We start from the raw sequence: 57,197 nt of genomic DNA on the forward strand, positions 1-57,197 counted from the left end.
CGTGATCGCAGCCGTCAACGTCGTCTTGCCGTGGTCAACGTGACCAATCGTGCCGATGTTGCAGTGCGGCTTCGTCCGTTCGAACTTTTCCTTGGCCATGGCCAAACTCCTGATGGCCCGGGTCCGTCAGCGGAGGGGCGCGATGCTGATCTTTTAAAAACCTGGAGCGGGTAGACGGGATCGAACCGACATCCTCAGCTTGGAAGGCTGCTGCACTACCATTGTGCTATACCCGCGCGGAGACTGCGGAAGTTCTTTGGGAACGCCGCAGCCGGTTCCTCTCCGTCGTCCTGATCCGTCGTATCCGTCAAGGCGCGTGGTGGGGGAAGAAGGACTCGAACCTTCGAAGCTTACGCAGGGGATTTACAGTCCCCCCCCTTTGCCACTCGGGACATTCCCCCAGCGCGCCTTGTCGAACCGTCGGACCCCTCGTTTCCGCCCATAAAGAAGCGGGACGAAACAAAAGCCTTCGGCTTGTCGCCTCCTCTAGGATAGAGGGGGCGCCCAGACCCGAAAGCCCTTGGGGCTCCAAATCGGAGGGCGTCTTATAGTGTCGTCGAAATCAGAACGCAACGACCGTAAAAGCGGTAAAAAACCGGTCTTCGGAAACCGTCCCGACGGCCTCCGCGACAAGGGCCAAAAGCCCGCTGCGCAAGGGTTTGGCCGGCGCGAGGAAACCCCTCGCCAGCCCCGTTCGCCCGATCGGGGCAAGTCGGACGCCGATAATTTTCTGTGGGGCCGACATCCAGTTCTGGCCGCTCTGGCGAATCCCGCCCGTCGCGGGATGGGTCGTCTGCTGGCCACGGCCGAGCGCGCCGCCGAGATCGAGAACAATGCTCTCGCAAACGGCCATAAGATCGAGGTGGTCGAAATCCAGGCCCTGACCCGGATGCTGCCCCCCGGCGCCGTGCATCAGGGACTGGCCTTCAAGGTCCAACCGCTGGAAGGCGTGTCGCTGGAAGAGCTGGCCGAGCCAGCTGGGGGCGTCATCGTCATGCTGGATCAGCTGACCGACCCCCAGAACGTCGGCGCCATCTTCCGCTCGGCCCTGGCGTTCGGCGCGCGGGGAATCATCGTTCAGGACCGGCATGCGCCGGCCCTCGCCGGCGCCCTGGCCAAGGCGGCCGTCGGCGCCACCGAACGCTTGCCCCATGCGCGCGTCACGAATCTGTCCCGTGCGCTGGAGCGGCTGGCCGACCTGGGCTGGCGCGCCGTCGGCCTGGACGGGACGGGCGAACAGACGCTGGAAGAGGCGCTGGATCATCAGCCGACCGTTCTGGTCATGGGATCCGAAGGCGACGGCATCCGTCGTCTGGTCGCCGAACATTGCGACGTTCTGGCCAAGATCCCCATGCCGGGTGGATTCGAGAGCCTGAACGTGTCCAATGCGGCGGCGGTCGCGCTTTATGAAGCGGCGCGCGCGCAACGCGGCTGACAGAAGGCCGCACCGAGGCTAAGGAGCGGAAATGGAATTCCTCTCGTCTCCCGAACTCGCCAGCCAGGCCACGGCCCTGGGCCAGGTCCTGCTCATGGATCTGGTCCTGGCCGGCGACAACGCCGTCGCCGTGGGCCTGGCCGCCGCCGCCCTGCCCCAGGACCAGCGCAAGAAGGCCATTCTGATCGGCCTGGCCGCCGCCGTCGTCATGCGAATCGGCTTTGCGCTGATCACCGTGCAACTGCTGGCTCTGGTCGGCCTGTTGCTGGCCGGCGGCCTTCTGCTGCTGTGGGTGTGCTGGAAGATGTGGCGCGAACTGCGCGAGCAGGCGACGCACGACCAAGCCGAGGCCGAAAAGGAACTCGAACTGGCCATGAGCATCGAGCACGGCTCTGGTCCGTCGCCCGAGGAACTGGGCCTGAAGCGCAAGAGCTTCGGCGCCGCCCTGCTTCAGATCATGGTCGCCGACATCACCATGTCGCTGGATAATGTGCTGGCCGTCGCCGGCGCCGCGCACGAACACCCCTGGATCATGGTCTTCGGCCTGGTCCTGTCGATCGCCCTGATGGGCGTCGCCGCCACCTATATCGCCAAGCTGCTGCACCGCTTCAGCTGGATCGGCTACATCGGTCTGGTCGTCGTCCTTTACGTCGCCCTGCACATGATCTGGGACGGCGCCCGTCAAGTGGTGGTGCGCACCGGCCATATGGACGAGTTCAACGCCTCGGCCCCCGCCTTCCTTGAGATCGGTCCCGAGGAAGCAGCCAAACATCTGGGCCAGAAGCGCACCGAGGACAGCCCGACGCCGGCGCCCGCCGAACCGACGGTGGCGCCATGACCGTCGCCACGGTCACCGTCGAAGAGGCCGCCGCCTGGCTGCAGGCCGGCGAAGCGGTGCTGATCGATGTGCGCGAGCCTCACGAGTTCGCCGCCGCCCGCATCGACGGCGCGATCCTGGCGCCGCTCAGCCAGATGCCCGCCGCTTGGGAGGCGTTGGACCTTCCGGCCGACAAGAATATCATCGTCCAATGCTTGAAGGGCGGCCGCAGCCACCAGGTCTGCGCCTTTGTCGGCCCGACCGGCCCCGACGGCCAGCCGCTGTTCAACCTGACCGGCGGCATCCAGGCCTGGAATGCGGCGGGGCTTCCCATCGTGTTCGCCGAACAGGACTGATCAAAGGACGCACAGACAAAAGCCGCGCTCGATCCCGAGCGCGGCTCTTTCTTTGCAACACACGTGGGGTGGATCAGCCGTCCGCGCCGCCGAAGCGTTCGGACCATTCCGCGACCTGGGCGTCCTCGATCTTGGCGAACAACACACCCTGGGCCTCGACCTTGCCGCCGACGGGCAGGACGTTCAGCAGATCCTCGTCGGCGCCAGGCCAGCTCAGGTCCTCCATCCCAACCGACGCCGCGATCTTGGGCGCAGTGAACGGCAGGATCGGCGCGGCCAGACGCGCGAACAGGGCCACCAGGTTCAGACCCGTGCGCACCCCGACCGCCGCGCGGTCTCGATCGGTCTTCAGCGCCGTCCAGGGCGCGGCGACCTGCAGATACTCGTTGCCCAACACCCAGGCGGCGCGGATGGCGACAGCGGCCTTTCTGAACTCCATCGCTTCCAACTGTTCGGTCGCCTCGGCGACGGCGGCCTTGATATCGGCCTCCAGCTGGATCTCGACCCGTCCGGCCTCGCCGCCCTCGGGCACCACGCCGTCGAATTTGGATTCCGCGAATTTGACGATGCGGTTGACGAAGTTGCCCAGCACGTCGGCCAGGTCCTTGTTGGTCGAGGCCTGGAAGTCCTCCCAGGTGAAGGCCGAATCCGCGTGCTCCGGCCCATAGGCCGTCAGACGCCAGCGCCAGTAGTCGGCCGGCAGCAGCTCCAGCGCCTGATCCATAAAGACGCCGCGCTTCTGGCTGGTCGAAAACTTGCCGCCATACCAGTTCAGCCAGTTGAAGGCTTTCAGCTGGTCCACGGTCTTCCACGGCTCGCCCGAGCCGATGATGGTCGCCGGGAAGCTGACGGTGTGGAAGGCGACGTTGTCCTTGCCCATGAACTGGACATAGCGAACGTCGTCCGCCCCCTCGTCCAAACGCCACCAGTCACGCCACGTATTGCCGGTCGCCTGCGCCCACTCCTCGGTCGCGCCGATATATTCGATGGGGGCGTCGAACCAGACGTAGAAGACCTTGTCCTCCATGCCTGGACGCGGGAACCCTTCCTTGGTCACCGGGATGCCCCAGGCCAGGTCGCGGGTGATGCCCCGGTCGATCAGCCCCTCGTCCAGATGTTTGTAGGCGATGGACTTGGCCAGCTGTTGCCAGCCGGTCTTGCCGTCAACCCAGGCGCGGATCTCGGGCTCGATCTTGGTCTGGAGCAGATAGAGGTGACGCGTGTCGCGCACCTCCAGGTTCTTGGAGCCCGACACCGACGAATAGGGGTCGATCAAATCGGTCGGGTCCAGCAGCCGCCCGCAGTTGTCGCACTGATCGCCGCGCGCGCCGACATGGCCGCAGTGCGGACACGTCCCCTCGACATAGCGGTCGGGCAGGAAGCGGGCGTCGTCGATCGAATAGATCATCCGATCCACCCGCTCTTCGATCAGGCCATTCTTCTCCAGCGCCTCGGCGAAATGCTGGGTCAGCCGATGGTTCTGCGGGTTCGACGACCGGCCAAACCAGTCGTAGCTCAGGCCGAAGGCCTGACCGGCGGCCTTCTGAATCTCGTGTTGCTCGTCGCAATAGGTGCGCACATCCTGACCGGCCGCGGCGGCGGCCAGTTCGGCCGGGGTGCCGTGTTCGTCGGTGGCGCAGATATAGAGCACCTCATGCCCCTGAGCCCGCTTGAACCGGGCCCAGACGTCGGCCGGCAACATCGAGCCCGCCAGATTCCCCAGGTGCTTGATGCCGTTGATGTAGGGCAGCGCCGAGGTGATGAGGATGCGGGCCATGATCGTCCAGGTGTTCGGGGAAGCGCAGGGATATAGAGCGGTGGCGCGGTTTCCTCAAACGCCTTGCGGCAGACGGCGCGCAATACGGATGAAACGCCCGGTCAGCAGGGTCGAGGACGCCAGGCTGGCGATCACCACCGCCCACACCAGGCCGTTGACGCCCATCTGGTGCGCCAGCACCCAGCCCAGCGGCATCATCACCGCCCCATAGGCGGCGAAATGCATGATGGTGGGCCACCAGACGTCGCCTGCCGCGCGGTTGGCCTGGGCCGCCACGACCTGAATGCCGTCCGCCACAAAGAACAGCGTCGCCAGCACCAGGGCCGGCGCCGCGATGGCCAGCAGGGCCGGGTCGCGATTGTAGGCGCCGACAATCAGATGGGCGCTGGGCCAGACCAGCAGGGCGACCACCAAGGTCAGGGCCGTCACGACGCCCAGCCCGACCAGCCCGGCGCGCATCACCCCTCGCCCGTCGCCGGCGCCATAGCTGCGGCCCACCAGCACCGCCGTCGCCGACGACAGCCCCATCGGCAGCATGAAGACGATGGCCGAGACGTTGAGCACAACCGCCCAGGCCGCCGTCTCCGCCGTACCGATCTGACCGGCGAAGAAGGTGAAACCGGAAAAGGCCCCGACCTCGATGAAATAGGATGCGCCGGCGCCCAGGCCGACCTTGACCTGTTCGCGCGCGGCCTTGGGATCGCGCTCGGGCTTGTCGAAGATGCCCAGCGCCCGCGCCTCGGGCAGACGCAGGATGTAGATCACCAGAAAGATCGCCAGCGCCGCCCGCGCCCCGAACGTCGCCCAGGCCGAGGCGAAGGCGCCGTCGAAGCCGAAGCCGAGCAGGTCCGGGACCAGCACGATGTTCAGCACCAGATTGACCCCGTTCGCCACCCACATGGCCACCATGCCGGGCTTGGGCCGGCCCAGAGCCTCCAGGAAGAACTGGCCCGTCACCGAGATCAGATAGAAGGGCATGGACAGGGCGAACACCACCAGGGCAGGCCCCGCGCCCTCCGCCAAACCATCCTCCAACCCCAGCTTGCCCAGTCCCCACGGGCCAATGACGATCAGGGCGATCATCGACACCACGCCTATCTGCAACGAATAGGTCAGGCCGCGACGCAGCACCGAGCCGACAGCGTGCCGACGCCCCTCGCCCAGCATCCGCGCCGTCATCACCTGCACGCCCAGCATCAAGCCAACTGCTGTCGTCACCACGATCGACGTCGGCGCCCAGGCCAGCGAATGGAACGCCAGTTCCTGGCTGGAATAGTTGCCCACCACGATGGCGTCGGTCAGCCCCATGGTCATGATCCCGATGCGCGCCAGGATCACCGGCCATGCCAGGTTCAGCAGGTCGCGGAAGGCGGTACGAGTCTGGGGGCTGAGCGCGATCATCGGACGCGGCACAGGCCACGCCGACCCGCCGGGGTCAACTCCCAAAAACTTTGAGGGCTTGGCCTACCAGGCGCCCAGTTCGCGCAGCTGACGCACCAGTTCTTCCGGAGCCTCGCCAGCGTCGAGGTCGGTCAGATCGACCGGCGCATCCTTGGGCTCGAAATATCGCCAGCCCTGGAAGGGTCGCCGGGCCATGGGCGCGGTGCGAATGACTTTGGGTTCGAGCGTGATCTCACAGCGGCTCTGCTTGCCCTCGCCCAAGGTTGTGATGTCCAGCACCGGTTGGCGACAGACGATCGTCCCCTTCACCACCCAATAAAGCGAGCCGCCGTCCTCGATCTCGGTCGCCCGTTTCGGCGTCATGCGTGTGTGGACGACGAGCGCCCCGCCCCGGGCGGCGCGGGCCTCCAGCCATTCGACGTCCGGCACCCCGACGCCCAGCTTGATCATGTGAAGCGGCATGGCGCCCACGTAGTGCCCCTTAGGCGCATTGGCCAGATTCTTAATCTAAAGGGGCTAGCTATGATCGCGCGCCGCTCAGCTCGCCCAGCGCGTTTAGGACCAGTATGTACGGATTGATTACCCGCCTGACGGCCCATGCCGGCCGCCGCGACGAACTAGGCCTCTGTTTGCTGGACCCCAATGTGAAGCGACCGGGCTGCCACAGCTACGTCGTGGCGCACGATGTGAATGACGCCGACGCCCTGCTCGTCACAGAGGTCTGGATGAGCAAGGCCTCGCACGATGCCTGGTTCAACACGATCCGCGAATCCAGAGTGATGCGTCCGGCGCTCGGCCTGATCGCGCTATGGGGCGATACAATCGTGACGCGCCCGATCGGCGGCGTGGGCCTTTAGTCCGCCTTCACCACCGCCAGCACGGCCGCCTCGACGACCTGATCGCCAAGAGACGCGACGCTTTCCACCACGCCGTCGAACGGCGCGGTCAGGGCATGTTCCATCTTCATGGCTTCCAGCACCACGACCGGTTGACCCTTGGTGACGGCGTCGCCGGCCTTGACCGGCGTCGCGACGATCTTGCCCGGCATGGGCGCGCGCAGCGAACCATCCGACACCGCGCCCGCGCCGGACCCCACGGCGGCGCGATAGGGCGTGACGCGACGCGCCTCGCCATCGACGAACAGGACGAAACCGTCGTCGATCGTCTGATAGCCGAACAGGCGATCCCCGGCCTGGACCTGATCGAACCCGACGTGGGCCAGTTCGCCCTGCGAACCGCGCCAGCCCGTTTCGACCGGCGTCACCGCAGCGGACACGCCCTGACCATCGACATGGGCCCAGACGGTCGTCTGCGCCGGCGCATTCAGGCGCACGCCATAGGACAGCCCCGGCTGGCCGCCCCAAGGGCTGAACAGGTCCGACCGCGTCTCGACCGCATCCGCCGCTGCTTCCGCAATCAGGGTCAGGGCCGCCAGCGTCGCCGCGTCGGATGGCTGCGGCTGCAACGCCGCCTCCTCCGCCGCGATGAAGCCCGTGTCCACATCGCCCGCGACGAAGCGCGGATGCTCGAGACAGCGCTTCAGGAAGCCGGCGTTGGCCTTGACCGGCCAGACCTCGACCTCGCCGGCCGCCTCGGCCAGACGCGCCGCCGCCGCCTCGCGCGTGTCCTCATGCACGATCAGCTTGGCGATCATGGGATCATAGAACTGGCTGACCTCGCCGCCCTGCTCCACGCCGGTATCGACGCGTATGCCTTCAGGCATGACGAAATGCTCCAGCTTGCCGATGGAAGGCAGGAAGCCGTTGGCCGGATCCTCCGCATACAGCCGCGCCTCCATGGCCCAGCCGTTCAGCTGGATCTCGGCCTGCTTCAGGGGGATCCGCTCGCCCGCCGCGACGCGGAATTGCCATTCGACCAGATCGACGCCCGTCACGCTCTCGGTCACGGGATGCTCGACTTGCAGCCGGGTGTTCATCTCCATGAACCAGACGCCGTCCGCCTTCAGCCCGTCCGAGGCGTCTGCGATGAACTCGATGGTCCCGGCCCCGACGTAGTTGACCGCCCGTGCCGCCTTGATCGCAGCCCCGGTCACGGCGGCGCGCACGGCCTCGCTCATGCCCGGCGCGGGCGCCTCTTCGACCACCTTCTGGTGGCGGCGTTGCAGCGAACAGTCACGCTCATAAAGGTGGACGACCTCGCCATGCTTGTCGCCGAACACCTGCACCTCGATGTGGCGTGGGCGGGTGATGTAGCGTTCGATCAGCACCCGGTCGTCGCCGAAGGCCGCCGCCCCCTCGCGCTTGGCGCTGGCCAGACCGGCGGCGAAATCGGCCGGATTATCGACCCGCTTCATCCCCTTGCCGCCGCCGCCCGCGACCGCCTTGATCAGCACCGGATAGCCGATCCGCGCCGCCTCGGCCGTCAGGGTTTCCTCCGACTGATCGGCGCCCTGATAGCCTGGCGTCACCGGCACCCCGGCCTGGATCATCAGCTCCTTGGCCGCGTCCTTCAGACCCATGGCGCGAATCGAGGACGGGTCCGGCCCAATCCAGATCAGGCCCGCTGCCGCGACCGCCTCGGCGAAGTCGGCGTTCTCGCTCAGGAAGCCATATCCGGGGTGGATCGCCTCTGCGCCCGTCGCCTTGGCCGCCGCCAGCACCTTGGCCCCGTCCAGATAGCTTTCGCGCGCCGCCGCCGGTCCGATCAGCACCGCCTCGTCGGCCTCGCGCACATGCAGGGCGTTGGCGTCCGCCTCGGAATAGACGGCGATGGTGCGAATCCCCATCCGCTTGGCGGTGCGGAAGACACGGCAGGCGATTTCGCCGCGATTGGCGACAAGGACGGACTTGAACATGAAGCGGTCTTAGCCGGATCGTGCGCATCAGGCGAGAGGTAGAGCACGACCCTTCTCACGCGACGCGGCAGGCGTTAAGCCCCTTCCATGTCCCTGCGCCCCCTCTTCGTCACCCAGGTCTATGAAGCCTCCCTCGCCGAAGGGCGTGGCTGGCCTGACTTCAACGCACAGCTGATCGACGTCATCCGGATGATGGCCGAGGAGGACGAGGCCGGCCGCCGGTGGTGCAAGGCCAACGCCTATCGCGGCTATACCTCCTACGGCTCGCTGGACGACCTGCCGCAGCGGTTCCCCGAGTTCGCCGAGCTGAAGCGTCACCTGGATCGCCATGCCGTCGCCTATGCCAAGGCCCTGAACTTCGACCTGGCGCGCAAACCCCGCCTCGACAATCTGTGGGTCAACATCCTGAAGCCCGGCGGCGGCCATACAGGTCACATCCACCCGCACGCTTTCCTGTCCGGCACCGTCTATATCGACGTGCCTGACGGCGCGTCGTCGCTGAAGCTGGAAGACCCCCGCCTGCCCTTCATGATGGCCCGCCCGTCGGTGACCGATGACGCGACCGAGGCCGAGCGGCCGTTCGTCTATCTGCAGCCTCAGGCAGGCACGGTGCTGATGTGGGAAAGCTGGCTGCGGCACGAGGTGCCGACCAACTTGGCCAAGGCCGACCGGATTTCGATCAGCTTCAACTACGCCTGAAGTCGGCCGCCGTTTCCGGCGGCCGATCAGCGCATTCAAACCGTCCAGCTGGCCTTGCGCTTTTCCAGGAAGGCGGCGACGCCCTCGCGGCCTTCGTCCGACACACGGGCGCGGGCGATGCGTTTGGCGGTTTCGTCCATCAGACCGTTGTCGATCTTGTGGTGGGCGATGTCGTTGACCAGACGCTTGGCCTCGCCCATCGCGCCCGGCGCATTGTTGGTCAGGCTGTCGCTCAGCATCGAGATGAACTCGTCCACCGATCCTTCAGGCAGCACGAGGTCGATCAGGCCGGCATGGGCGGCGTAGTCGGCGTCGAAGGCGTTGGCGGTCAGGAACAGCTGGCGGGCGCGGCGCGCGCCGACGGCCTCGATCACATAGGGGGCGATGGTCGCCGGGATCAGACCCAGCTTGACTTCGGAAAAGGCGAAGCGCGCCCCCTCGACCGCCACGGCCATGTCGCAGGCGGCGACGATTCCCGCTCCGCCGCCCATGGCGTTGCCCTCGACCACCGCCACCGTCAGGGCGGGAATGTCGTGCAGGGCCTTCAGCATTTTCGCCAGGCCCGTGGCGTCGTCGCGGTTGTCGCTCTCGGACCAGCCGGCGGCGTCGCGCATCCAGTTCAAATCGGCCCCGGCGCTGAAGGTGCCGCCCGCCCCCCGAATGAAGACGGCCCGCACTCGGTCTGCGCCGTGCAGCGTTTCGAACGCCTCATGCAGGGCCGCGATGGTCGCCGCGTCGAAGGCGTTCTTCTTCTGCGGACGGTTGATGGTGACGAAGACGACGCCGTCGGTGGTCGAATCGATCTGCACCAGATCATCGTCGGCGTCCGGCGCGGCATCGGGCACCAGCGGCTGGGCGATGCTGTTGATCTCGGCCGCCTCGGCGTCGGTGACGTCCAGGGCGTTGAGGTCGGCTTCGGTCGGTTGATCGGCCATGGGGGTCTCCAAACTGCGTGTCCGCTCACAACGAGGCGCGGACCAATAGGTTACATCCGGAACAGGCCGAACGTCGTCTCCGGGATGGGGGCGTTCAGGCTGGCGCTGATGGCTAGGCCCAGCACATCGCGGGTCTGGGCCGGGTCGATGACGCCGTCGTCCCACAGGCGGGCGGTGGCGTAATAGGGATTGCCCTCGTCCTCATACTTCTGGCGGATCGGCGCCTTGAAGGCCTCGGCGTCGTCCGCGCTCCAGGTCTCGGCGTCGCGGTGCACGGTAGCCAGCACGCTGGCGGCCTGCTCGCCGCCCATGACCCCGATCCGGCTGTTGGGCCAGGTGAACAGGAAGCGCGGTGAATAGGCCCGGCCGCACATGCCATAGTTCCCCGCGCCGAAACTGCCGCCGATCAGGACAGTGAACTTGGGCACCTCGGCCGAGGCCACGGCCGTCACCAGCTTGGCGCCGTCCTTGGCGATGCCGCCCGCCTCATATTTGCCGCCGACCATGAAGCCCGAAATGTTCTGCAGGAACAGCAGCGGAATCTTGCGCTTGCAGGCCAGTTCGATGAAGTGCGCGCCCTTCTGGGCGCTCTCGGAAAAGATGACGCCGTTGTTGGCCAGGATGGCGACCGGATAGCCCCAGATGCGCGCGAACCCGCACACCAGGGTCGAGCCGTACAGGCTCTTGAACTCGTCGAACTCCGACCCGTCCACCAGCCGGGCGATGACCTCGCGCACATCATAGGGGGCGCGCACGTCGTCCGGGATCAGGCCGTACAGCTCCTCTGCGTCGAAGGCCGGCGCGCGCGGTTCGCGCACATCCATCTCGACGGCCTTGGTCGTGTTCAGATTGGCGACGATGGAGCGCACGATCTCCAGCGCGTGCTCATCGTTCTCGGCGACATGATCGACCACGCCCGAGCGACGACCGTGGGTCTCCGCCCCGCCCAGTTCCTCGGCCGAGATGACCTCGCCTGTCGCCGCCTTCACCAACGGCGGCCCGGCCAGGAAGATGGCGCCCTGGTTCCTGACGATGATCGTCTCGTCCGACATGGCCGGCACATAGGCCCCTCCGGCGGTGGACAGGCCCATGACGCAGGCGATCTGGGCGATGCCCTTGGCGCTCATCCGGGCCTGGTTGAAGAAGATGCGGCCGAAATGGTCGCGGTCGGGAAACACCTCGGCCTGGTGCGGCAGATTGGCTCCGCCGCTATCGACCAGATAGACGCACGGCAGGCGGTTCTGCTCGGCGACTTCCTGGGCGCGGAGGTGCTTCTTGACCGTCATTGGGAAGTAGGCGCCGCCCTTCACCGTCGGGTCGTTGCAGACGATCATGACCTCTCGGCCCGAAACCCGGCCGATGCCGGCGATGACGCCCGCCGCCGGGGCCTCGCCGTCATACATGTCGTGCGCAGCCAGTTGCCCGATCTCCAGGAAGGGCGAGCCGGGATCCAGCAGGCGCTCGACGCGGTCGCGCGGCAACAGCTTGCCGCGAGCGACGTGACGGTCGCGCGACTTGTCGGACCCGCCGCGCGCGGCATTGGCCACATGGTCGCGCAACTCGGCGACCAGGGCGCTGTTGTGCGCGTGCAGGGACTTGTATTTTTGGCTTTGCGGATCGACCGCTGACGTCAGCTTCGGCATGGGGCTGGTTTAGGCGGGGTCGCGGGGCGCCACAAGCGTCTGCCGCCATCCTTGCTTCCTCGCCCCTTTTCGCCTATAGGCCCCGCCTTTCCAGGGCTTCGGTCCTGTCGCGGAGCACCAAAGGGTTGGACGTTCGGTCCGGCCGCCGCGCCAGGAGCCATCGTGGAGACCGACTTACCCGGTCGTTTCCGCGCCGACGCCCACAAGGGAGACTACCGCATGGCTCTTTACGAGCACACGGTCATGACGCGCCAGGATATCTCGGCGCAACAGGCCGAAGCGCTAAATGACACCATCAAGGATCTGATCGTCGCCGGTGGTGGCTCGGTCGCAAAGATCGAATACTGGGGTTTGCGCAACCTGACCTACCGCGTGAAGAAGAACCGCAAGGCTCACTATTCGCTGCTGGCCGTCGACGCCCCTCCGGCCGCCATGGCCGAAGTCGAGCGTCAGCTGTCGATCAACGAAGACGTGCTGCGCTGGCTGACCGTCCGCGTCGAGGAACTCGACCTGGAACTGTCGCCGCTGCTGGCCCGCCGCGAGCGTGAACGCGAGCGTGAGCGCGAGCGCACCCCGCGCGACGACGCCGCCGCCGACGCCGAATAAGGAACCCGGAACATGACCGATACCACCGCCCCGACCCCGGGCGCACCGGCGGGCTCCGGCGCCGCCGGCCGCCGCCCCTTCTATCGTCGCCGCAAGGTCTGCCCGTTCTCGGGCGCCAATGCGCCGAAGATCGACTACAAGGACGTCAAGCTGCTGCAGCGTTACGTCTCCGAACGCGGCAAGATCGTGCCTTCGCGCATCACCGCCGTCTCCCAGAAGAAGCAGCGTGAACTGGCCAAGGCCATCAAGCGCGCTCGCTATCTGGCCCTCCTGCCTTACGTGGTGAAGTGAGATGAAGGTCGTTCTGCTTGAACGCGTCGAGAATCTCGGCGCCATCGGCGACGTCGTGTCCGTCAAGGACGGCTTCGCCCGTAACTTCCTTCTGCCGCGCGACAAGGCCCGCCGGGCCACCGCCGCCAACCTGAAGGCGTTCGAACTCGACCGCGCCGCCATCGAGCAGCGCAACGAGAAGAACAAGGCCGACGCACAGAAGGTCGCCGACAAGATCGACGGCCAGACCTACGTCATGATCCGTCAGGCCGGTGAAACCGGTCACCTGTACGGTTCGGTCGCCGGTCGCGACGTCGCCGAGGCCATCCAGGCCGAAGGCGGCAAGGTCGAGCGCTCGCAGGTCGTCTTGAACACGGCGATCAAGAGCCTGGGCGTCCACGAAGTGCCGGTTCGCCTGCACGCCGAGGTCCGCGCCACGGTCAAGATCAACATCGCCCGCTCGATGGACGAGGCCGAGCGCCAAGCCAAGGGCGAGGACGTGATCCGCAGCCAGTTCGACGATGAGCGCCAGGCCGCCGAGCAATCGGCCCAGGAACTGATCGAAGGTGGCGCCGGTCAACAAGAAGGCTTCGGCGACGAAGCCTGATCCGACCGGATCCCAAACGACATCAAGGGCGCGTCTCGCAAGGGACGCGCCCTTTTTGCTGCGCGGCAGACGGTCGCCAACCGCACGGCCGATCGCCACCTTGATCTATGACAAGATTACAACAAACCCAGATCATTGATCTCCCAGACGGACATCTAGACATTAAGCTTGCTTGACGTCGTCACATTGCGGTCACAGCCTGCAATCGCGGCTCGCGTTTCGATTATACGCGCAAGATTATTGCGCCTCTCGAGAAGCTGGCTCAGGGCGACGGCATGGCGGCCTGCCGAGCGCCGACACAGAGGGCTGTCGTGCATCGTCGGGGACTATCAATGAAAATCGGATACGGTCGTCAGGCCCTATTGGCCTTTGCCTCCACCAGCGCGCTCTTCATCGCCTCATCGGCGTTCGCCCAGACAACCCCTCCGCCAAGTGAAGCCACCGATGTCGATGAGATCGTCGTCACCGGCACGCGCACCGTTGGGCGCAGCCGGCTCGACAGCGTCGCGCCCGTCGATGTCATCACCGGCGAAACTCTGGCGAAACAGGGCACCGGCACAGAATTGGCCGCGGCCCTCGCCGCCACCGCGCCGTCCATCAACTTCCCTCGTCCCGCCATTTCCGACGGCTCGGATCATGTTCGTCCGGCAACCCTGCGCGGTCTGGCTCCTGACCAGACCCTTGTCCTGATCAACGGTCAGCGCGGCCACGTCGGCGCCCTGGTCAACGTCAACGGCGCGCTCGGCCGTGGCTCGACCGCCTTCGACCTGAATACGATTCCGTCGATCAGCCTTGGCTCGGTCGAAGTCCTGCGTGACGGCGCTTCGGCGCAGTACGGCGCCGACGCCATCGCCGGCGTCATCAATCTGCGTCTGCGCCAGGCGTCGACCGGCGGCGGCATCACCGCCAACTACGGTATCTACGACACCGACTTCACGACCGCGCGCGGCGAGCACAGCCGCCGCGACGGCGAACAGACCTCGCTCGCCGGCTGGATCGGCCTGCCCCTGTTTGGCGACGGCTTCCTGACCCTTTCGGGCGAAGTCCAGAAACGCCAGCCCACCAATCGCTCCGACTACGCTGCGACCACCGCCGTCAACGGAGGCAGTGCGACCACCGTCATCGGTCGCTTCGGCGATCCCTATACCGAAGCCTACACCGGCTATTTCAACGCCGGCAAACCGCTTGGCGGCGAATGGGAAGCCTACGCCTTCGGCGGCTATCAGAATCGCAAGTCCGAGGCTGCGGCGACCGCCCGCGCCTTCAACAACTCCAACAACGTCACCGCCATCTATCCCAATGGCTTCCTGCCGATCATCGCCGCCGACATCGACGACTACAATATATATGGCGGCCTGAAAGGCCCCGCAGCCGGCTTCGACTGGGACATCTCGGTCGGCTATGGGCGTAATGAGCTGGACTATCGCGTCTTGAACTCCCTGAACGCCTCCTATGGCGCCGCCTCCCAGACCCAATTCGACGCTGGCGGCCTCAGCTACGGTCAACTGACCATCGGCGTCGATGCGGTCAAACAGATCGAAGCGAACCTGTATGAACCGCTCAACGTCGCCTTCGGCGTTGAATACCGACGTGAGGACTTCAACGTCACCGCAGGCGAGCCGACATCCTACAACAAGGGCCCCGTCACGGCCGGCGGCGCCGGATCGCAGGGCTTCCCTGGCTTTGCGCCATCCAATGCGGTCGATGTCGATCGCAACAACATCAGCGCCTACATCGACCTGGAGGGCAAATTCTCCGAGCAGTTCAGTGTCGGTCTGGCCGGGCGCTACGAGGACTATTCCGATTTCGGCGATCAGTTCACGGGCAAGATTTCGGGACGCTACGACTTCACCGAGGCCTTCGCCCTGCGTGGCGCCATATCGACTGGCTTCAAATCGCCAGCCCTTCAGCAACAGTACTTCAGCTACATCGCCACCAACCTTGTCGCCACAGCGGGCGGCGTGGTGCTTCAACAGAACGGCTCGTATCGGGTCGATGATCCCATCGCGATCGCCCTGGGTTCAAAGCCGCTCGAGCCCGAGACCTCGACCAACTACTCGCTTGGCGCGGTCTTCCGACATGAGGGCTTTGAGCTGACGGTGGACACCTACCGCATCGATGTCGCTGACCGGATCATCTATTCCGAGACGCTCGGCGTGTCGCGGCCCAGCCAGACGGCGCAATCCACGGCTGCCATTCAGGCTCTGCTCGCTCCGTTCGGCGTCACCGGCGCGCGGTTCTTCCTGAACGGTGTGGACACCTCGACCAGCGGCGTTGATGTCGTGGCGCGCTATCGGACGCAGCAGGATTTCGGGCGGTTCGATTTCACACTGGCGGGCAACTTCAACTCCACCGAAGTGACCAAGACGCCAGCGGTTCCCAGCAACCTCGCCATTGCCCCGTCCGACGCCTTCCTCTTCGACCGCTCTTCCAAACTGTCGTTTGAGCAAGGCACGCCGGAACAGAAGATCGTCGCCAGCGTGGACTGGTCGCTGGGCGACTTCGGTGCGACCTTGAAGGGCACCAGCTACGACAGCGTTCTGGTCGCCAACAACAACGCCACCCTGGACTACGAAACGGGCGACGCGCTGCTCGTGGACCTGGAGGGCCGCTACACTCTGCCGTTCGGCGTGTCGCTCGCTGTCGGCGTGAACAACCTGACCGACGAATATCCAACCGCCACGCCGATCAACATCAACGGCGCGACGGGTTCGGTGGGTTACCCGAGCTATTCGCCTTATGGCTTCAACGGCCGCTTCTTCTACGGCCGGCTGAGCTACAGCTTCTAAGCCAACTGATATCCCACTCGAATGGGGCGTTCTTCGGAGCGCCCCATTTTGCGTGGCGATAGATTTCCTACTGACTGCTGCAACAAAACATGGCCGCCTGCGTCGATTGACCCGCCGCACCTTCGCCCTGATATGGCCATGACCGCCGGGACCTCCCCGACCTTGCGGTTGGAGAGGCCATGAAGATCACCCCCCGTTTTACGGCGACGCCGCCCGCCATCGCGCGATGTTGCGGCTGAGACCGCAAGACACCTGAACTTCGGATCGACTTCAAAGCCCGTCGCGGTCAGCGGCGGCGATGCGCGCTCGCGCCAAAAACAGACTTTAGGAAATCTCTCAATGCGCTCTCTTTCTCAACGGGCCGCCGCACCGGCCCTGCTCGCCACCGTCTCGACCTTCGCCCTGCTGACCGCCGCCCCGGCCTTTGCTCAAAGCGCCGAACCCGTCGCCGATGAGGCCGCGCAGGTGGACGACATTGTCGTGACCGGCACGCGGGTCCAGAACCGCTCGCGCCTCGACACCCTGGCGCCCGTCGATGTCGTGACGTCCGAGGCGTTGCAGACGCGTGGCACGACCGAGTTCGCCACGGCCCTGGCCCAGGCCGTGCCGTCGCTGAGCTTCCAGCGGCCGTCCGCCAACGATGGCTCGGACTCGATCCGCCCGATCACTCTGCGCGGCCTGTCGCCGGACCAGACGCTGGTTCTGGTCAACGGCACGCGTCGCCATGCGTCGGCCCTGGTCAACGTCAACGGCGTGGTGGGGCGCGGGTCGGCCGCTGTCGACTTGAACACCATTCCGACCGGCGCTCTGGACCGGGTGGAGGTGCTGCGCGACGGCGCCTCGGCCCAGTATGGCTCGGACGCTATCGCCGGTGTGGTGAACCTGCGCCTGAAGGAGGCCTCCAGCGGCGGCGGCGCCAGCGTGACCTACGGCCAGTATTTCACCACGGTGAAGACCGCGCGCGGCGAACGCGACGAGACCGACGGCGGCACAGTTACGGCCTCGGCCTGGCAAGGGTTCTCACTGGGCGACGACGGCTTTCTGACCCTGTCGGCGGAGTATCTGAACCGCGAGTCGACCAATCGCTCGGACTATGACCCCCGTGCGGCGGCGAACGGCGCGATCACCGCCCGGTTCGGCGATCCGGATGTGGAGCAGTGGACCGTGTTCGCCAACGCCGGCAAGGGCCTGGGCAACGGCTGGGAGGCCTATGGCTGGGCCGGCTATCAGGACCGCGACAGCGAAGGCGCCGCCTTCCCTCGCCTTTCCGACAACGTCAACAATGTCGCCTCGATCTACCCGAACGGCTTCCTGCCGAAGGTCGCCATCAATTCGAAAGACGCCTCGCTGGCCGGCGGCCTGCGCGGCGAACTGGCGGGCTGGAACACGGACATCAGCCTGACCTATGGCCGCAATGCTCTGGACTTCCGCACCGAGGATTCGCTGAACTCCACCTACGGCGCGACTTCGCCGACCAGCTTCGAGTCCGGCAGCCTGATCTATGACCAGTTGGTGCTGGGCGCCGACTTCAGCCGTGAGTTCGAGGTCGGTCTGTCCGGCGGCCCACTGAACTTCGCCTGGGGGCTGGAGCAGCGCTGGGAAAACTACAAGATCGAGGCCGGCCAGCCTGAAAGCTACAACCGCGGGCCGTTGGGCGCCAACACCGCCCTGACCGGCGGCGCCCAGGGCTTCGTCGGCTTCCAGCCCTCGAACGCCGTGGATGTCGACCGCGACAACTTCGCCGCATACGCCGACGTCGAAATTCCCCTGACCGACAAGCTGCGCGTCGAGGGCGCCGTGCGGTTCGAGGACTATTCCGATTTCGGCGACACCCAGACGGGAAAGGTGTCGGCCCGCTATGACTTCACCCCCAGCTTCGCCCTGCGCGGTTCGGTCTCGACCGCCTTCCGCGCGCCGTCGTTGCAGCAGTCGTATTTCACCTCCACCGCCTCGGTGATCCAGAACGGCGCCGTCGTCGAAACCGGCACATTCCCGGCCACCAGCGCGGTCGCGACGGCTCTTGGCGCGCGTCCGCTGAAGGCTGAGACCTCGACCAACTACTCGGTGGGCGCCGTGGTGCGTCTGGGCCGGTTCGACCTGACGGTCGACGCCTACAAGATCGACATCGACGATCAGATCGTTCTGTCGGAACTGATCAACCGGACGTTCTCGGGCCAGGTCGCCGGCCTGCTGGATCCGCAAGGCGTTCAGGCCGCGCGCTTCTTCCTGAACGGGGTCTCGACCTCGACCGAAGGCGTGGACATCGTCGGGCGTTATCGTCTGCCGACCGATACGCTCGGCGATTTCGACTTCACCGTCGCGGCGAACTTCAACGATGTGTCTGTCAACCGCGTGCCGACGTCCTCCTCGGTTCTGAACCCGGTGCCGACCCTGTTCGCCCGCCAACGCATCCTGACCATCGAAGACGGCACGCCCGACACCAAGGTTTCGGCGTCGGCGGACTGGAGCCGGGACAAGTGGGGCGCCACGATTCGCGCCACCTACTATGGCGACGTGCTGCAACCCGGATCGACGGCGGCGAACGACTATAGCACCGGGGCCAAGACGGTCGTGGATCTGGAAGGCCGGTTCCAGTTGACCGAGCGCGTGGGCGTGGCGATCGGCGTGGACAATGTGTTCGACGAATATCCGGACTTCGTGCCGGCGTCGCTGAACTCCAACGGCGTTCTGGGCTTCCCCTACTATTCGCCGTTCGGTTTCAACGGTCGTTACGGCTATGCGCGCCTCAGCCTGAAATGGTGAGGTCGGCCTGATCGCCGGCCAGGCAGGGGCGCTCTTCGGAGCGCCCTTTTGCTTGTTTGCATTACGAAACCTTCAGCTTGGCCGTTCTGCTTCGCCCCAGTTGCGACACATATCGCCGTTCAATCTAGGCGCAGCCAGAGGGGGCTTTGGAGGGGACCAGATGAAGACCAGATCGATCGCAACCGGCGTCCTGGCGCTGTCGCTTTTCGCCGGCGCCGCCAGCGCCATGACGGTGCAAGAGTTTCTGACCACCGCCAACGCCATCCCGCAGAATCCGACCGCCCTGCTGCGTTCGGACACCCGCCGCCTGATGGCCGAGTTCCGGGGCGCCGTTCGCACCGTCCGCGCCGAACAAACCCAGGCCAAGGCGGCCGGCCGCCAGCCCGCGACGTGCATGCCGGACAAGGTCAGCGTCTCGCCCCACGCAATTTTGGGCCGTTTCAACGCCGTCCCGCAAAACCGCCGCAACATCAGCGTGACCCAGGCCTTCCGCGAATGGATGGCGCACGACTATCCCTGCGCCTGACGCGCGCCGATTGAGGAATTCCGGTTCGTCCCCAAGGCGGGACGATCTGTCCACGGTCCAGGCGGCGTCCGCGTCTGACGCAGGGGCGTGAGAGGGCTAAAGCGTTAATCGATGAACGCCTTCGCCCCCATGCCCTTCTCGTCGTCTCCGCTGGACTCCGGCGGTGTCAGTTCGATGCCGCACAATCTGGAGGCCGAGCAGGCGCTGCTGGGCTCGTTGATGTTCGACAACGCCGTGTTCGAGCGGTTGAACGACCGGCTGCGCGGCTCTCACTTCTACGAACCCTTCCACCAGCGGCTGTTCGACGCGATCGAGGATCATATCCGCCAGGGGCTGCTGGCCGAGCCCACCATTCTGATGGAGCGGTTCAAGCAGGATCCGGCGTTCCAGGAGTTCGGCGGCCTGCGCTACCTCGCCGACCTGGTGGACCGCGCCCCCCCGGCCGCCAACGCCCCCGACTACGCCCGCGTAGTCTATGACCTGGCCCTGCGCCGCGACCTGATCCGCATCGGCGGCGACATGATCAAGGAGGCACCCAATCCGGAGACGCCCGCTGACGAGCAGATCGAACAGGCCGAACAGACCCTGTATTCGCTGGCCGAGACCGGCAAGCCCTCATCCGGTTTCGTCAGCTTCTCCAACGCCTTGTCCGGCGCCGTTCAGATGGCGGCCGAAGCGTATCAGCGCGAAGGCAAGTTGGCTGGTCTGGCCACAGGGCTGAACGATCTGGACCGCAAACTGGGCGGCCTGCACCCGTCCGACCTGCTGATCCTCGCCGGCCGTCCGTCGATGGGCAAGACGGCGCTCGCGACCAACATGGCCTTCAACGTGGCGCGCGCCTATCAGTGGGAGCCGACGCCGGAGGGCCGCAAGACGGTCAACGGCGGCGTCGTCGCCTTCTATTCGCTGGAAATGAGCGCCGAACAGCTGGCGATGCGTATTCTGGCCGACGCGTCCGGCGTGTCCTCGGACAAGCTGCGCAAGGGCGAGATCGACGCCACCGACTTCGGCAAGTTGCGCGACGCCGCGGTCGAGATTGGCGAAAGCCCCCTCTACATCGACGCCACCGGCGGCCTGTCCATCTCCAAGCTGGCGGCCCGCGCGCGCCGCCTGAAGCGCATGGAACATGGGCTGGACCTGATCATCGTCGACTATCTGCAACTGGTCACGACCGGCAACAGCGGCGGCCAGAAGAACCGCGTGCAGGAGGTGTCCGAAATCACCGGCGGGCTGAAGGCCCTGGCCAAGGAACTGTCAGTGCCGATCATCGCCCTTTCGCAGCTGTCGCGTCAGGTCGAGCAACGCGACGACAAACGCCCGCAACTGTCCGACCTTCGCGAATCCGGCTCGATCGAGCAGGACGCCGACTGCGTGATGTTCGTCTATCGCGAAAGCTACTACCTGGGCCGCGCCGAGCCTCGTGAGGGGACCGAGGAACACCTGCAATGGCAGCAGGACATGGACCGCCTGCAAGGCCAGGCCGAGGTCGTCATCGGCAAGCAGCGCCACGGCCCGATCGGCATCGTCAAACTGGCCTTCGACGCCGACACCGTCCGCTTCGGCAACCTGGCGCATGGCTATGAAGAGGTCAGCTACGAGTAGCCTCTTCCATCGGCGCGGTGTTGGCGCATAAGGACGCCATGACCGCATCGACCCCCGCCGTCCTCTCCGTCGATCTGAACGCCCTGGCGCGCAACTATCACACGCTGGAGGCCGTCAGCGGCCAGCCGGTGCATCCGGTGGTCAAGGCGGATGGCTATGGACTGGGCGCACAGGCTGTGGCGACGCGGCTGATGGCCGAGGGGGCGCGGACCTTCTTCGTGGCGCGGGCGGCGGAGGGCGTGCGGCTGCGGGCGGCCTTGGGCGCCGACGGTCCCGTCATCTATGTGCTCGACGGCTGCCACGGCGACGATGCGGCGATGCTGAAGGCGGCTGACCTGCGGCCCGTGCTGAACCATCCCGCGCAGATCCAGGCCTGGAGGGCGGCGGGCGGCGGGACCTGCGGCCTGCAGATCGACACCGGCATGAACCGGTTGGGTATTCGGCCTGAGGACGCGCCCGAGGCGTTCGACGGCCTGGCTCTGGTCCTGACCCACCTCGCCTGCGCCGACGAACCGGCCAATCCGATGAACCGGCGCCAGCGTGACGCCTTTGCGGGCGTGCTGGACCGCTATCCGGGCGTGGTCCGGTCGTTCGCCAATTCCAGCGGCTGTTTCCTGGGCCCGGACTTCGCCTTCGACACCGTTCGGCCGGGCATCTGTCTTTACGGCGGCGGACCGGAGGGGCGGCCCGATCCCCGAATCGCACCCGTGGCGACCCTGACGGCCGAGGTGCTCCAGGTTCGCGACGTGCCCGCCGGCGAGAGCGTCGGCTATTCGCGCGGCTATATCGCCGAACGCCCTATCAAGGTTGCGACCGTGGCCGCCGGCTATGCGGATGGATTGCTGCGATCCTATTCGCCCAAGGGCGCGGTCTGGATCGCCAACGAGACCTGCCCGCTGCTGGGTCGGGTCTCGATGGATGTCTGCGCGGTGGACATCTCCGGCCTGGATGTCGCGGTCGGCGATCCGGTTGAACTGTTCGGCCCGAACCGCCTGTTGGACGACGCCGCGGCCGCGGCGGGAACCATCAGCTATGAGCTGCTGACATCGATCACCCCCCGCGTGCCGCGCGTCTATTCTCAGTAGCCGGCGCCCATTCCGGCGAGACCGGCCATGCCGACCGACGCGGCGACGAAGCTCATCGAAATGGCTCCAACGATCGCCGAGATGATGAAATACATCACGACGCCGGCGATCACCGTCACGATGAAATAGCCGACCTTCTTGTCTTCCGGCACCTTCATCAGGATCGGCAGGCCGACGAACAGCAGATAGAAGCTGTACAGGCCCAGGATGGCCAGGATGCCCAGCATCGGGATCAGGCCGAACACGCCCGCCAGCCAGGCGGCGGTCCAGGAATAGACGGCCAGCTTCATGGCCTGAACCTTGTTGGCCGTGCCGCCGAAGTTCGGCGCCAGCGCATTGATGATCAGTCCCAGCAGGAAGACACCCAGCAAGGACATGCCGTAGCTGACGAGCGCCACGACGATCGCGCCCACGATCGACAGCTTCACGCCCATGATCGGCATCAACTGACCGCCGAGCAGTGAACAGACCGGGCCGATCGCCGCCAGGATCATCGCATAGCGGGTGAACAGGCTTTTGGTCGTGGCGAACTCGCCGTCGATCTTCAGCCATTCGGACTTGGGTTGCAGCAGTATGCCCTTGACCCGCGCGATTAGGGCCGGATCGACAGCGGGTTGGGAGTGGGTCGTCGGATCGGTCATGACAGGCCTCGGCGAGAGAAGATGGGCGGATGTTGACGTTGCGTCGCTTCAAGAAGCAAGGGTGTGCGACACATTCTCAATCCTTCAGTATGGCAAAGGTTGCGCCTGCGACCGAAACTGTCGTGAGCCGAGGCCATGTCCGGCGCGACCGTTCGATCTGCTAAGGAAGCCCATGGCTCGCGATTCCGCCCTCTACGTCTGTCAGTCCTGCGGCTCGGTCCACAGCAAGTGGTCGGGCCAGTGCGGCTCCTGCGGTCAGTGGAACACCTTGAGCGAGGAAAGCCGCTCGGCTCCGCCGGGTGCGATCAAGCCGTCGGCGGCGGCTTCGGCCCGCACGCGCGGCATCCAGTTCGAAACGCTTCAGTCCGACACGCCAGAGCCGCCGCGCATCACGACGGGCGTGGCCGAGTTCGACCGGGTCTGCGGCGGCGGCGTCGTGCCCGGCTCGGCCATCCTGCTCAGCGGCGATCCCGGCGTCGGCAAGTCCACCCTGTTGCTGGAGGTCGCAGCCAAGGCGGCGCTGCGCGGATCGCGCGTGGCCTATATCTCGGGCGAAGAAGCCGTCGAGCAGATCCGCGCGCGGGCCAAGCGGATGGGTCTGGCGGACGCGCCGGTCAATCTGGCGGCGGCGACGGCGCTGCGTGAAATTCTGGGCACGCTGAAGCGCGAACAGTTCGACATCGTCATCGTCGATTCGATCCAGACTCTGTGGTCAGACGTGCACGAGAGCGGCCCCGGCTCGATCACCCAGGTCCGGGCCTGCGCCGGCGAGATGGTGCGTCTGGCGAAGTCGCAGGGCGTCGCGGTGGTCCTTGTCGGCCACGTCACCAAGGACGGCCAGGTCGCCGGCCCTCGCGTGGTCGAACACCTTGTCGACGCCGTCATGACCTTCGAGGGCGAGCGCGGCTATCCGTTCCGCATCCTGCGCGCCGGCAAGAACCGCTTCGGCGCCACCGACGAGATCGGCGTGTTCGAAATGGGCGACGCCGGCCTGCGCGAGGTCGCCAACCCCTCGGCCCTCTTCCTGGGCGAGGGCAAGGAGCGCGCGCCGGGCGCCGCCGTCTTCGCCGGGATCGAAGGCTCGCGGCCGGTGCTGGTCGAGATGCAGGCCCTGGTGTCCAAGTCCGCCTATGGCACCCCGCGCCGCGCCGTGATCGGCTGGGAGACGGGTCGTCTGGCGATGGTGCTGGCCGTGCTGGAGGCCCGCTGCGGCTTCGGCTTCGGCGATCAGGATGTTTATCTGAATGTCGCCGGGGGCTTACGCATCAATGAACCGGCGGCCGACCTCGCGGCGGCGGCGGCGCTGATCAGCTCGGCGACCGGCGTGTCCCTGCCCCAGGGCTGCGTCGTCTTCGGCGAAATCGGCCTGTCGGGCGAGGTCCGCAGCGTCGGCCGCGCCGAGGCCCGCCTGCGTGAAGCGCAAAAACTGGGTTTCGATCAGGTTCTGAGCCCGACTTTGACCGCCAAGACCAAGGGGGTGAAGGTGACATCCGTCACGCGCCTGACGGATGTGGTCGAACGAATCTCGCAGAACCGCTATTAGACCCTCGTAGCAACCGCAGGATCCCGCACGCGTGACCGGATACGACGTCTTCGCCATCGTGGTGATCCTGTTTTCCGTCGCCGCCGGCTGGGTGCGCGGCGGGGTGCGTGAGGTCATCACCCTGCTCAGCGCGACCCTGGCGGCTTTGGTAGCCCTGATCGCCCTGCCCTGGACCGCCGGTGTCACGCGCGCCTTCGTCGATCCCGAGTGGGCCGGGTCGATCCTGGCCGCCGTCCTGACCTTCTTCGTCGTCTATTTCGGCCTGCGCCTGGTCGGCTCGATGATGTCCAAGAGCGCCAAGGACCATCCGCACCTCGGCGTCATCGACCGCATCTTCGGCCTGTTTATCGGCGGCGTCCGTGCGCTGGTCCTGATCGGCGCGGTGCATCTGGTCATCATCGCAGCCCTGCCGGGCGAGCGCACGCCGCTCTGGCTCGGAAAGGCGGCCCTCTATCCGGTCAGCGCCATGGGCGCGCGGATGATCCAGATCGTCTTGCCCAGCATCGGGCGCGGCGCCGACGCCATCACGCCCGTCGTGGATTCGTCCGTACGCCGGGGGTTTTCGGACGACGAAGCCTTGCCCCCGACGCAATCAGAGCCTAACTCGCGCCGCGAAGCCGCCCCTTAAGTTTCCCCGGTCATCGGAGCCCCACGATGCGCCACCATATCGCCGATCCCGTCGTTCACCGCGAGCACTGGCGCGAGCCGGAGGATGACCAGCTCCGTCTGGAATGCGGCGTCTGCGGCGTCTGGGGCGCGGACGAGGACGAGGGCTCTTCCGTCGTCGCCCTGGGCCTTCACGCCCTTCAGCATCGCGGCCAAGAAGCCTGCGGCATCGCCAGCGTCAAGGACGAGCGCTTCTACACCGAACGCCACCAGGGCCTGGTGGGCGAGGCCTTCGGCGGCGCCGACCTGATGACGCGGATGCCCGGCCGCGCGGCCGTGGGCCACACCCGCTATTCCACCGCCGGCGGCAGCTTCCTCCGCAACATCCAGCCGATGTTCGCCGATCTGGACCAGGGCGGCATCGCCATCGCCCACAACGGCAATCTGACCAACTTCAAGTTCCTGCACGCCCAGCTGGTCAGCGAAGGCGCCATCTTCCAGTCGACCTCGGATTCCGAAGTCATCCTCCACCTGATCGCACGTAGCCGCAAAGCCAAGATCGTCGATCGCTTCACTGACGCCCTGGCCCGGATCGAGGGCGGTTACGCCCTGGTGGCCCAGACCCGCACCAAGATGATCGGCGCCCGCGACCCGCTGGGCATTCGCCCGCTGGTGCTGGGCCAGCTGGGCGACGGCTGGGTTTTGGCCTCCGAGACCTGCGCCCTGGACATGATGGGCGCCACCTTCGTGCGCGATGTCGAACACGGCGAGATCGTCGTCATCGACGACAGCGGCCTGCGCTCACTGAAGCCCTTCCCCGCCCGCGCGGCGCGTCCCTGCCTGTTCGAGTACGTCTATTTCTCACGCCCGGATTCGGTCGTGAACGGCCGCTCCGTCTATGAGGTCCGCAAGGAAATGGGTCGCGGCCTCGCCCGCGAACTGGGCGTCGAGGCCGACATCGTCGTGCCTGTGCCCGATTCAGGCGTTCCGGCCGCCCTCGGCTACGCCCAGGAAAGCGGCATTCCCTACGAAATGGGCATCATCCGCAGCCACTATCTGGGCCGCACCTTCATCCAGCCCAGCCAGGGCGCCCGTCAAAAGGGCGTGCGCATGAAGCACAGCCCCAACAAGTCGGCCTTGGCCGGCAAGCGCGTCGTGCTGATCGACGATTCCATCGTGCGCGGCACCACCTCGCTGAAACTGGTCCGCGCCGTGCGCGCCGCCGGCGCGACCGAGGTCCACCTGCGCTCGGCCAGCCCGCAAATCCTGTTCCCGGACTTCTACGGCATCGATATGCCCGAGCGCGCGCAGCTGCTGGCAGCCAACAAGACGCTGGAAGAGATGCGCGACATGCTGGAGGTCGATTCGCTCGGTTTCCTGTCCATCGACGGCCTGTATCGTGCAATGGGCGAGACCGGCCGCAACGCCGCCGCCCCGCAGTTCACCGACCACTACTTCACCGGCGACTATCCCACCCGCCTCTTGGATCGCGAGATCGAGGAAGGTGGACGCGAGTTCGGCGCCAAACAGCTGTCCTTGCTGGTCAGCGCCTAGGGCGAAACCTGAGCGCGCGGGCCTTGGCTTGAGGGTCAAGGCCGCGCTATCAGCGGCCATGTCCGAACTTCCCCTGAACGACCGTATCGCCCTCGTCGTCGGCGCCTCGCGCGGCATCGGTTATGAGAGCGCCCTGGCGCTGGCCAAGGCCGGCGCCCACGTCATTGCGACGGCGCGCACCCAAGGCGGTCTGGAAGAGCTGGACGACGCCATCTTCGCCGCCACTGGCCGCCATGCGACCCTGATTCCGTTCGATCTGGTGGATGGCGGGGCCATCGACCGGCTGGGCGGCGCCATCTTCGAACGGTTCAAGAAGCTGGACATCTGGGTCCACTGCGCCGCCACCATGGGCCCCTCGGGCCTGACGCCGGTGTCGCACGCCGACCCGCGCGAGTTCGCCAAGGTCGAAAAGACCAACTTTACCGCCGTCTACCGTCTGATCCGCTCGCTGGAGCCGCTGCTGCGCGCCTCGGACGCCGGCCGCGCCATCCACTTCACCACCAGCGTCGCCAGCGCGCCCAAGGCCTTTTGGGGCATGTACGCCGCGACCAAGGCGGGCGCCGAGGCGTTGGTGAAGGCTTGGGCCGACGAGATCGAGAGCACGCCCGTCCGCGTCAGCATCGTCGATCCCGGCCGCATGCGCACCGCCATGCGCGCCCAGGCCTATCCGGGCGAAGACCCGTCCGTCCTGCCCCACCCCTCCGAAATCGGCCCGCTAGTCGTCGAACTGTCGAACGCCGCCGCCACGCCGCCGTTGACCATCAAGTTCCGCGACTGGACCGCGGGCCCCTCAGTCGACGCCTTGATCTGAGGATTTCGTCCCTACCTGCTGACATTCGTCCCAGGCTTGTGGCGACAGAGGGCGAGCGCCGACAGGACAGGGTTCATGACCATGTTCTCAACCTTCCTGATCATCCACGTCTCGACCGGACTGTGCGCCGTGTTGGTCGGCGTCATGCCCATCGTCACCCGCAAGGGCGGCCGCTCCCATCGCTTCTGGGGCCGGCTGTTCGCAGGCCTGATGACCGTCCTGCTGGTCTGCGCTTGGGCGATGACGGCGCTGCGGTTCAACACCTATTTCCTGGCCCTGTCGGCGACCGCCACTCTTAGCCTGTTCTCGGGCGTCAGGGTGCTGAGACGCAAACGGCCCGACCTAAACACAGCCGATCGGGCCCGTCCGTTGGATTGGGCCGCGACCCTGGGCCTGATCGGGATCGGCCTGTGGGTTCTCGTCCTTCTGGCAAAAGGCCGATCGGACGGTCCCGCCACAGTCTCGGCCGCTTTGGCCGCCAGCGCCCTGACGATGGGTGCGTGGGACTTGTGGCGGTTCAGCGCGCCCAGAACCTGGCCCTTTTCACCTGAGCTCTGGACCTATGAGCATCTGACAAAGATGCTGGGCGCCTATTCTGCGGTCCTGAGCGCCTTTTCCGGCAACTTCCTGACCGCCCTGCCCGCCCCGTGGAGCCAACTCTGGCCGACCGTGCTGTTCCAATGCCTGATCGTGGTGTGGATCGCGACCTTGCTGATCCGCAAACGCCGTTGCACCCCGTGCATCGGCTGATGCGCCTGTCCGTCACGGCGGTCGTCGGCCTGTTCACGGCCTATAGCTATGTTGCGACCGTGCTCGCCGTCGCCTGGTATCTCAGGCGGGGATCGGCGGACCTATCGGTTGGCGGCTCGCTCCTCTGGGCGGCCTTGTCCTACATGCCGTGGCTGGCCGTCGCGGGCCTGGCATGGGCGGTGATCCGCCGAACTGGCGCAGGGTGGCGGGCGATAGGCTCGCTGGCCGCCGTCATGCTGCCGGCCGTCCCCCTGATCGCCGCCCTGAACGCCCGCACCGACATAAGCTTCCTCAACCATGCCGGCGAGGGCGGCGAATGGTCGGCGCGGACCATCGACCGGCTGCCGGTCGTCCTGCTTCTCTACACCGCCGTCGTCGCTGTCGGTCTGGCCGCCGCCTATTGGCGCAGAGCCCGCGATGCTCGCGACCGAATCGCCGTCCTGACCACCGCCCTGACCGAGGCTCGCACGCTGGAGCCGGAGCAGACCCAACGCCTGCTGGTCTCCACGGGCCGGGCGCGCACCTCGGTTGCCGTCGGCGACATCGAGTGGCTCGCCTCGGCCGGCAACTATCTGGTGGTCAACTGGGACGGCAAGGAGGGCCTGATCCGCGACACGCTACAGGCGCTGGAAGCACGGCTGGATCCGCGCCTGTTCACCCGCAGCCACCGTTCCAGCCTGATCAACCTGGCCCGCGTCAGACAGGTTCAACCCCTGGCCGACGGCGCCTGGCGACTGACGATGAACAGCGGCGCCGAACTGGTGGTCAGCCGCACCTACCGCGACGCCGTGCTGAAAAAACTGGGTCGCAAGCTGACGTGAGTATCATCGCTCGAGCGTCTGCAAACCCTGGACGATATCCGCCAACTCAGCCGGCCAGATCGTCTCTTTGGAATCGCGGATGTCGTCGAGGCTCCACCAGCGGTGTTCGGTCAGAACCCTCTGCTCCTCATCCGTCCAGCCCTTGGGCGACAGGACGAAGTCGTCGGTGCGCAGCAGGAAGAACCTCTGGTCCACATCCGCCATACGGCCGTCGGGCAGGCGGAAACTGACACGGACTTGGGCGACCTGCGGGCCGGGGTCTTCGACGACCAGGCCCGTCTCTTCGAACAGTTCGCGGCGCGCGGCGTCCTCGAAGGTCTCGCCAGTCTCGCACCCGCCGCCGGGCGTCGCCCAGAAGGCTGTGCCGGCGAGCGGTCCTTCGGAAAACACGAAGTGGAACAGCAGCACCCGCCCCTGCCCGTCCAGAATCAGCCAACGCGCGGTGGGCCGGGCGGGAAGCGCGCTCTCGGCCTCGCTCACGCCGTCACTTCTTGGCGCCGCCCTTTTGGCCCGTGCGGATCCGGCCCGAACGCGACACCTGGCGAGCGCCGCCGCGCGCGCCCTTCTGAACCGCCACCGACGAACCAGCCTTCTTCGAGGCGCTGGATTTCAGCCCGCCCAGAATCTTGGGCTGGGCCTTGCGGGTCTTCTTCTGCTCCAGCGCCTTGCCGGGCAGTTTGGACAGGGCCTCTTCCTTCTCGGCCTTCTTGACCCGGCGCGGCGCGGTCTTGGCGTCGCCCTTGTAGCGCTCCGGCCCGGACTTGGCGCCGCCCTCGGCATAGGGGTTCACACCGCTGGACTTGACGTTCAGGCGGATCGGCGTGCCCGGCAGGTCGAAACTCTCGCGGATCGAGTTGACCAGATAGCGTTTGTAATGCTCCGGCATCGACTCGGCGCGGTTGGCCATCAGCACGAAGGTCGGCGGGCGGGCTTTGGTTTGGGCGATGTATTTCGGCTTGATCCGCTTGCCGTCCACGGCAGGGGGCGGGTGACGCTGGGTCGCCATGGACAGCCAGGTGTTCAGGTCCTTGGTCTTCACCTTGACCGACCAGGTGTCATAGGCCTGAAGCACCGCCGGCATCAGACGTTCGACGCCGCGCCCGCTGTGCGACGACAGGGCCACGAAGGGCGAACCCTTCAGTTGCGGCAGCTTGTCCTCGGCCATGCCCTTCAGCTTGGCCATGCGGGACTGGGGCTCGTCCTCCAGATCCCACTTCGACGCGACATAGACCAGCGCGCGGCCCTCGCGCTCGACCAGATCGGCCAGCTGCAGGTCCTGGGTGTCGAAGGCGTCGTCCTTGTCCATCATCAGGATGACGACTTCGGCGAAGGTGATGGCGCGGATGGTGTCGGCGACCGACAGCTTCTCCAGCTTCTCCTGCACCCGCGCCTTGCGACGCATGCCGGCCGTATCGACCAGACGGATGTTCTTGCCCTCGAACTGCCAGTCGACCGAGATGGAGTCGCGGGTGATGCCCGCTTCCGGCCCCGTCAGCAGCCGGTCGTCGCCGATCAGACGGTTGATCAGGGTGGACTTGCCCGCATTGGGCCGGCCGATGACGGCGATGCGGATCGGCTTGTCCGGCTCGTCGATCTCCTCGACGAAGATGTCCTGTGAGGCCGCAACGATGGCGGCGTACAGATCGGCCATCCCTTCGCCGTGCTCGGCCGAGATGGCGACGGGTTCGCCAAAGCCCAGGGCGTGCGCCTCGCCGACGCCGCCGCCGCTTTCGCGGCTCTCGGACTTGTTGGCCAACAGGATGATCGGCTTGTGCACCCGGCGCAGGCGCTCGGCGAAGATCCGGTCCAGCGACGTTACGCCCTCGCGGGCGTCCATCATGAACATGACCAGTTCGGCGTCGTCCAGCGCGGCCTCGGTCTGCTCGCGCATCCGGGCTTCCAGGCTGTCGTCGGTGACGTCCTCGTATCCCGCCGTGTCGATCAGCGTCAGGTCCATGTCGCCGATGTTGCCGTCGGCGTATCGCCGGTCGCGGGTCACGCCGGGGCGATCGTCGACGAGCGCCAGGCGCTTGCCGACGAGGCGGTTGAACAGTGTCGATTTGCCCACATTGGGGCGGCCGACGATGGCGACCTTCAGAGCCATGTCGGCCTTCTAGCTTAGTTCGGGCTGAAAATCAGCGGATGCAGATCAGTTGACCGTTGTCGGTCAGCACGTACAGGGCGCCGTTATAGGCTGCGGGCGCGATATAGGCGGGCGCGCCCAGCTTCAGCGTCGTTTGCGCGGCGCCGGTCTTCGGATCGAAGGCGACGGCCTCGCCGAACGAGTTGACCATCACCAGACGGTTGGAGGCCAGCAGCGGTCCCGACCATTGCGGGCGGATGGTGCGACGGCCGAAGGTCAGGAAACCGCCCTCGCGGCGCTCGCGGCCCTCGTTCAGTTCGCGCGTCCAATAGATCTGGCCCGTGTCACGGTTGGCCGTGATCAGTTGACCCGACTTGGACACCACGAAGACGGCGTCTCCGACCGGCAGGGGCGCATTCACGCCCGTCACCGGCAGTTGCCACTTGGGCTGACCCGAACGCAGGTCCAGCGCCGACATCACGCCCGAGTGGCTGACGCCATAGACCATGCCGCGGCTGATGACCGGACGGCCCGCCACGTCTCGAACCTCAGACAGGGCGCTGGTGCGGCTGGTGCGCGACAGGGTCTCTTCCCACACCGCCTGGCCGTTCAGGGCGCTCAGCGCGACCAGCTGGCCCGAGGCGAACGGGGCGACGACGGTCGTGCCGCTGACGGCGGGGCTGGAGGCGCGCATGACGCGCGCCGGCTCGGCGATGCCGCGATAGGTCCAGTCCTGGGCGCCGGTGTTGGCGTCGAAGGCGAACAGCTGGCTGTCCACGTCCACGACGAAGACCCGGTTGCCCGAGACGGTCGGGGCGCCGTGGATCGGGGCGTCCACCTGCTGGGTCCAGACCACGGCGCCGGTGTTGGCGTCCAGCGCCGTCATCGAGCGATAGCCGGACGAGACGAAGACCTTGCCGCCGCCCACGGCGACGCCGCCGCCGAAGCCGCCGTTGCGGTCACGATCGGCGTTCTTGACGTTGGACTTCCACAGGATGGCGCCGGTGTCGGCCGAAACCGCCGAGACGGTCGATTCGCCGTCCAGCACGAAGATCTTGCCGTCGGCGGCCACGATCGGGGCCATGACGTTGCCGACGTGGGCCGATCCCGAGCCGACGCCCCGCTTCCAGGCGATCTGGAAGTTCGGCGCCGCGATGACATGCTCGACCAGGTTCTCTGACGTGCCGCCCGGCTGCGTCCAGGCCGTCACGGCCTGCGGACCCGGCAGGAAGAAGTCGCGGCCCGACAGGGCGGCCGACGGCGACAGGCTCTGTTCGAACTCCAGCACCGAGATGCGCTGGCCGGCCGAGGCGGTCGCGCCGGCGTCTTCCTTGCCGCCGCCCAGACCGAACGGCAGGTTGCGGCGCACGGTGCCGCAGGACGCCATCGTTGCGGCGACGCCGCAGATCAGCGCGACTTTCAGAACTCGGTTCATCGGGGGCGTCCTGTAAGGGGTCGTCACTATTGGGCGGCCGGCGCGGCGGCGGGAGCCGCCTGAGCGGGTGCGGCCTGAGCCGGGGCAGCTTGGGCCGGAGCAGCCTGAGCCGGAGCAGCCTGGGCCGGAGCAGCCTGGGCGGCCGAGGGCGTCATCGCGTTCGCAGCGCCAGCGGCCGGCGGGGTCGCCTTGGCGGCGGCGTCGATGATGGGCTTGATGGCGGCTGCGGTGCCGGCGTCGATGGATTCCACGGCGATCTGGGCGCGCTGACGGATCGAGTCCGGCACGTCCTGACCCAGTTGCAGCAGCACGAAGGCCTCACGCGCCTCCTTGGTCTTGCCGTGTTGCAGGCGCGCCAGGGCCAGGGCTTCCTGGGCGAAGGCGTGCAGCGGGCGCTTGTCTTCGGCCAGCGGCGTCAGGCGCTTTTCGATCTCGGCCAGCGGCGCGGTGTCCATGATCAGGAAGGCGGCTTTCAAGGCGGGCGGGTCCGACAGGATCGGATCGCTGGACGCCTTGGCGGCTTCGTCGAACAGGCGGACAGCCTCGGGGAACTTGTTGGCGCTGACGGCCAGGCCGGCCTGCTGCTGCAGGGCCAGGACCTTATAGGCGCCGTTGCCTTCCTTGATCGCTTCCTCGAAGGCGGCGCGGGCGTCCATCGGCTTGTCGGCGCGCAGGGCCTCCATGCCGCGATCATAGGCCTCGGCGGCCTTGGCGGCCTTGTTGGAGTTCAGGCTGTCCCAGCCCCACCAGCCCAGGGCGCCGATCAGGGCGACGACCAGCACCACGCCGAAAACGGGCAGCCAGGTCTTGGCCAGGCGCTTCAACTTGTCGGAGCGAAGCTCCTCCTCGACCTGCTCGAAGACATCAACCACTGAAACGTCGCCCCAAAATCGCGAAATGCAAACCGGCGCGGACCCTAGAAGGTCGGCTCCCCGCCCGCAACGTCGTCCGTTACTGCGAAGCCGGCTTTTTCGAGAAGTAGGTCTCGACTTCGGCAGGAAAACGGCGGGTTTTCACATCGCTGGCGAAAGCAGAGGCGGCGCGGTCGATCTCGGTGCGCAGATCGGCGTATTTGCGCACGAACTTCGGGGTCCAGTCGAACATGCCCAGCATGTCGTTGACCACCAGCACCTGGCCGTCGCAGGCGGCCGAGGCGCCGATGCCGATGGTGGGCGCGTCGATCGTCTCGGTGATCTCGCGCGCCAGCGATTCGGCGACGCCCTCTATGACAATGCAGAAGGCGCCGGCCTCGGCGACAGCCCTGGCCTCGGCCAGCACCCGGTCGCGCTCGCTCTCGGTCCGGCCCTTGGCCTTGAACCCGCCCTCGGCCAGGATCGCCTGGGGGCGCAAGCCGACATGGCCCATGACCGGAATGCCGCGCTTGACCAGGAAGGCGACGATCTCGGCCATTTCGATGCTGGTCTCCAGCTTCACCGCCTGGGCGCCCGTCTCCTTCATCACCCGCACGCAGTTGGCGTAGGCGACCTCCTTGCCGCCCTCGTAGGAGCCGAACGGCATGTCCACGACCACCATGGCCCGTTTGGCTCCGCGCATGACGGCCTGCCCGTGAAGGATCATCATCTCCAGCGTCACACCCACGGTATTGGGCAGGCCGTGAACCGCCATCCCCAGGCTGTCGCCGACCAGCAGCACATCGCAGTGCGGGTCCAGCAGTGCCGCCATCGGCGCGTCATAGGCGGTCAGGCAGACGATCGGCTCGCCGCCCTTGCGACCGGCGATATCGGGAACGGTGATGCGTTTGACGCTCTCTTGGGTATGGACGGACATCGCCGGGCCTCCTGACGTGAAGGGGTCAGATAGGCCCCTGCCCCGCCGGTGTCACCCTTGCAGCCGCGCTTACACGTCCTGCGACAGCTTCGCCACGCCCGCCGCCATCAGGGCGACCAGGGCGCCGGCGACGATCCAGAAGGCCATCATGCCCGAGCCGTTCATCACATCCAGCGACCCGACGCCCAGACCTTGAAGGCCCAATCCGTCCAGGCCTGATTGCGCCGCACCCTGCGCCGTGGCGGCTGCGGCCCTGAGGCCTTGCGCCAAGGTCGTATCGCCGTCGGCGGTGAAGTTGATGTTCACCCCCTCGCGCACCGCCAGCACGCCGCCGATCAATCCCGCCGCCGTCAGGGTCAGGGCGCGCCAGCGCGACCGCGTCTCCATGCGCGCCTGGACCGTAGCCAGGAACAGGGCCTCGTCCGGCAGGCTCGGCGCCTGGGCGAACAGCCTTTCGATCATCGGATCGAATTCGTCAGCCGACATGGACCGACCTCCCGCCTGAGCCGTGCGCCGGTTGTAGCCGCGCACGGAGTTTATCCAGACCACGTTTGACATGCGATTTCACCGTGCCAAGCGGCAAATTCATGGCTGCCGCGATTTCCGGATGCGACATCCCCGCGCCGTGGCACAGGGAGACGCAGACACGCTCTGTTTCGCTGAGCGTCTTCAACGCCTCGTCCAGGTCCATCAGACCGCCGCGATCGACGACCACATCCGCCTGATCGGCCTCAATCTCGGCGACGTAGCGCGCCTCCTTGGCCACCCGCTTCAGATAGAGTCGTGCGGCGATCTTCTTGATCCAGCCCGCAAACGTCCCCTGCCCGCGAAACTCCGCGCACCGCTGAAACCCTTGCAGAAAGGCGTCCTGCGCCACGTCGTCGGACAGGGACGGCGTCGCCCCCATCCGGCGCAGCAGCCCCCGCACGGCCGACCCGTGCCGACGCACCAGCTCGCCATACTCCCGCCGACCGCCGGCCGCCGCCTGGGCGGCCAGCTCCACATCGTGGAAGTCGCGTAGAGACTTGCTCATCAGAGCTTCCCCCGCCCGCCGTGGTCAGTCCGCGCCCTTGTTGAAGAAGCTCAGAACGATGAAGGCCAGGCCGATCGTGACGGGAATGCACGAGATGCCCAGCAGGCCGCTGTCCAGATTGCCGTTGAAGTTCCCGCCCAGCTCGCTGACGACCGAGAAGGCTGCGATGCCGATGCCGGACGCCAGCCAGATGACACCGCGCCGGATGTCCTTGGTGCGCGACGGCAGGCTCTTCTGCACATCCTTGGTCATGACGTCGATCAGTTCGGGCGGCAGTTGCTGGCCCTTGTCCACCGCATGGCGGATGGTTTCCTGCATGTCGCGCTTCTCGCGATACTTCAGCACTTGCGGGCCGAAGACGATGGCGGTGATCGTGCCGAAGACGGCGAACATCGCAAAGATCGGAATGAAGTCTTCCATTTTGTGTACCCCTTGAACCGTTACAGCAGCCTGATGCGGCGGCCTTCTGATCACAAGAGGCTGGCCGACGCCTCAACGGATGCGCGGCGTTAGGTGAAATCTTCGTAAGGTCGCCGTTTCGGCCGCCGCCGGTTCGGTCTAGGGTTCAATCTCATCAATCTCAGGAGCGCATCCCATGGCCCATGTCACCTATCGCATCGTCGAACATGACGGCGGCTGGGCCTACAAGTCTGGCGACACCTATTCCGAAACCTTCGCCAGCCACGACGACGCCAAGGCCGCCGCCGTGCGCGTCGCGCGCGAACAGCGCGTGCCGGACCAGACCGCCGCGATCGAATACGAGACCGCCGCCGGCGAATGGGTCACCGAAAGCGCGGACGGCCACGACCGCCCCTCGACGGACGTCGAGGGCTGAGGCCGAGATGATCCCCCGTCGCACCCTGCTGGCCGCCGCCGCCCTCGCGCCGCTGGCAGGTTGCGCCACGGCCCCAAAGGCTAAGACGCCCACCGAACTGAAGCTCGTCACCTTCAACATCTGGCACAACATGGGCGACTGGGCCGCCCGCCGTCCCCTGCTGATCGCCGCCCTGAAGGCCCAGGACGCCGACGTCATCGCCCTTCAGGAGGTGCTGGAGGACGCCAATGTCGGGCTGGAGAACCAGGCCCGGATGCTGGCGCGGGAGCTGGGCGGCTATCACGTCGCCTTCGTCTCAACCGATGCCGAGGGCGCCCCGCGCCGCTATGGCAACGCCCTGCTGACCCGCCTGCCGGTTCTGGCCGAGGCCTCGACCAAGCTTGAACCGCTCGACGATTTCCGCACCGCGCTTCGCCTTCGCGTGGCGGTCCAGGGTCGCCCGGTCGATGTCGTCGTCACCCATCTGGCGTGGCAACAGGACGCCGGCCCGGTCCGCGCCCGCCAGATCGCGTCGCTGCTAAGCTGGCTGCCGCAGGACGGCACGCCCCTGATCGTCATGGGCGACTTCAATGCGACGCAGGAGGATTCCGGCCTGGCGACCATGACCGGCCCCCGCTTCTTCAGCGCCCTGCCCCGCGGTTCGGTCACAACCACCCTGAACCCGGCCAAGGGTCACCCAGAGCGTGTCATCGACCATATCTTCGTCGAACAGGCCGCCTTCATCCCCGGCGAGGCCCGCCGCTTCGGCGATACGCCGACCAACGGCGAATATCCGTCCGACCACTTCGGCGTCGTCGCGACCGTCCGGCTCAGGTAAGCGCTGAGGTGTAGGCCTCGGGCTTGAACCCCAACAGCCGCCGATCCCCCAGATCCAGCACCGGCCGTTTGATCATCGATGGCTGGGCGGTCATCAGCGCGATTGCCTTCGCCTTGTCGATGTCCGCCTTGTCGGCTTCGGGCAGCTTTTTGAACGTTGCGCCGCCCCGGTTCAGCACCGTCTCCCACCCGTGCTCGTCGACCCACTGGCCCAGCCGCCCCGCATCCGCTCCGGCCTTCTTGTAGTCGTGGAAGACATAGTCGACCCCCTGCTGCTCCAGCCAGACCCGGGCCTTCTTCACCGTGTCGCAGTTGGGAATGCCGTAGAGGGTGTAGGTCATGGGTCTCTCGGAGGTCGTGGATCAAGCTGACGCAGCCGCTTTCGCCCCCTCGCAGGGCATCGTCAACTGTCGGTCAGACGCGACGCCGGCGCTGTGAACGTCGCCGAGAACCCCTCTACGCCATAACGAAGATCCGCGCCGCCGCACCCCAGCAGGCCTCTCGCGAGCAGTTTGACGCCAAAGCCGGTCTTGAGCGGCGGATGGGCCGGCGCGCCCCCGCCTTCGATCCACGTTAGGACAAGTTCACCCTCATCCAGCCGCCAATCGACCGAGACGCGGCCGCCGGGCTTCGCGAGGGCGCCATGTTTGAACGCGTTCGTCGTCAGTTCGTGGATGATCAAGGCGACCGTCTGCGCCACACGCGGCGACAGGTGCACCGACGGCCCCGAGATGGAAACCGGCCTGCGCACCAGATTACCCACCGCGTCGCGAACGATCTCACCGAGGTCGCCGCCATTCCACGCCTTTTCATCCAGCGTCTGCTGGGTCTTGGCGATGGCGTTCAGTCGCTCGTCAAAACGCTCCAGCACATCCCGATCGACGCCCGACAAGGTGCTCCGGGCGACCGCTTGAACCAGGGCGAGCGTGTTCTTCACCCGGTGGCCGCATTCGTCGACCAGCATCTGCCGGTGTTGCTCGCCCCGCACCCGCTCGGTCGTTTCGATGGCGATATTGAGAATGCCGACGATCGCGTCGCCGTCCCGCACGGGGCTGTAGGACAGTACCCAGCAGGTGTCTTCCGAATAGCCGTTTCGAACCATCGTCAGCGGCAGATCTTCCAGAAAAACGGTTTCGCCTGCCAGCGCGCGCTCCGTCAGAGGGCGCAAATCGTCCCACACCTCATGCCAGACCTGGTCCAGCGGACGGCCCAGGGCGTTCGGATGCTTTTGTCCGAGCAGCGGAATGTAGGCGCCGTTGTAGAGCAAGGTGCGCTCCGGGCCCCACATGGCGCTGGCCGCGAACCCCATTCCCATCATCATGTCATAGGTAATGCTCAGCGCGGTCGACCAATCGCGCTTTGGCCCCAGGGGCGTCGTCGCCCAGTCGAACGCATCAATAAGGGCTGGCATCGGTGCGGCCCCTGTTGACGACGGCGTTCGACGAGCAACCGACGAATGCAGCCCCAGCATCAATCTGTGATGCGAACCTCATCATCGTCGCTCAGAACAATCGAATGGTTTCGCTTGGCCGATCGACGATCACGCCCGCGACATAGAGTTTGCGCACCAACTGCTGCGTGCCGAGGATCGTCCGGCTTTGGAAATCGAGCCAGTTCGCGACCAGGGTCTGATCCGGCAGATTGATGTCTCTCTTGCCCCCGACCCGGATGACCAAGCCTGCCTTTTCAAGCTGACCCAGGTGCCTGCGAACCGTTTCGTCGTCCATTCTGGCGGCCTTGGCGACCTCGATCACGCTCACCGGCCCGAACGGCGGGTTCAGGGGGCCAAGACGGCCGGCGTCCGGCTCCTGAACAACCCTCAAGGCGCTTCCGGTGAGATGCGACAGCCAAAGCAGGACGTAGTGCGTCGTCAGGCTGATTTCGGGCTTCAGCGATCGGGCGTGCTGGATGCCTTTCAGGACGTGCGCCGTCATCAGCCGCGTCGCCAAGCCTGCGACAGGCCAGGCTGGCGTGACGACCCGGTCGCCGTCGCGGGCGCCGCATGCATTCAGAATCGCCAGCCCATCGACGAACTCCACCGTGGCCAGAAGGAAGGCTTCCATCGCGGACTTGAATGGCTTCGACTGCGACACCTCGGCGCGCAAGACGAAGCCGCCGTCGGTCCGCACCAGCACGCCACGCTCCACCAATCCCGCCAGTTTGGTGCGTGCGCTCTCGCGCGGCACGCCCAGGGACATGGCGATGCTGATTGCATTCACAGGCCGCCGCAGGGCGTTCGGCAAAATGCCGGCTCCAATGGAAGAGTCGCGTGTCGCGCCTTCGTCGTCGGCGCCTCTGACGTTTGCATCCACCACGCCCGCCGTCAGCAGGGCGGATATCAGATCCTCGTCGATCCAGGTGCGGGATGCGGCGATGAAATCGAGGGTCAGCTTCGTATTCAGCCAAGCGACCTGAGCGGCCTGTAAACGCAGAGACATTGGCGGACCGTTTGAGGCTTCGACGAACACTGTCGCCCTCGCTCGCGCCCCTGTCGACAAGGCAACTACCGAAAATGAGGTTTCGAGACAGATGCGGGCCGACGACCGATCCACGCACAAAGGCGCAGCCTTGCCGTCATTGTTCGCCGACAAATCCCCTTTAGTGTCGGGCGCTTAGAGATGGCCTTCGTCAATCGACCTGACGCATCCGCGAGCGGGATTATGATGTCGACGGGTCTTTGAAAACAGCAGCGCTCAGGAATTGCACCACCTTGCACTTTGCACGCCTTTTTCCGGCGCCGTGCAATTTCGCTCGGTCGCTGATTTCAGACGAATTAGACGAATTAGACGGTGTTTTTGTCAGGCGACCGTCTAGGCCGCGAATCCGGCGAAGACGCCGATGACCATCACGATAAAGGTCGCAACGACACTGGACAGACCGATGGCCGTCATCACGATCAGGCCCTTGGCCAGGCCGGGAACCACGCCCCGATACCACCGTCCCCGCCCCATCCGCATGAAGGCCACGATGCCCAGCGCCAGCATCAAAAGGCTGCACGCCGCAGCCAGCGGGCCGGGGCTGAACATGAACCAGGCCAGCGGCAGCATCGGCACGGTCCAGGCGTTCAGATAGGCGAAGGCCGCGCGGAATCCGCATCTCAGGCCCAGGTCCTCGGCGTCCCACAGGCGAAACAGCGGCATGGCCGCCAGGGCGTAGAGGGGCGCCATGATCGGCACGGCCACCAGCGACATCCAGCCGTCGGCGTCCGACATGAAGGCGTCGCGCGACTTGCCCGCTTCCTGAAGCAGGGGGTTCAGCACTTCGGCCGGCATGCCTTCCAGGTAGAAGCTCAAGCCCCCGCGCAGAAAGACGATCAGCATCAGGATCGCGTTCAGCGCCAGATACAGCTTCAACGGCTTGGCGTAACGCCCGCCCCCCGTCGGCCCCTCGATCATCCAGGCCTGCAGCACCAACCGGGGCCGCACCAGCAGGTCGCGCGCGGTCCGCATCTCTGCGCCGCCAAAGCCCAGCGCGTCCTCGGACAGATCCTTGAACGCCTGCTTGCGCGTCGTCTCGCCGTCGGTCATCGGATTCTCCCCTAGGGGATGCATACACCGCCCGGTTGACCGCGCAACCGCCGATCAGAACCGCTTGGTCAGAACCGCTTGCTCACGCCAATGCTGACCACCCGTCCGCGCGGATCGGCCACGACCGGGTCATAGCCCAGGGCGAACTGCGCCAGCGGCGGGGCCTTATCGGCCACATTGACCACCCCGACCGACAGATCCAGGTCAGCGCCGATCGTGCGGCGGTAGAGCAGATCGACCGTCGTCTGGCTGGCGATGCTGGCGTCGGTGATGCCGCTGCGGTCGTTGGCGTATCCGTCGGTATGGTGGACCAGGGCCGTCAACGCGTTCGGCCCGCCGCTCCAACCCAGGCCGAATTCCCCGCGATTGCGTGGCAGGGACCGGCCGATGTTGTTCAGGTTGGTCGAACCGACGCCCGATACCTTCGCGGCCGACGCGTCCAGCCGGATGTCATAGGCGTCCACATAGGTCCAGGTCGCCGAGGCCGTCGCCTCCCCGCCCCACAGACCGCGCCGATAGCGGGCCGACAGGTCGATCCCTTGGGTCTCGATGGACGAGGCGTTTACGAAATACAGCTGCACGAAGGTCAGGGCGCCGCTGGCAGAGCGGGTGATGCGGCTCTGGGCCTCCGTGCCGGTCCGCCCCGCCGCCGTATCGGCCGCCGCCTGGTTGATGATGGCCTGGGCCGACTCCTTGACCACTTGGTCAGCATAGTCGAATCGCCAGGCGTCCACGCCCAGTTCCAGCCATTCGAGCGGCGTCCAAACTGCGCCGAGGTTCAGGCTCTCGGACTTCTCGGGCTTCAGGTCGGCTCGGCCCGAGGTCAGGGTGTTGACGAAGACGAAAGCACCCCGGTCGAACACTGACGGCTGCGACGCCTGCGCCCCCGACTGGGCATAGACCGACGGCGCCCGGAACCCCTGCCCCCACGACGCGCGCAGGGCTAGGGCGTCGGTGACGTCCCACCGGATCGCGGCCTTGGGGCTGAACCGGCCCTCGTTGCCGTCATAGGACTCGTAGCGCCCGGCCAGTTGCGCCTCGATCCGGTCGCCCAGATGGAGGCGGGCTTCGGCGAAGGCGGCCAGGGCTTCCTGATCGCCCTCGAAATCCGGCGACAAGCCCGCCGTCAGCAGATCGCCCCGGTTCACCAGATCGCTCCAGTCGTGACGGAAGCCGCTGCGGCGATACTGTGCGCCGACGGCGATATCGACCGATCCGCCGGCCCAGGCCAGGGCCTCGCCGCTAGTCGAAGCATCCGCCGTCGCCAGGGTCGCCGCGCCCCGTAGGCCGGTCGAGCCGATCAGGCCGTCGATCAGGGCGGCGCTGTTCGCCATCCCAGTTCCCAGATAGGCGCTGCCGAACGGGTTGAAATACTGACAGGGGCCGATGCCGGGCGTTCCGGTCGCGGGATTGCAGCCCGCCCCGCCCAGGCCATTCAGCGCATTCTGCACGGCGCTGCCGATGGTGTCGGGCTTGTCATAGGCGACGTGCTGACGGCTGCTGATCGCCGACAGGTTCCAGGTCCAGCCATTGCCGAAACGCCCATCCAGCCCCGCCGCCAGACGCCAGGTTCGATAGTCGAACTCGGCCTGCGACGCGCCGGCCTCCGCCCCCAGCAGGCGCCCCCGGAACAGCACCGCCTCACCGAACGGATTGTCAGGATGAGTCGCCGGCACCGTCAGCGACCGCGCCAGGATCGGCAGCGACGGCGACTGGCGCGCAACGGTGTTGGTCGCCGACCACGCCCCTTGCAGCGACAGGGTCATGTCGCCCACAGGTCGTCGGTAATCCGCGAACAGCTGCGTGCGCGTCTCCTCCGGGGCCAGATCGAAGAAGTCCGAATAGTCCAGCCGGCAGAAGGCGTCCGTGGGCGAGTTCAGATAGGCGCTACCGAACGCAGGATTGCCGCACGCCGGATCGGGCGAAAAACCGTTGCGGCTGGGTCGGAAATAGGAACCCGGCTGGCCATAGCTGGTCACGGCCGTCCAGGCGGCGCGGCCATAGCGTTCGGCCTGGGTGAAGTCCCGCTCGTCCGAGCCCAAGGCCGAACGGTGGAAATGCGAGGCCGCCAGCGTCAGATCGCCGCCCAGCAGTTTCAAGCCGCCGAGGGCCTCGATCACGCTCTCTTCCGACCCGTCGGCGACGGCGTATTTGACGCTGATCTCTGGGCGGTCCACGCCCCGCCGGGTGATGAAGTTGACCACGCCCGCCACCGCGTCCGAGCCATAGACCGCCGAGGCGCCGTCCTTGACCACCTCGACCCGCTGAAGCGCGATCATCGGAACCAGCGAGTTGATGTCGACGAAGCCCGAACCGTCCGTCGCCACCACGGCGCTGTTGGTCCAGCGCTGGCCGTCCACCAGGACCAGGGTCGACCCCAGGCCGAGATTGCGCAGATTGAACTGGGCCGTGCCCGAACTCTGCGACTGGTTCAGCTGATCGATCTGGGCCTCCGAGCCCGAGTTGGCGGTCACCAGGCGGACCAGTTGCGCCGCATCGGCGATCCCGGCGGCGGCGATGACCTCGCGCCCGACCGTCTCCACCGGCGCGATCCGGTCGCCGGCCGCGATCCGCGAGCCGGTGACCACGATGTCTTCCACGCGCGAAGCCTCTTGCGCCTGCACGGCTCCTGCGACCACCAGCCAAGCGACCGAAGCCGTCGCCATCAGGATTTTGCGCTGTGTCATGTCGTGGTCCCCGCGATCTGTGGCGGGCTTCTATCCAGCGCCTCCATTTTGCGAAAGTGTAATTTTGCAGGTTTGCAAATTGACTCTCCGTCATGCCGGGTGAAAGTCGCATCGGACGACTAGTCTGGAGGACGCGATGAAACTCTACGCCCACCCCTTCTCCTCCTTCTGCCAGAAGGCGCTGATCGCCTTCTACGAGAACGACATCGCCTTCGAATACCGCAGCCTGGAAGATCCGTCGGCCAATGCGGAACTTCGCGCCCTATGGCCGCTCAAACGGTTCCCGGTCTTGCAGGACGGCGAGATGACGGTGCTTGAATCCGCTTCCATCATCGAACATTTACAGGCGCATTATCCCGGCCCTGTCCGTCTGATCCCCGACGACGCCGCAGCCGCCGTCGAGGTTCGGATGATGGATCGGGTGTTCGACAACTACGTCTCGACACCCCAGGGCCGGATAGTCTTCAATTCCATGCGGGCAGAGGCCGACCGCGATCCGCTAGGCGACGCCGAGGCGCGCAAGATGCTGGAGACGACCTACGCCTGGCTGGATCAGCGTCTGGCCGGACGCGAATGGGCGACCGATCATGGGTTCAGCCTGGCCGACTGCGCCGCCGCGCCCGCCCTCTTCTACGCCGACTGGACCCACCCGATCCCTGAACGGTTCGAGACGCTGAAGGCCTATCGCGCCCGTCTGCTGGCGCGCCCGTCAGTCGCCCGCTGCGTGGACGAGGCCCGCCCCTATCGCGACTATTTCCCGCTGGGAGCGCCAGCCCGCGACTGATGCGTCTCGCGCCATTGATCCTGCGATGTAACCGGTTACGGTGCGGCAAAACAGAAACGGGTCAGGGAAGCAGGAAGCATGGCGAAAGTCCGTCTGGTCGACGTGAAGAAGGCGTTCGGCGCCGTCGAGGTGCTGAAGGGTGTCGATCTGGAGATCGCCGACGGCGAGTTCATCGTCTTCGTCGGGCCCTCGGGCTGCGGCAAGTCCACCTTGCTGCGCACCATCGCCGGTCTTGAAGAGGCGACGACGGGCCAGGTTCTGATCGGCGACCGCGTGGTCAATGACCTGTCGCCGTCGGACCGGGGAATCGCCATGGTGTTCCAGTCCTATGCGCTCTATCCGCACATGACCGCCTATGAGAACATGGCCTTCGGTCTGAAGCTGGCCAAAACGGACAAGGCCGAGATCGATCGCCGCGTCCGCGCCGCCGCCGAGGCGCTCAGCATCACCGACTATCTGGACCGCAAACCCAAGGCCATGTCGGGCGGCCAGCGCCAGCGCGTCGCCATCGGCCGCGCCATTGTGCGCGAGCCCGAGGTCTTCCTGTTCGACGAGCCCCTGTCCAACCTGGACGCCGCCCTGCGGGTGCGGATGCGCTATGAGTTCGCGCGGCTGCACGCCGAGCTGAAGACCACCATGATCTACGTCACCCACGACCAGGTCGAGGCCATGACCCTGGCCGACCGGATCGTGGTGCTGAACAGCGGCAGGATCGAACAGGTCGGCGCGCCGATGGACTTGTACGAGCACCCTGCCAACCTCTTCGTCGCCGGCTTCATCGGCAGCCCCAAGATGAACCTGCTGGCCGCTGAGATCGTGGAAGCCTCGGCTGCTGGAGCTACGGTGAAGACGTCCGCAGGCGAGACTATCAGGGTGTCGGTTGACGCCGCCTCGGCCAAGCTTGGCGATGCCGTCACCCTGGGCGTCCGTCCCGAGCATCTGACCACGACCGGCGACGGCGATGCGCTGACCGCCGAGGCCATGTTCGTGGAAACCCTGGGTGCGACGACCATGGCGCACCTGAAGCATCCAGCGTCCGAAGACACGCTGACGGTTCAGCTGGCGGGTGAACTCCGTGCCAAGGCGGGCGAGCGCCTGACGCTGCACGTCCCCGCGAAACAAGCGCATCTGTTCGACGCGGCCGGTAAGGCGTTCCAGAGGCTCTGACCCCTCTCCCACTGGGAGAGGGCTTGAGCGCACGAGAGCATTAGCGATCGTCCTTCGCGCGAAAGGGTGAGGGTCGGATGGTGCGACCTAGCCTACCGGCCGCCCCTCATCCGGCCCTTCGGGCCACCTTCTCCCAATGGGAGAAGGGACGCAGGTGGTCAGCGCAGTTCCACCCGCCGCGCCCCTGCGGGAATGACCAGCTCGTCGCCCGACCACGTCGCCGCACGGCCGTCGATCCGAACGCGCTCCGGCCGCCCCTGCCCCGCCGCCCACTGAAGCACGAAGCCGCCCGGCGGCGTCGCGTCGTCGCCCAGGGTGAGCACATAGCCGCGCCGTTCCTTGCGATAGGCGTAGGTCAGCGGCCCATAGGCGGTGCGCAGATCCCGCACACCGACCCCCTCCGCGGTGTCCAGCCACGCCTCCGGCACGCCGGCCGCCAGCACCAGGGCCTGATCGCGGTCCCGCTCGTAGGCGAACAGATCGAGCGCCGAGCGGATATAGTCGGAGCTGATCCAGGCGTGCGGCATGTCGCCGATGAAGCGCGGCTCGCGCTTTTCCCGCCCCACCACCTCGGCCCAGCCGTTCCAGGCCTCGGGCCTGCGGTCGGCCATCAGGAAATCCAGCACATCCAGCGCGCGGTCCTTCTGACCCAGCCGCACATAGGCGCCGACCAGCCGCCATTCGTAGGGCGTGTAGTCCTTCCACGCCGTGCGGTTAGTCAGGCGGTTCTGGAAGTTTTCCCAATACCGGTCGAAGGTTCGCGCCAGAAGTTCGGGCGGCAGATGATCCTGTTCGCCCGCAGGCGACAGGGCGATGGTGGTCGAGGTGGCGTCGAAATCGCCCCGGTCCGCAGCGCCCGCGATCCAGTCGATGCCATGATGGGCCGCCGTCGCCGTGATCGACGCGCGGATGTCGGCGGCGAACTGATCCCGCGCCGCCGCATAGCGAGCGGCAGCCTCCGCATCGCCCAGCGTCTCGGCAATGAAGACCGCGTCCTTGTAGCCCAGCAGGCCCCAGAAATCGTCCCAGTAGGAATAGGCCGCCTTGTCCGAATAGCCCTCGTGGCTAATCGTCGGCGGCAGCAGGCCATAGAGATGCCGCTGATCCGGCGCCTGGAAGGCCGCCGTCCGGGTCGAGGCGCGCAGTTCGTCCATATAGGCGATCGCCTTTTGTACCTGCGGCCAGACCTGGCGCAGCAGGGCCTCGTCCTTGGTGTAGCGATAGGTCTCGACGGCCAGGAAGACGAACTCGCCGTGGCTATCGTTCTCGGGCACCGGGTCGGCGCCGCGCGCATCAACGCAGCACGGCACCTTGCCGTTCTCGAACACATAGGGCGCGTACCAGCGCAGATAGTCGGCCGAATGCTCGGCCATGCCCAGCCGGTTCAGCCCCTCGGCCATCATGGCGCCGTCGCGAATCCAGGAGCGGTTGTAGCTGCGGGTGCCGGGTTGCAGGATCGGCCCCTGTCGGGACATCAGCATATGGGCCAGCGAGGATTTCAGCGCGTGCTCGATCCGCTGGGCGGCGGGCGGCAGGGTCAGTTCGACACGGTCCAGCTTTTCGCGCCATTCGCCGGCCAGCCGCGCCTCGACCGTATCCAGAACCGCAGCCGCCTGACCTAACGGCTCTGGCGCAAGGTCCTCGCCGGACAGTTGCGACACCCAGCCGACCGTACGGGTCTCGCTGGGTTGAAGGGTGATTTCATAGGTCAAGGCGCCGGCGGCCAGGCCGGTTGCGTCCGTCTTCGTCGCGGCTTCAACGGCCGGTCGCCGCGCGGATGGCAGGATCAGGGACTGCGGATCGCCGCCGGCGTCGAAGGTCGCCAACGCGACCTGATCCGGCCCCGCCAACGGCTGCACCCGCACCGTGTCGTTCAGCTTCAATTCGGCGCCGTTCCAGCCGATCGTCTCCACCGGGCTGACCCCGCCGGGAATGGCCAGGAACTGACGCGGCGCATTGACCTGCATGGGGCGTGCGGCCAGGGCCAGGATCAGGGTGCGCGGCCGGCTGGAGGTGTTGGTCAGGTCGTAACGGCCCCACAGCTGCGCCTGATCGGGCGGCCCGTCGGCCAAGCTGGTGATCTTCAGCGTCCAGTCGTCGGCGGTCCAGGTCACGGACGGGATCGGCAGGTCGCCGTCCTTCAGCCCCTGTTCGATATTGACGTCGGCCCAGGTGATCAGCCGCCCATTGTCGACCACGAAAGGTTCGATACTGGGTCCGGCGCGGCGCAGCTCGATGGCGCCGTCCTCGCCGATCAGGCCGCTCTCGCCGCCCCCATCGACACCGACCAGGGTCCAATAGGATTGCTCGCCGGAGAAGCCGCGCGGGTAAAGGCCGCGCCGGTTTTCCTTGGCGACGGCTTCCAGAAACACGGTGCGGTCCGCGCCGAACGTCAGCGGTTCGACCTCGATCTCGTTCAGCGCATAGGTCGTGGCCTGGGCCGCGCCCAGCCGCTGGCCTGCTCCGGACGAGCCGACCACATCGGAGGCGGGAACGGGTTTCAGCGGCTCAAGTCTCAGCCAGCGCGCCGTCGCCTCGGGCGTTCTCAGCCAGTCGATGCCGCCGTTGCCGCTCACGACCGTCGCCAGTTCGCGCCAATCGCGCCCGTCGATCGAGGCCGAAACCCGATAGTCCGCCGCCGCGCCGCGCTCGCCCCAGCGCAAGGTCAGGCCGCCGAACTCGCGCTCGTAACCCAGGTCCAGCGTCAGGGCCGACGCCTCGCCCACCGGCGGGGTCCAGGCGGTCTTGAGGTCCAGATCGACGGCGTTGGCGGCGGTCGACGCCGTTCGTCGATCGCTGGCGATCGGCTGTGGCGGAACCGGCGGATCGACCGGCAGGGCGCGCAGGGTCAGTTGGTCGATCTCGACCGAGCCCTTGCCGCCCTCGGCCGCGACCACGACGAACTCGACCCGCTCCGCGCGGCGCAGGACGGTTTCAGGGCTTGGCCCCCAGGCCTTGGAGACCTGCCGACGTTTGATCACGAACCTGGTCCAGCCGTCGGGAAAGTCGTAGCGCGCCGTCTGCTTCCACCAGACATTGTCGGCCGAGGCGTCGGTCAGCTTGACCTCGAAGGTGTTGGTCGACCCGGCGCCGCGCACCCAGAAGCTGATCTCGTAGTTGTCGGGCAGGTCGAACGGCAGCGGGCGGCTGAGCACCGCATAACCCGCCTTGCCGTCGAAATCGTAGTCCAGCCGAACGGCCCGTCCGTCATGGCCAGCGACGGCGGAGACGGCGGCGTGAACGTCGGTCGAGGCGCTGGCCTCCCACCGCGCCGCGTCGTCCATGCTGTCGAGAATGCGCGTCTCCTGGGCGACGGCGGGCGCGGCCAGGGCGAGGGTCAGGACCGAGGCGGCGGCCAGCAGGAGGTTACGCATGGAAACTCGCAGTTCTGGTCAGCCCTTCACGCTGCCCGCGAGCATGCCGCGGATGTAGTAGCGTTGCAGGGCGAGGAAGAGGATCAGCACGGGCGCGACGGTGACGACTGCGCCGGCCATCATCAGTTCGATGTCCTGCACATGCTCGCGCGACAGTGCCGCGAGCGCCACCGGCAGGGTGTAGTTCGACTGATCCGTCAGGATGATCAAGGGCCACAGGAAGTCGTTCCAGCTGCCCAGGAAGACGAACAGGCCCAGTGTCACGATGATCGGTTGCAAGGTCGGCAGGACCACGCGGCGGAAGATTTGGCCCTCGCTGGCGCCGTCGATCCGCGCAGCCTCCAACATCTCGTCGGGAATGCTCAGCGCATACTGGCGCACCAGGAACAGGCCGAAGATGGACGCCAGCCACGGCACCAGGGCGCCGGCGTAGGTATTCACGAGGCCCATCGACTTCAGCATCAGAAACAGCGGCAGGGTGCCGATCTGGGCCGGCACCACCAGGGCGGCGACCAGGAACTGGAATAGCCGCTCACGCCCGGCGAACTTCAGCTTGGCGAAGGCGTAGCCGGCCGGAACCGTGAACCCCAGCGCCAGGATGGTCGCCAATGTCGCCAGGGCGAAGCTGTTCCAGAGATACCGCCCCATGCCTTGGTTAAGGAACAGGTCGCGATAGTGCTCCAACGTCCAGTGCGATGGCAGCAGCGGCGGCGGGAAGACCGCCGCCTCGCCGGTCGCCATGAAGCTGACCGACACCATCCAGACCAACGGGAACAGGACGATGATGGCGATGAGGCCGACAGCCAGATTGAGCAGGATGGCGCGGAGTTTCATTGATACGCCCCCACCCGTTTGGCGACCGCCAGCTGGACCAGGGTGATCGCCAGGATACACAGGAACAGGACGAAGGCGACGGCGCTGGCGGAGCCCAGATTCCACCATTTGAAGCCCTCTTCGTACATGAAGTAGAGCACTGTCACCGTGCTCTGGGCCGGGCCTCCTTGAGTCATCACATAGGGTTCGGCGAACAGCTGGAAGAAGCTGGCGACCGAGATAATCGAGACCAGCAGCATGGTCGGCGCAATGGCCGGCAAAGTGACATGGCGGAACTGCTTCCACGGGCCGGCGCCATCGATGCGCGCGGCCTCGTACAGGTCGTCCGGCACAGTCTGAAGCACCGCCAGAAAGATCAGCATATTGTAGCCGAAGATCTTCCAGACCACGAACATCAGGATCGCCGGAATGGAGGTCGATGGGTCGCCCAGCCAATCCACGGCAGGCAGGCCGATACTTTCCAGCCCCCAGTTGATGACGCCGTAGCGGGTGTGCAGCAGATAGCGCCAGACCACCGCCGTCGCGACCAGAGTCGTGACATAGGGGGCGAAGAACATCACCCGCCAGATCGGCCGCCACTTCACCACCCGCGCGTTCAGGATCACCGCCGCCGCCAGGGACGCGGCGATGGACAGGGGCACGCCGAGGACCGCGAAGGTCAAGGTGTTCTTCATCGCCCCCCAGAACAGGGGATTGGTCAGAAGCCGCTCATAGTTCTGCAAGCCCACGAAACGCAGATTGTCCAGGTTCGCCAGGGCGTAGATGTCGAAGTCGGTCAGACTGAGCAGCAGGGCCGCGATCACCGGAATGGCGAAAAATAGGCCGATGGCGAGCATGGCCGGGGCGATGAAGGCCCAGGCGGCCCGTTCGCGGGCGCCGCGTCCGCGCGATGGCTTCACTCTGGCCAAGGTCGGATCGGCGACGATCATACGGCCCTGCCCTGTTCCATCATCCAGCGGCGCTTCTCCAGCAGCCGGTCGGCACGGCGGTCGATCTCGGCGGCGGCGGTCTCGGGGCTGTATTCGCCGCGCACCATCCGTTCAGCGACGATCTGCATCTCCGTCACGATCCGCTCCCATTCCGGCACCTTGGGCACGGCCTTGGCGCGCGCCAGTTGGCCGCGGAAGGGCGCCAGCATCGAATCGCGCTCGACCCCCGCAATGTCCCAGGCGCTCTGGCGCGCGGGCAGGTCGCCGACGATGGTGTTGAACCGGGCCTGCACCGACGGCTCCGACAGATAGCGGACCAGGGCCCAGGCCGCCTCCTGATGCGGCGAGGACTTGAATACCGCCAGGCTGGACCCGCCCGGCGCCGACGCGCCCAGGCCTTTCGGCCCCGGCACGCCGGTCGTGGCCCAGTTCGGCTGGAACGACGCCGGCAGCTTGCTGCGGAAATCGCCCACGCTCCATGGGCCGGAGAAGTAGAAGCTGAAATAGCCCTTGGCGAACTCGGTCCAGACGTTCGAAATCTGGGTCGACGAGGCCAACGGCGCCAATTGCTCGTCGAACAGGCTGCGGTAGAAGGCCAGGGCCGCGACGAAGCCGGGGTTGGAGAAGTTCCCGCGCGTATCCCGATCCCGCAGCAGCGGCTCGTCGATCTGAAGCCCAAAGGTCAGCAGTTGCTCGAACTCGTTCAGCGGCAACAGGATGGCGTAGTTGTCGCCCCCCGCCACGCGCTTGATCGCGTGCATGGCCCGCTTCCATTCGGCCCAGTCTTCGGGCGGGGCGTCGAAGCCGGCCCGCGCCAGCAGATCCTTGCGATAGAACAACAGCCGCGTGTCCACGTACCAGGGCGTGGTCATGGCCCGGCCGGCGATCTCGTTCGTCTCAAGCACTGCCGGGAACTGGTCGGTCAGCAGCTTCGCGGCCTCGGCCGGGGTCGGCGACAGGGCGCCGATGGCCGTCAGTTCCGCCACCCAGGTATTGCCGATCTGGCTGACGTCCGGCAGCGAGGCCCCGGCGTAGGCGGTCAGAAGTTTCTCGTGCGCCGCCGTCCACGGCAGGGGCTGGACCGAGACGCGGACGCCCGGATTGCGCCGCTCGAACTCGGGCATCAACTGGCCGACCGTTCCGCCCTCATTGCCCATGGCCCAGAAGCGCAGAACGGTCTCCCCGTCACGGCGAGGGGTGCAGGCTGCAGCAGCCCCGCCCGCCAGCAGGGCCAAGGCTCCCCTTCTGTGCGGGCCTGAACTCATCCGTTCATCCAGCCGCCGGTGAAGCCCGCGATGTCGAGCGCGCGGCGAATATTGGGCTCGCCGCGCATATAGCGCCAGACGAACTCGGACCTGTGATTCTCGGTCATGATGACGATCGGCCCTTGGTCGATGCCCAGATAGTCGCCGTCCACCCAACCCACGCCGTCCACGATCTTGCCGTGCTGCAGCGGCCCTTCGCGCACTGTCAGTGTTGGGTTGAAGCTGTCGAGGAAGCCCCACTCGGTATAGATGCCTGAACCGTATTTCTGCTTCATCGCCTTGACGCAGGGCACGACGATCTCGGGCGCGAAGGCGATGGAGCTGGCCGCCGCCGTCGGCGCGATGGTGCCGTCGTCGCGCTCGCCCGGACCGCGCGCGGAATAGCTGAAGAACTCGCGCTCCTTGCCGTCGATGACTTGTTTGAAATCGCCCGGCCCGTCGCAGGCCGTCAGGCCCCAGACCTCAGATGAATAGCCCGCCCAGCCGCCAGGGTTGTCGTGGGCGTATTTCTGCTGGGCGTAGACGGCGCGGCGACTGTTTTCGAAATAGTCGAGGTATTCGCCCAGTTGGGCAGACTGCCCGCGCATCCAGGCGTCCTGAATGCCGCGGAAGTCGATGAACATATGGCTGTACTGGTGCCCGAAGATGGGCGCGAAATTCAGGTGCCAGCTGCCCCAGCGATCGGTCCAGCTCTCGTCATAGCTGGCCGCCCATTCGTGCCACACATTGACCGACACCGGATGGGTCGGGCTGCCGATGGCCAGCAGCAGCACCAGCATGCCCTCGTTATAGACGTGCCAGTCGGAGGGAATGAAGCCGCTCTCGGGGTGCCAGCCCATGGTGATGCGGTTGTCGCGGATCACAGCCCACGGCCATTCGATCCGTTCGTAGATAGCCTGGGCCTTCTGACGGATTTCCGCTTCGTCGGCATGGCGACCGTCGAAGTAGCGGGCGGCGAACAGCATGCCGCCGATCAGCAGGGCCGTATCGACGGTGGACAGTTCGTTGGTACGGTAACGAAGCCCCGTCTCCATATCCAGGAAGTGGTAGAAGAAGCCCTTGTACCCCGACGTGCCGCTGGCCTCCGGGCCTTGCGGCAGGTCATGGAAGAAGCGCAGCGTCGTCAGGGTCCGCTCACGCGCCTCGGCCCGGCTCATCCAGCCGCGCTCGACGCCCACCGGCCAGCAGGTCAGGGCGAAGCCGACCGCCGCCACCGAACAGAAGGACGGCGTCGGCCAGCGATCCGGCGTCAGACCGGTCTTGCGATCCGTGACCTTCTCGAACCAGCGGAACGTCCGCTCCTGAAGCTCCTCGATCTCTTGATCCAGCCGCATCGGCCGTCTCTGCGTCCCATTGACCGCCCCCGTCGCCGCCGCCTGCTGCGCCGCCGCCATCACCGGAAATCCAACGGCCAGAGCCGCCGCGCCTGTGGTGGTCCGCATCAGGAAGTTTCGACGATTCATGGGCACGCTCACTGGGTCTCAATCGAAAAAGAAAGGCCGCCTCGCAACAAGCACGAGGCGGCCCAGGCTCAGGATTTAGAAGGCGTAGCGGGCGCCGATCTGGAAGGTCCGCGTGGGGAACAGCACCGCCGAAGGCCGACCGAAGTTCGGATTCGGGTTCGTCGCCGAGCCCGTCCCGCCGTCGAAGCCCGTGTAGTTCTTGAAGTTGAACACGTTGATGGCGTCGACATAGACGGACAGTTCGCCCGCGCCTGGCACATTGAAGTTCTTCGTCAGGCGAAGATCCAGATTCCGATAGGCGAAGGCGTTCGGCAGGAAGAACTGCTCCTTCTCGGGATAGGCGCCGTAGGGGCGATAAACGAAGTTTGCGCCGCGTCCGTCGAACACGTCGTAAGGCGTGCCCGAACCCAAGGTCAGAATGCCCGACAGCTGGAAGTCGAGCGGCAGATCGACGATGCCGTTGGCCACGATACGGTGACGCTCGTCATTGCCCGAGGACCGCACCGGCGAGCTTTCCACCGAGAAGCAGTCGAAGCAGAAGTTGTCGTTGCCGCCGTTCTGTTCAGCCTTGGACAGCGTGTAGGCGATGTTGACGCCCCAACCGGAGTCACGCGTGTAGCCCTTGTCCAGCTTGACGTAGAGCGCCTTGAACGTCCGCTCCTTGTTGTGATCGGACACCAGATACGAGCGGTAGGGGTTGGTGCCGCCGGGGCCGCAGAAGCCACCGTTGTCGCCGAAACCGTTGCCGTCGTTGCCACGCGTTGGTTCGCGGCAGCGGTTCAGATATTGCCAGGTGAACTCGTTCTCTGTCTTGCCATAGGCCAGGGTGAACTCGGTCTGCCATTCGCCGACGCGTTGACGCACACCCAGGTTGAACTGATCCGTGCGGGGCGGCTCGAAGTCGTTCTTCAGCAGGAAGGCCTCGCCCTTGGCCGGGATGTTGGCCAGGATGGCGTCAAGTCCAGCTGTGGTCTCGTAAGACGCATTCCACAGGATCGGATCGGACGAGCTGCCGTTCGCCACGCCGGCCGGGCGGCCGGTGGTCGAGAAGAAGACGTTCTGGGTGAAATCGAACGGCTTAGCCAATTCGTCGAAAGCGAAGTTGAACTGAACCCGGTCGTAGTAGCGACCGGCGCCGCCGAACAGGACCGTGCCGCGATCACCAAAGACATCGTACGAGAAGCCGATCCGCGGCTGGAAGGCTTTCTTGAACGGGTCACGATTGTCGCCGGTCGAGATGTAGTCGTTGATGTTGAACCAGCTCGGCGCATAGCCGGCAGCCTTGCCGCCGTCGGTCGAGGCGATCCACTGGTTCAGGCCCGCAACCACGGAGGCCGGCGTGACGTAGTTCTTGTTGTCGGCATTGGTCTCGTAATCCCAACGCAGACCCAGGTTCAGTTCAAGTTTGTCCGTGATCTGCCAATCATCTTGGACATACAGCCCGATGACGGTGTTGGTCAGGTCAACGGTGGGGAACTCGTTACCAAGCTGGACGCGATAAGGGACGGCGGCATTGCCGCTGGCCGTGCCGTTCAGGTCATAGAAGAACTCGGGATTACGACCGAACTCCTTGACGACGTTGTAGTTCTGACGGCTGACCTTGGCGCCCAGTTTTATCGTGTGGAAGCCGTTGAACTGCACTTCATTGAACGTCAGGTCGTTGCGGACCGTCAGGGCGTCATCGCTGATGTCCTGACGGCTGCCCGAGCCACCGATGTTGAGGATCGACACACCGCCGAACGGATCGTAGCCGTTCTCGAAGATGCGATAGCTGCGACCGATCTGATCGAAGTTCACGGCTGTCGGGTTGTAGTTGTAGTTGCGGTAATCGACCGCCAACTCGTTCAGGAAGCCATCGCCCTGCCATTGATAACGCAGATTGGCGCTCTTCGTCGTCTGTTTCAGACCGCTTGCACGCTCGATAGAGTTGGCTCCGCCAACACCCGTCACGTCGGCTTCGTCGCGGTATGTGACGCTCAGGTCGATCAAATGGCCCTCTGCCGGCTGGAAGCTTAGCTTGCCGAAGTAGAGGTCTTCCTCAAACGGCGTAGCGAAGGTGCCGATGTATTGGCCGAACTGGCTAACGTAGGCCGGATTCTGACGGCCCAGCGTCACGGCCGCAGCACGGTTTTCCTGCTTGTGCTCGTAGCTGCCGAAGAAGTGCAGCTTGTCCTGAATGATCGGACCGCCGAGAGCGGCGCCGTATTGCTGGACTTCCAGCGCGGGTTTTTCCCGGCCGGCCGCACGCGAAAACTCGTCTTGTTTGATGAAGTCCTGATCACGATAGGTGCCGAAGATTTCACCGTGGAACTCGTTGGTGCCAGAGCGGGTCACGGCCGTGATGATGGCGGACGAGGCCTGCTCGTACTCAGCCTTGAAGTTCTGGCTGACGACCCGGAATTCCTGAACGGCCGCCTGCGGGAACGGATTGCCGCGGCTGTCGTCCTGACCGACGATACCGCCGGCGATGATGTTCGACTTCAGGCTGGCGCCGTCGATGAAGGCATTGACGGATTCCGCCCGCTGACCACCGGCGGTGATCTGAACTTCTTGCTCGTTGGTGCCCGTTCTGACGCCCGGCGCCAACGCCGCGAAGTTCAGGAAGTTACGGCTGATCTGCGGCAGGGTCTGAATCTGCTGGGTCGTGACGTTTGTGGCGTTTTCGGGCGTGCGCACCTCGACCAGACGACGTCCGGTCACGACGATGTCTCCCAGATTGGCTGCGTTGGCGTCAGCCGCGCCGGACGCCGCGCCTGCGACGGCCAGATCCAGGTTGCCGACCTGGCCCACGCCGATCGAAACGGTGTCGGTCGCCGTCTCGTTCTCGGCCGTCGTCGCCGTGATCTCGTAGGTGCCGGGACGCAGGCCCGACAGGGTATAGCCACCCTGCGCGTTCGCCGTGGTGCGGCTGGTGAAGCCCGAGGCGACATTGCGGGCGACGATGGTGGCGCCGGCCTCGACCGTCGCGCCATCCGTCACATTGCCTCGGATCGTCGAGGTCGCCACCTGCGCCTGCGCGCCGCCGACGACCGCCATGCTGATGGCAAGCGCCGATGCGGCGGCCAAGGCGACCTGACGTGTCGCGGCCTTACGCGTATTGAACTGGGTCATCCTGAGCTCTCCCCTCCTGATGGGATCGGTTTTCAGCAACATGGCTGGCCTACCCTTTGTTGAACCTGGCGGACGAGGCCGCCGCGGTGGACTGGCGTTCGACCAGGATCGGCCGAACGATTTCGCAAGCGGTGTCTGTGGCGTCGGCGGTCGCGCCGGCCTGGACCAGGCCGATCAGGCGTTCGACGCCCCTTCGGCCGATTTCCGCGATGTTGACGCGCATGGTGGTCAGCGCGGGCCGCATCAGGGCGGCGATGGGCACATCGTCGAAGCCGACGACGGCGATGCCTTCGGGGCAGCGCACGCCCGCCTCCTGGAAGGCCAGAAGCGCGCCGACGGCCATCATGTCATTGGCGGCGAAGACGGCGTCGGGCCGTTCCGTCATGGCCAGAAGCTTGGTCGCGGCGCGGTGGCCCGAGGCCTGAGAGAAGTCGCCCTCGACGATGATCGGGTCGTGACCATCCAGCGCCGCCGTATAGCCGGCCGCGCGCGTGTCCGCCTCGATGTTGCCGGCGGCGCCGCGAATATGGGCGATCCGCCTGCGGCCGGTGGACAGCAGATGCTGGACCGCGCCGACGGCGCCGCCGTGGTTGTCGATCATGATGGACGCTCTGCCCGGCTCTGCCGCGCCCCCGTTCATCAGCAGGACCGGCATCCGACCCGCGAATTCTGACGACAGATTCGCCGCGCCCAGATGTGGCGACAGCACGATCATGCCGTCCACCCGCCCGCGCATCGAACGTACGGCCGCCAGGGTGTCTTCTGCGCCGTCATGCGAACTGGACACGATCAGATGCTTGCCGTGGGCTCGGGCGGCCAGGTCCATGCCCCGGATCAGCTCGGAAAAGAACTCGCCGAACAGGTCGGGCAGGATGACGCCGATCGTGTCGTTCTTGCTGGTCGACAGGCTGCGGGCGCCGAAGTGCGGGACGTAGCGAAGGTCTTCGACCGCATCGAGCACGCGCTGGCGCGTCGCGTCCGAGGTCACGCCCAAGCCGTTCAACACACGAGAGACAGAAGCAACCGACACATTGGCGCGTTCGGCCACGTCGCGCATGGTGGCGGCCTTGGCGAAGGGCTGGCCCTCCTGCCGTGCAGACGCAGCGCTAGGCGCGGCCATGTCCAATCGAATTCTCCCTGCTCCCTATCGTCCCGGCCCCTTTTCGAAGATCCGTCGATAGATGATGTAAGCGGTTACATGACACAGGAGCAAT

The 57,197-nt window shown here is 66.2% G+C and carries 51 protein-coding genes and 2 tRNA genes; 23 read left to right on the plus strand and 30 right to left on the minus strand.

Features of this window, described 5'->3' with window-relative positions:
- The 3 genes from ASF31_RS14330 to ASF31_RS12390 all read right to left on the minus strand — a co-directional run.
- The coding region (locus ASF31_RS14330) for a GTP-binding protein (protein ID WP_156356048.1) at positions 1–99 on the minus strand (99 nt) is incomplete at its 3' end.
- Between the two features lie 63 nt (positions 100–162).
- Positions 163–236: transfer RNA gene (locus ASF31_RS12385), tRNA-Gly, on the minus strand.
- Positions 237–317: 81 nt separating this feature from the next.
- Positions 318–401 (minus strand) — tRNA-Tyr (locus ASF31_RS12390).
- Positions 402–550: 149 nt separating this feature from the next.
- Here ASF31_RS12390 and rlmB point away from each other — a divergent pair.
- The 3 genes from rlmB to ASF31_RS12405 are packed head-to-tail and all read left to right on the plus strand — an operon-like array spanning position 551 to position 2,608.
- A complete protein-coding gene (rlmB, locus tag ASF31_RS12395; RefSeq protein WP_082465141.1) occupies positions 551–1,435 on the plus strand; it encodes a 23S rRNA (guanosine(2251)-2'-O)-methyltransferase RlmB in 885 nt (294 codons plus the stop codon).
- 31 nt (positions 1,436–1,466) lie between these two features.
- Positions 1,467–2,273 (plus strand): TerC family protein, encoded by an 807-nt coding sequence (locus tag ASF31_RS12400; RefSeq protein WP_055754934.1) that lies wholly within the window; start codon positions 1,467–1,469, stop codon positions 2,271–2,273.
- Positions 2,270–2,608, plus strand: a complete 339-nt coding sequence (locus ASF31_RS12405) for a rhodanese-like domain-containing protein (protein ID WP_055754935.1) — start codon at positions 2,270–2,272, stop codon at positions 2,606–2,608. Before ASF31_RS12400 ends, ASF31_RS12405 begins: the two co-directional genes overlap by 4 nt.
- 73 nt (positions 2,609–2,681) lie before the next feature.
- Here ASF31_RS12405 and metG read toward each other — a convergent pair whose 3' ends face one another.
- Genes metG through ASF31_RS12420 form a run of 3 tightly spaced genes read right to left on the minus strand, consistent with a single transcriptional unit; the run spans position 2,682 to position 6,248 of the window.
- On the minus strand, positions 2,682–4,385 hold the full coding sequence (gene metG, locus ASF31_RS12410; protein WP_055754936.1) for a methionine--tRNA ligase: 1,704 nt from the start codon (positions 4,383–4,385) through the stop codon (positions 2,682–2,684).
- Between the two features lie 54 nt (positions 4,386–4,439).
- Positions 4,440–5,798, minus strand: coding sequence for an MATE family efflux transporter (locus tag ASF31_RS12415; RefSeq protein ID WP_235551333.1), 1,359 nt, complete (start codon positions 5,796–5,798; stop codon positions 4,440–4,442).
- A 51-nt stretch (positions 5,799–5,849) separates the two neighbouring features.
- Complete coding sequence (locus tag ASF31_RS12420) at positions 5,850–6,248, minus strand: DUF1489 family protein (RefSeq protein ID WP_055755036.1); 399 nt, start codon at positions 6,246–6,248, stop codon at positions 5,850–5,852.
- A 104-nt stretch (positions 6,249–6,352) separates the two neighbouring features.
- Here ASF31_RS12420 and ASF31_RS12425 point away from each other — a divergent pair, with 104 nt between their 5' ends.
- On the plus strand, positions 6,353–6,643 hold the full coding sequence (locus ASF31_RS12425; protein WP_055754938.1) for a putative quinol monooxygenase: 291 nt from the start codon (positions 6,353–6,355) through the stop codon (positions 6,641–6,643).
- Here ASF31_RS12425 and ASF31_RS12430 read toward each other — a convergent pair.
- Positions 6,640–8,601, minus strand: a complete 1,962-nt coding sequence (locus ASF31_RS12430; RefSeq protein ID WP_055754939.1) for a biotin carboxylase N-terminal domain-containing protein — start codon at positions 8,599–8,601, stop codon at positions 6,640–6,642. The two genes, ASF31_RS12425 and ASF31_RS12430, sit on opposite strands and share 4 nt — an antisense overlap.
- Before the next feature lie 87 nt (positions 8,602–8,688).
- Here ASF31_RS12430 and ASF31_RS12435 point away from each other — a divergent pair, with 87 nt between their 5' ends.
- Complete coding sequence (locus ASF31_RS12435) at positions 8,689–9,300, plus strand: TIGR02466 family protein (protein WP_055754940.1); 612 nt, start codon at positions 8,689–8,691, stop codon at positions 9,298–9,300.
- Between the two features lie 35 nt (positions 9,301–9,335).
- On the opposite strand, the gene ASF31_RS12440 is transcribed toward ASF31_RS12435, so the two are convergent.
- Positions 9,336–10,235, minus strand: coding sequence for an enoyl-CoA hydratase-related protein (locus ASF31_RS12440; RefSeq protein ID WP_055754941.1), 900 nt, complete (start codon positions 10,233–10,235; stop codon positions 9,336–9,338).
- 50 nt (positions 10,236–10,285) lie between these two features.
- Complete coding sequence (locus ASF31_RS12445) at positions 10,286–11,878, minus strand: carboxyl transferase domain-containing protein (RefSeq protein WP_055754942.1); 1,593 nt, start codon at positions 11,876–11,878, stop codon at positions 10,286–10,288.
- A gap of 219 nt (positions 11,879–12,097) precedes the next feature.
- On the opposite strand from ASF31_RS12445, the gene rpsF reads away from it, so the two are divergent.
- From rpsF to alr, 8 genes are all read left to right on the plus strand, one after another.
- Positions 12,098–12,484 (plus strand): 30S ribosomal protein S6, encoded by a 387-nt coding sequence (gene rpsF, locus ASF31_RS12450; protein ID WP_026108635.1) that lies wholly within the window; start codon positions 12,098–12,100, stop codon positions 12,482–12,484.
- 12 nt (positions 12,485–12,496) lie between these two features.
- Complete coding sequence (gene rpsR / locus ASF31_RS12455; RefSeq protein WP_008259463.1) at positions 12,497–12,775, plus strand: 30S ribosomal protein S18; 279 nt, start codon at positions 12,497–12,499, stop codon at positions 12,773–12,775.
- Position 12,776: 1 nt separating this feature from the next.
- Positions 12,777–13,361, plus strand: coding sequence for a 50S ribosomal protein L9 (rplI, locus tag ASF31_RS12460; RefSeq protein ID WP_055754943.1), 585 nt, complete (start codon positions 12,777–12,779; stop codon positions 13,359–13,361).
- 332 nt (positions 13,362–13,693) lie between these two features.
- Positions 13,694–16,150 (plus strand): TonB-dependent siderophore receptor, encoded by a 2,457-nt coding sequence (locus ASF31_RS12465; RefSeq protein WP_055754944.1) that lies wholly within the window; start codon positions 13,694–13,696, stop codon positions 16,148–16,150.
- A 339-nt stretch (positions 16,151–16,489) separates the two neighbouring features.
- Positions 16,490–18,913 carry a TonB-dependent siderophore receptor gene (locus ASF31_RS12470; protein ID WP_055754945.1) on the plus strand — a complete coding sequence of 808 codons (2,424 nt, stop codon included), beginning with the start codon at positions 16,490–16,492 and terminating at the stop codon, positions 18,911–18,913.
- 160 nt (positions 18,914–19,073) lie between these two features.
- Complete coding sequence (locus ASF31_RS12475) at positions 19,074–19,439, plus strand: hypothetical protein (protein ID WP_055754946.1); 366 nt, start codon at positions 19,074–19,076, stop codon at positions 19,437–19,439.
- A 111-nt stretch (positions 19,440–19,550) separates the two neighbouring features.
- Positions 19,551–21,041, plus strand: coding sequence for a replicative DNA helicase (locus ASF31_RS12480; RefSeq protein ID WP_055754947.1), 1,491 nt, complete (start codon positions 19,551–19,553; stop codon positions 21,039–21,041).
- Between the two features lie 38 nt (positions 21,042–21,079).
- The gene (gene alr, locus ASF31_RS12485; protein ID WP_055755037.1) at positions 21,080–22,126 is read left to right on the plus strand and encodes an alanine racemase; all 1,047 of its coding nucleotides are present in this window, start codon (positions 21,080–21,082) and stop codon (positions 22,124–22,126) included.
- Here alr and ASF31_RS12490 read toward each other — a convergent pair.
- Positions 22,120–22,767 (minus strand): Yip1 family protein, encoded by a 648-nt coding sequence (locus ASF31_RS12490; RefSeq protein ID WP_055754948.1) that lies wholly within the window; start codon positions 22,765–22,767, stop codon positions 22,120–22,122. The two genes, alr and ASF31_RS12490, sit on opposite strands and share 7 nt — an antisense overlap.
- A gap of 172 nt (positions 22,768–22,939) precedes the next feature.
- Between ASF31_RS12490 and radA the strand changes: the two genes are divergently transcribed.
- The 6 genes from radA to ASF31_RS12520 all read left to right on the plus strand — a co-directional run bounded on the left by radA (position 22,940) and on the right by ASF31_RS12520 (position 28,852).
- Positions 22,940–24,310: a DNA repair protein RadA gene (radA, locus tag ASF31_RS12495; RefSeq protein ID WP_055754949.1), complete on the plus strand. Its 1,371-nt coding sequence runs from the start codon at positions 22,940–22,942 to the stop codon at positions 24,308–24,310.
- A gap of 31 nt (positions 24,311–24,341) precedes the next feature.
- On the plus strand, positions 24,342–24,938 hold the full coding sequence (locus ASF31_RS12500; RefSeq protein WP_055754950.1) for a CvpA family protein: 597 nt from the start codon (positions 24,342–24,344) through the stop codon (positions 24,936–24,938).
- A gap of 26 nt (positions 24,939–24,964) precedes the next feature.
- The gene (gene purF, locus ASF31_RS12505; RefSeq protein ID WP_045810557.1) at positions 24,965–26,470 is read left to right on the plus strand and encodes an amidophosphoribosyltransferase; all 1,506 of its coding nucleotides are present in this window, start codon (positions 24,965–24,967) and stop codon (positions 26,468–26,470) included.
- Between the two features lie 58 nt (positions 26,471–26,528).
- On the plus strand, positions 26,529–27,281 hold the full coding sequence (locus ASF31_RS12510; protein WP_055754951.1) for an SDR family NAD(P)-dependent oxidoreductase: 753 nt from the start codon (positions 26,529–26,531) through the stop codon (positions 27,279–27,281).
- A 75-nt stretch (positions 27,282–27,356) separates the two neighbouring features.
- Positions 27,357–28,031, plus strand: coding sequence for a hypothetical protein (locus tag ASF31_RS12515; protein WP_055754952.1), 675 nt, complete (start codon positions 27,357–27,359; stop codon positions 28,029–28,031).
- On the plus strand, positions 28,031–28,852 hold the full coding sequence (locus ASF31_RS12520; protein WP_055754953.1) for a LytTR family DNA-binding domain-containing protein: 822 nt from the start codon (positions 28,031–28,033) through the stop codon (positions 28,850–28,852). Before ASF31_RS12515 ends, ASF31_RS12520 begins: the two co-directional genes overlap by 1 nt.
- 3 nt (positions 28,853–28,855) lie before the next feature.
- Here the strand turns inward: ASF31_RS12520 and ASF31_RS12525 are convergent, their stop codons facing one another.
- From ASF31_RS12525 to ASF31_RS12560, 8 genes are all read right to left on the minus strand, one after another.
- On the minus strand, positions 28,856–29,332 hold the full coding sequence (locus tag ASF31_RS12525) for an NUDIX hydrolase (RefSeq protein WP_055754954.1): 477 nt from the start codon (positions 29,330–29,332) through the stop codon (positions 28,856–28,858).
- 4 nt (positions 29,333–29,336) lie between these two features.
- The gene (gene der, locus ASF31_RS12530; RefSeq protein ID WP_055754955.1) at positions 29,337–30,956 is read right to left on the minus strand and encodes a ribosome biogenesis GTPase Der; all 1,620 of its coding nucleotides are present in this window, start codon (positions 30,954–30,956) and stop codon (positions 29,337–29,339) included.
- Between the two features lie 31 nt (positions 30,957–30,987).
- The gene (locus tag ASF31_RS12535; RefSeq protein ID WP_055754956.1) at positions 30,988–32,370 is read right to left on the minus strand and encodes a PQQ-binding-like beta-propeller repeat protein; all 1,383 of its coding nucleotides are present in this window, start codon (positions 32,368–32,370) and stop codon (positions 30,988–30,990) included.
- A gap of 26 nt (positions 32,371–32,396) precedes the next feature.
- Complete coding sequence (locus ASF31_RS12540) at positions 32,397–33,242, minus strand: tetratricopeptide repeat protein (protein ID WP_055754957.1); 846 nt, start codon at positions 33,240–33,242, stop codon at positions 32,397–32,399.
- 79 nt (positions 33,243–33,321) lie between these two features.
- On the minus strand, positions 33,322–34,158 hold the full coding sequence (panB, locus tag ASF31_RS12545; protein ID WP_055754958.1) for a 3-methyl-2-oxobutanoate hydroxymethyltransferase: 837 nt from the start codon (positions 34,156–34,158) through the stop codon (positions 33,322–33,324).
- A gap of 69 nt (positions 34,159–34,227) precedes the next feature.
- Positions 34,228–34,644 (minus strand): hypothetical protein, encoded by a 417-nt coding sequence (locus ASF31_RS12550; RefSeq protein ID WP_017506107.1) that lies wholly within the window; start codon positions 34,642–34,644, stop codon positions 34,228–34,230.
- Positions 34,634–35,191: an RNA polymerase sigma factor gene (locus ASF31_RS12555; protein WP_039245240.1), complete on the minus strand. Its 558-nt coding sequence runs from the start codon at positions 35,189–35,191 to the stop codon at positions 34,634–34,636. The genes ASF31_RS12550 and ASF31_RS12555 overlap by 11 nt, the downstream gene beginning before the upstream one ends.
- A 24-nt stretch (positions 35,192–35,215) precedes the next feature.
- Entirely contained in the window at positions 35,216–35,611 is a 396-nt protein-coding gene (locus ASF31_RS12560; protein WP_055754959.1) for a DUF6249 domain-containing protein, read from the minus strand.
- A 175-nt stretch (positions 35,612–35,786) separates the two neighbouring features.
- Here ASF31_RS12560 and ASF31_RS12565 point away from each other — a divergent pair, with 175 nt between their 5' ends.
- Both ASF31_RS12565 and ASF31_RS12570 read left to right on the plus strand, forming a co-directional pair.
- Positions 35,787–36,026 (plus strand): DUF2188 domain-containing protein, encoded by a 240-nt coding sequence (locus ASF31_RS12565; RefSeq protein ID WP_055754960.1) that lies wholly within the window; start codon positions 35,787–35,789, stop codon positions 36,024–36,026.
- Between the two features lie 7 nt (positions 36,027–36,033).
- Positions 36,034–36,843 (plus strand): endonuclease/exonuclease/phosphatase family protein, encoded by an 810-nt coding sequence (locus tag ASF31_RS12570; RefSeq protein WP_055754961.1) that lies wholly within the window; start codon positions 36,034–36,036, stop codon positions 36,841–36,843.
- Here the strand turns inward: ASF31_RS12570 and ASF31_RS12575 are convergent.
- From ASF31_RS12575 to ASF31_RS12595, 5 genes are all read right to left on the minus strand, one after another.
- Positions 36,836–37,183 (minus strand): ArsC family reductase, encoded by a 348-nt coding sequence (locus ASF31_RS12575; protein ID WP_055754962.1) that lies wholly within the window; start codon positions 37,181–37,183, stop codon positions 36,836–36,838. The genes ASF31_RS12570 and ASF31_RS12575 overlap by 8 nt on opposite strands.
- Positions 37,184–37,245: 62 nt before the next feature.
- The gene (locus tag ASF31_RS12580) at positions 37,246–38,313 is read right to left on the minus strand and encodes a sensor histidine kinase (RefSeq protein ID WP_082465143.1); all 1,068 of its coding nucleotides are present in this window, start codon (positions 38,311–38,313) and stop codon (positions 37,246–37,248) included.
- 31 nt (positions 38,314–38,344) lie between these two features.
- Entirely contained in the window at positions 38,345–39,280 is a 936-nt protein-coding gene (locus ASF31_RS12585) for a winged helix-turn-helix domain-containing protein (protein WP_055754964.1), read from the minus strand.
- 372 nt (positions 39,281–39,652) lie between these two features.
- A complete protein-coding gene (locus ASF31_RS12590; protein WP_055754965.1) occupies positions 39,653–40,369 on the minus strand; it encodes a hypothetical protein in 717 nt (238 codons plus the stop codon).
- 68 nt (positions 40,370–40,437) lie between these two features.
- The gene (locus tag ASF31_RS12595) at positions 40,438–43,056 is read right to left on the minus strand and encodes a TonB-dependent receptor domain-containing protein (RefSeq protein ID WP_055754966.1); all 2,619 of its coding nucleotides are present in this window, start codon (positions 43,054–43,056) and stop codon (positions 40,438–40,440) included.
- 136 nt (positions 43,057–43,192) lie between these two features.
- Here ASF31_RS12595 and ASF31_RS12600 point away from each other — a divergent pair, with 136 nt between their 5' ends.
- The gene (locus ASF31_RS12600) at positions 43,193–43,840 is read left to right on the plus strand and encodes a glutathione S-transferase family protein (RefSeq protein WP_055754967.1); all 648 of its coding nucleotides are present in this window, start codon (positions 43,193–43,195) and stop codon (positions 43,838–43,840) included.
- A gap of 78 nt (positions 43,841–43,918) precedes the next feature.
- Positions 43,919–45,007: an ABC transporter ATP-binding protein gene (locus ASF31_RS12605; protein ID WP_055754968.1), complete on the plus strand. Its 1,089-nt coding sequence runs from the start codon at positions 43,919–43,921 to the stop codon at positions 45,005–45,007.
- Positions 45,008–45,165: 158 nt separating this feature from the next.
- Here ASF31_RS12605 and ASF31_RS12610 read toward each other — a convergent pair whose 3' ends face one another.
- The 7 genes from ASF31_RS12610 to ASF31_RS12640 form a co-directional block, all read right to left on the minus strand.
- Positions 45,166–48,381 (minus strand): discoidin domain-containing protein, encoded by a 3,216-nt coding sequence (locus tag ASF31_RS12610; protein WP_055754969.1) that lies wholly within the window; start codon positions 48,379–48,381, stop codon positions 45,166–45,168.
- A gap of 18 nt (positions 48,382–48,399) precedes the next feature.
- A complete protein-coding gene (locus ASF31_RS12615) occupies positions 48,400–49,215 on the minus strand; it encodes a carbohydrate ABC transporter permease (RefSeq protein ID WP_055754970.1) in 816 nt (271 codons plus the stop codon).
- Positions 49,212–50,144 carry a carbohydrate ABC transporter permease gene (locus ASF31_RS12620; RefSeq protein ID WP_235551334.1) on the minus strand — a complete coding sequence of 311 codons (933 nt, stop codon included), beginning with the start codon at positions 50,142–50,144 and terminating at the stop codon, positions 49,212–49,214. Before ASF31_RS12620 ends, ASF31_RS12615 begins: the two co-directional genes overlap by 4 nt.
- Positions 50,141–51,409 (minus strand): sugar ABC transporter substrate-binding protein, encoded by a 1,269-nt coding sequence (locus tag ASF31_RS12625; RefSeq protein ID WP_055754971.1) that lies wholly within the window; start codon positions 51,407–51,409, stop codon positions 50,141–50,143. Before ASF31_RS12625 ends, ASF31_RS12620 begins: the two co-directional genes overlap by 4 nt.
- The gene (locus tag ASF31_RS12630; protein WP_055754972.1) at positions 51,406–52,872 is read right to left on the minus strand and encodes a glucoamylase family protein; all 1,467 of its coding nucleotides are present in this window, start codon (positions 52,870–52,872) and stop codon (positions 51,406–51,408) included. Before ASF31_RS12630 ends, ASF31_RS12625 begins: the two co-directional genes overlap by 4 nt.
- 75 nt (positions 52,873–52,947) lie before the next feature.
- The gene (locus tag ASF31_RS12635) at positions 52,948–55,983 is read right to left on the minus strand and encodes a TonB-dependent receptor domain-containing protein (protein ID WP_055754973.1); all 3,036 of its coding nucleotides are present in this window, start codon (positions 55,981–55,983) and stop codon (positions 52,948–52,950) included.
- A gap of 49 nt (positions 55,984–56,032) precedes the next feature.
- Complete coding sequence (locus ASF31_RS12640) at positions 56,033–57,103, minus strand: LacI family DNA-binding transcriptional regulator (RefSeq protein ID WP_200918639.1); 1,071 nt, start codon at positions 57,101–57,103, stop codon at positions 56,033–56,035.
- Positions 57,104–57,197: the final 94 nt, after the last annotated feature.

Source organism: Brevundimonas sp. Leaf280 (assembly GCF_001422455.1).
In the GTDB taxonomy this organism is placed as follows: Bacteria; Pseudomonadota; Alphaproteobacteria; order Caulobacterales; family Caulobacteraceae; genus Brevundimonas.

Coding starts and splice junctions, on each gene's coding strand:
- ASF31_RS12605 (WP_055754968.1), top strand. CDS start 43,919: ATGGCGAAAGTCCGTCTGGTCGACGTGAAGAAGGCGTTCGGCGCCGTC.
- ASF31_RS12405 (WP_055754935.1), top strand. CDS start 2,270: ATGACCGTCGCCACGGTCACCGTCGAAGAGGCCGCCGCCTGGCTGCAG.
- radA (WP_055754949.1), top strand. CDS start 22,940: ATGGCTCGCGATTCCGCCCTCTACGTCTGTCAGTCCTGCGGCTCGGTC.
- ASF31_RS12515 (WP_055754952.1), top strand. CDS start 27,357: ATGACCATGTTCTCAACCTTCCTGATCATCCACGTCTCGACCGGACTG.
- ASF31_RS12420 (WP_055755036.1), bottom strand. CDS start 6,248: ATGCCGCTTCACATGATCAAGCTGGGCGTCGGGGTGCCGGACGTCGAA.
- ASF31_RS12600 (WP_055754967.1), top strand. CDS start 43,193: ATGAAACTCTACGCCCACCCCTTCTCCTCCTTCTGCCAGAAGGCGCTG.
- ASF31_RS12490 (WP_055754948.1), bottom strand. CDS start 22,767: ATGACCGATCCGACGACCCACTCCCAACCCGCTGTCGATCCGGCCCTA.
- ASF31_RS12465 (WP_055754944.1), top strand. CDS start 13,694: ATGAAAATCGGATACGGTCGTCAGGCCCTATTGGCCTTTGCCTCCACC.
- ASF31_RS12595 (WP_055754966.1), bottom strand. CDS start 43,056: ATGACACAGCGCAAAATCCTGATGGCGACGGCTTCGGTCGCTTGGCTG.
- ASF31_RS12440 (WP_055754941.1), bottom strand. CDS start 10,235: ATGGCCGATCAACCGACCGAAGCCGACCTCAACGCCCTGGACGTCACC.
- panB (WP_055754958.1), bottom strand. CDS start 34,158: ATGTCCGTCCATACCCAAGAGAGCGTCAAACGCATCACCGTTCCCGAT.
- ASF31_RS12550 (WP_017506107.1), bottom strand. CDS start 34,644: ATGTCGGCTGACGAATTCGATCCGATGATCGAAAGGCTGTTCGCCCAG.
- ASF31_RS12630 (WP_055754972.1), bottom strand. CDS start 52,872: ATGAATCGTCGAAACTTCCTGATGCGGACCACCACAGGCGCGGCGGCT.
- ASF31_RS12580 (WP_082465143.1), bottom strand. CDS start 38,313: ATGCTGGGGCTGCATTCGTCGGTTGCTCGTCGAACGCCGTCGTCAACA.
- ASF31_RS12520 (WP_055754953.1), top strand. CDS start 28,031: ATGCGCCTGTCCGTCACGGCGGTCGTCGGCCTGTTCACGGCCTATAGC.
- ASF31_RS12430 (WP_055754939.1), bottom strand. CDS start 8,601: ATGTTCAAGTCCGTCCTTGTCGCCAATCGCGGCGAAATCGCCTGCCGT.
- rpsR (WP_008259463.1), top strand. CDS start 12,497: ATGACCGATACCACCGCCCCGACCCCGGGCGCACCGGCGGGCTCCGGC.
- ASF31_RS12510 (WP_055754951.1), top strand. CDS start 26,529: ATGTCCGAACTTCCCCTGAACGACCGTATCGCCCTCGTCGTCGGCGCC.
- ASF31_RS12435 (WP_055754940.1), top strand. CDS start 8,689: ATGTCCCTGCGCCCCCTCTTCGTCACCCAGGTCTATGAAGCCTCCCTC.
- ASF31_RS12560 (WP_055754959.1), bottom strand. CDS start 35,611: ATGGAAGACTTCATTCCGATCTTTGCGATGTTCGCCGTCTTCGGCACG.
- alr (WP_055755037.1), top strand. CDS start 21,080: ATGACCGCATCGACCCCCGCCGTCCTCTCCGTCGATCTGAACGCCCTG.
- ASF31_RS12610 (WP_055754969.1), bottom strand. CDS start 48,381: ATGCGTAACCTCCTGCTGGCCGCCGCCTCGGTCCTGACCCTCGCCCTG.
- ASF31_RS12625 (WP_055754971.1), bottom strand. CDS start 51,409: ATGAGTTCAGGCCCGCACAGAAGGGGAGCCTTGGCCCTGCTGGCGGGC.
- rpsF (WP_026108635.1), top strand. CDS start 12,098: ATGGCTCTTTACGAGCACACGGTCATGACGCGCCAGGATATCTCGGCG.
- ASF31_RS12635 (WP_055754973.1), bottom strand. CDS start 55,983: ATGACCCAGTTCAATACGCGTAAGGCCGCGACACGTCAGGTCGCCTTG.
- ASF31_RS12590 (WP_055754965.1), bottom strand. CDS start 40,369: ATGACCGACGGCGAGACGACGCGCAAGCAGGCGTTCAAGGATCTGTCC.
- ASF31_RS12535 (WP_055754956.1), bottom strand. CDS start 32,370: ATGAACCGAGTTCTGAAAGTCGCGCTGATCTGCGGCGTCGCCGCAACG.
- der (WP_055754955.1), bottom strand. CDS start 30,956: ATGGCTCTGAAGGTCGCCATCGTCGGCCGCCCCAATGTGGGCAAATCG.
- ASF31_RS12480 (WP_055754947.1), top strand. CDS start 19,551: ATGAACGCCTTCGCCCCCATGCCCTTCTCGTCGTCTCCGCTGGACTCC.
- ASF31_RS12555 (WP_039245240.1), bottom strand. CDS start 35,191: ATGAGCAAGTCTCTACGCGACTTCCACGATGTGGAGCTGGCCGCCCAG.
- ASF31_RS12640 (WP_200918639.1), bottom strand. CDS start 57,103: ATGGCCGCGCCTAGCGCTGCGTCTGCACGGCAGGAGGGCCAGCCCTTC.
- purF (WP_045810557.1), top strand. CDS start 24,965: ATGCGCCACCATATCGCCGATCCCGTCGTTCACCGCGAGCACTGGCGC.
- ASF31_RS12470 (WP_055754945.1), top strand. CDS start 16,490: ATGCGCTCTCTTTCTCAACGGGCCGCCGCACCGGCCCTGCTCGCCACC.
- ASF31_RS12565 (WP_055754960.1), top strand. CDS start 35,787: ATGGCCCATGTCACCTATCGCATCGTCGAACATGACGGCGGCTGGGCC.
- ASF31_RS12475 (WP_055754946.1), top strand. CDS start 19,074: ATGAAGACCAGATCGATCGCAACCGGCGTCCTGGCGCTGTCGCTTTTC.
- ASF31_RS12585 (WP_055754964.1), bottom strand. CDS start 39,280: ATGTCTCTGCGTTTACAGGCCGCTCAGGTCGCTTGGCTGAATACGAAG.
- ASF31_RS12445 (WP_055754942.1), bottom strand. CDS start 11,878: ATGCCGAAGCTGACGTCAGCGGTCGATCCGCAAAGCCAAAAATACAAG.
- ASF31_RS12615 (WP_055754970.1), bottom strand. CDS start 49,215: ATGAAACTCCGCGCCATCCTGCTCAATCTGGCTGTCGGCCTCATCGCC.
- ASF31_RS12620 (WP_235551334.1), bottom strand. CDS start 50,144: ATGATCGTCGCCGATCCGACCTTGGCCAGAGTGAAGCCATCGCGCGGA.
- ASF31_RS12575 (WP_055754962.1), bottom strand. CDS start 37,183: ATGACCTACACCCTCTACGGCATTCCCAACTGCGACACGGTGAAGAAG.
- rplI (WP_055754943.1), top strand. CDS start 12,777: ATGAAGGTCGTTCTGCTTGAACGCGTCGAGAATCTCGGCGCCATCGGC.
- metG (WP_055754936.1), bottom strand. CDS start 4,385: ATGGCCCGCATCCTCATCACCTCGGCGCTGCCCTACATCAACGGCATC.
- ASF31_RS12400 (WP_055754934.1), top strand. CDS start 1,467: ATGGAATTCCTCTCGTCTCCCGAACTCGCCAGCCAGGCCACGGCCCTG.
- ASF31_RS12425 (WP_055754938.1), top strand. CDS start 6,353: ATGTACGGATTGATTACCCGCCTGACGGCCCATGCCGGCCGCCGCGAC.
- ASF31_RS12570 (WP_055754961.1), top strand. CDS start 36,034: ATGATCCCCCGTCGCACCCTGCTGGCCGCCGCCGCCCTCGCGCCGCTG.